This window comes from Candidatus Polarisedimenticolia bacterium (assembly GCA_036001465.1).
GTDB lineage: Bacteria > Acidobacteriota > Polarisedimenticolia > Gp22-AA2 > Gp22-AA2 > Gp22-AA3.
The window spans coordinates 1-57364 of the sequence record DASYUH010000066.1; the positions used below are offsets into that span (position 1 = coordinate 1).

The following is a 57364-nucleotide window of genomic DNA, read 5'->3' on the forward strand; positions in this document are numbered from 1 at the left end:
GTACAGCAATGATGCGATGCGCCTGGTAGGATCGGCGGGCCTGACCCGAGTTGTTTCATATACGGCCGACTCGGGCTAATACGCCCACTGGCTACCTTCTCGGCTCATACCGCATCGCTACGGCCCCCGAGCCGAACTCCAGCCGGCTCACGAGCTTCAAGTCGACATGCTTCGATAAGCCTGCGAACAACGTCGGCCCATGCCCCGCTAGCCTGGGGTGCACGACGAACTCGTACTCATCGATCAACCCCAGCTCCGCCAACGCCTGCGGGAGCTTCACGCCTCCCACGAACAGTTCTTTACCCGGCTCCTGCTTGAGCCGCTCAACGGCCTTTCCCAGATCCCGCGCACGAGCTCCGCGTTCCAATCGACCCGGTCCAGGGTGCTGGACACGACGTACTTCTTTGCCGCGTCGATCGTCCGGGCGAAGGGCTCCATCCAAGGTTCCATCCAATCAGGCCTCGCTCCCGTCGGCGCCGGCGCCCGCCACGCGGCCTCCATCATTTGGTAAATCACCCGGCCGAAGAGGAGGGCATCGGCCCGGTCGAGGTTCTCGGCCGCGTGACGATGCAAGTCTTCGTCTGAGGGTATTGCACGATGATCGCAGCCCCCGTCCAATGTGACGTTGATGGAATACCGGAGGGGTCGCATTACGTAAGAGTACCATTCGCCATAGGATTCTCAGTCGGTTGGCGTAGTGCGGCGTTGACGCCCGGCGCCGGCCTGCGCTAAGGTGGGAGGCGCTCCCCCAAGCAGCGACAGGCAGCGCCCTCGCCAGCGGGCCGGGTGGCCGCATGATCGAGAAACCGCAGACCGGACAGGGAACCCGGCGCGCGCCGCGGCGGGCGAAGCCGCTCAGCCGCCTCAAGATCGGCGACGAGTGGACGGCGATCCAGATCATCGCCCGCTCGCAGGCCAATCCCCAGAAGGCGGTCGCGGAGCTGGTGGAGAACTCCATCGACGCCGGGGCGACCCGCATCATCATCACGCGCGGGCGCCGCCGCGGCCGGGTCTTCCTGCGGGTCTCGGATGACGGACGGGGGGTGCCGCTCAATGAAGAGGGCATCCCGGACTTTGACTATGTCGCGACGCACATCTGCGACTCCCTCAAGCGGCGCCTGGGCGAGCGCCAGCGCGGCGGTGTCCAGGGGGAGTTTGGCATCGGGCTCCTGGGATTCTGGTCGATCGGCCGCGAGCTGGAGATGGTGTCGCAGACCGGAGAGGCGCCGCCGCACATGATGATCCTGCGCAGCGGGTCCAGGACCTACGAGCGCCGCCGCAATCTGGGAGGCCGCACGGGGCCGGGGGTGGACGTCACGATCCACGAGGTCCACCGCGAGGTCCAGAGCCGGCTGACGGCGGAGAGGCTGCAGCGTTATCTCGGCGAGGAGCTGCGCGAGCGGATCCGGCGACAGGGAGTGACAATCGTTCTCGAGGACCGCCTGCCCCCCTCCAAGACACTGGAGGTGCGCCCGGCGGTGTTCCGCGGCGAGCGGATCGTCGAGATCGGCGAAATTCCGGTGGCGGATCACCCGCCGGTGCGCGCCGAGATCTACCTCGCTGCGGAGGCGCCTCCGGGCGCGGAGCGGCCGGCCGTGGGGCTCTATCGGCTCGGAACGCGCGTCTGCCAGGACATCGCGGCGCTACCGGAGTTCGCACGCGAGCCCTGGTCCACGGGAAGGCTGGAGGGCGCGCTCGACTACGCCGATTTCCGGGTTGCGCCGGCGTCGCGCGAGGGGTTCGCCCCGGACGCCTCGTATCACCCCTTCGTGGACGCGGTTCGCGGGGTGGAGCCGATTCTCCTGAAGCGGCTGCGCCGCGAAGAAGAAGCGCGCGACGAACAGGCCGGGCGGTCGCTAGTGCGCGAGCTGCAGTCGGCGTTCGCGCGCCTTCTCAAGGACCTTCCGGCCGGGGACTACGATTGGTTCGGCGCCGACGGCCGGCGCCCATTCGCGGGCGGAGGAGAGGGGCGCCCCGGGGGCCCCGACGCCGTGCCCGGAGGCAGGGACGGCACACAGGACGAGTTGGAAAGGGCGGCGGATCGTCCCGGGGTCACACCCGAGGCCGGCGAGGCGACCGCCGGCATGGCGCTTGACGGAGCGACCGAAGAGGCGGAAGCGGAGCCGATCATGCAGCCGGCACTGCTCACCGGACCGCTCGAGCGAGTCGTCATCCGGCCTGCAATCGTGCGCGTCGCAATCGGACGGCGCCGCCGGCTGGCGGCCATCGCGTTCGACGCTTCGGGCCTCGTCATCCAGAGCGGGTCCGTGCCGGAGATCGACCGTGGCCTGGAGTACGCCTGGACTCTTTCTCCCGGTGCGGCATCGCTCATCGTCGAGCCCGGCGGCCGGGCAATCGTCGAGGCGGGGGGCTGTCCGGGGCGCGGCAGGCTTGCGGTGCGCGTGCGCCAGGGGGCCGGGGACGCACACACGCGCGAGGCGTCGGCCGAGGCGGACGTCCTCATGGAAGCGGAGGCGGCGCGCCGGGCGTTTCCGCCCCCGGTCTTCGTGCACGCGGCGGGCGAGACGTGGCGCTCCCGCTGGAATGGGGCCTCGGGGAAGCTCGAGGTGAACTCCGCCCACTCCGACTACCAAGTCGCGCGCCCGCATCCCGCTCGCCGCCGGCGCTACCTCGGGCGGCTGTATGCGAAGGAGCTCGTTCTCCACAACTTCGGGCACGAACCGCCCTCCGCCATCCTGGAGCGCCTGCTCGAGGTGCTCACGCGATTGGACGAACACCTGTAGCTCTGGAGGCAGCCTGCCGGAGGCTACGCGGAGCCTTGCCCGAGGAGCGGCTTCCGCCCTCGGGTTCATGCACAATGTAAGTCCTCGTCCAATCGCGCTGCAGTGGCAGCTAGGCGCCCGTCCGTCCCGGATTGAGCACGAACTTCAGCTTCGGGCCGGTGAAGACGAACCCCTGGGACTCGTGGAAGCGCCGGGTCCGGTCCCAGGCGGGGGACTCGGGGGCGGTCACGTCGATGCGGCCCCAGCCGCGTCGGGCGGCCAAGTCCTTCACGGCGGCGATCAGGCGCCCGCCGACGCCTTGCGATCGAAACGGCGGGGCCACGTACATCTCGTTGATCACGCCGTAGGTTCCGTTGGCGTAGATGGCGAAGGACTCGACCAGGCGCGGGTCACCCGCGCGTGGCGTGACGCGTCCGCTTCCCGAATCGTGATGTTCATCTTCGGCCTCCGGAACCATCGCGCAGGATACATCGTCCGGGTCCGGGTCGCGCTTGGGGAGCCGTGGTGGTCAGGGCTCGCCGCTGGAACCGCAGCGTAACGCCACCACCGATGTACACTCGTGCCGTGGAGTATCTCCAGTGAGAATCATCACACCAGGGAAGTGCTTGACTGCTCTCTCCGGGGGTATCACCTTCCTCAGTTCCATCCAGATTTTGACGATCAGCCTCAGTCTGGCGCAGATCCAGATCTCGCAAGGCGCCGCGCTCGGAATTCTCCTCCTCTCGATCGTAGCCGGGTTCCTTGCGGGCTGCTTCCTGGAAGAGACCGGTTCTTTCGCGAGTGTTCCGGAGCCGACCCCGGGCGCCGCGTTCGGCCTGACCGGGACCCTTACCCTTTTCGCGTTCCTCGTCTACTTCTTGTCCTGGTTTGTCGCGCTCGTGGCGCCGGAGCGTTCATGGGACGGCCTCAGCTATCATCTGCCCACAATCCACTTGTGGGCGCGCAAGGGGCACCTGGATTGGATCGATCCGCGCTTCCCCCTGAGTCCGCTCATGAACGGCTACCCTAAGGGGGTCGAGCTCGTGTCCTTCGTGATGGTGGAAGCCTTCCGGAGCGACCGGATGGCCACCACGAGCAATCTTCTGTATGTGCTGCTCGCGGTTCTGGGGATCGCGTATCTGTCGACGACCTTGGGCGCGACTCCGAAGATGGCCCTGTTCGCCGGAAGCGCGTTCCTGCTGGTACCGGTAGTGGAATTCCAGTCCATCACCACCTATACCGACGTTGCCTACTCCGCGAGTGCAATCGCATTCTTCGCCGCCCTGGCCTACGTCCTGTCCCGCCTGGGTGCCAGCTCCTGTCCACCCTGGCGAGCGATCCCGATGCTGGGGGGCGCCATCGGACTCATGTTGGGGGCCAAGGCTTCCTCCTGGGCCCTGGCGGGCACCGGCCTGGGAGTAGCGTGGATCGCCTGCCTGTTCATCCTGCCGCGCGTGGGATCCCGTGTCGCGAGCTCTCTTTTCCTCTCCCTGGCCCTGGCCTGCGGACTGTCGACAGGCGGTTACTGGTATCTGCGCAACTGGCTGAAGGCCGGGAGCCCGCTGTATCCCGTCGGCGTGGCGGTCGCCGGGCACGATGTGTTTCCCGGCCTCGCGATCCCGCAGGCCATCCGGCAAGAGATCAACACCCCCGACTTCATGAAACCCTGGTCGGCCGGCAGACGGGTCTTCAATAACTGGACCCAGGGCTGGAAGCGGTGGCCCGGAACGATCCTGGGGGTTGATTCCCGCGAGGGTGGTCTGGGGTATCTCTGGTTGCTGGGCTGCCTTCCTTCCATGGGCCTGATCGTTTTTCGCTGCGTGCGGCAGCGAGGTCTTCGGGCCCGCCTCCAGCCCACCCTGGTCGCAGGGATCGCAGCAGGCATCGGGTTCGTGGTGACGCCGATGAACTGGTGGGCGAGATATACGGTCTGGATTTATGGACTCGGGCTTCCCTGTTTCGCGTGGGCGCTGAGCGAAATCATTCGCTCCGCCAGGTCAGGGCGCTTGCCACGGATCTGGCTGGTCGCGTGCCTCTCCCTCCTGGTTTATGAAGGGGGACGATCGGAGTATGTCATCCTCGGCAGAGCTTACCCGGGGCCGAGACCGCTCCATCCGGTTGAGCTCTTGCGCCCCGCCAATTGGCGCTGGAAGTCGAACTACGTTTTTCCAGAGACACGGGGAACCATTTTCGACGAGATCGTAGCGAGCCACGATGCGGTCGCTCTGGGGCCAGCATGTCGGGAAGAGGGATGCCTGGCAAGCCGGTCTCTGGTTCTCGGCCAGCTTTCCTATCCCATTGGCGGACGGGATATCGTCCCGCTGACGGGTCCGGTTGATTCCGAGGCTGCCGCTGAACTCAGAGCCAGGCGGGTGCGGTTCGTCATCTGGGGAGCCGAGCAGCCTCCCGACCTGGGCGGCAACCTCTCCGTTCTGGAGACCCTCCATGTCTCCGGCTTCTGGGTCGTGGTCCTCCGTGAATCTGTCCACCTTCCTGAATCGTGATGTTCATGTCCGGCCTCCGGAACCATCCCGCAGGATACATCGCCCGCGTCTCGGTCGCGACAAGGTGACTTTCGTCACCGATCCGGGGCGGGCGGAAGATTCAAGCTGCCGGCGGAACCACTTCATCGCTCATCCGAGCGGAAAGGAGGAAGCACATGACGCGTGTGGGAATCGTATGGCTGCTTGCGGGTCTTCTGCTGGTCGGGACGGTCGGTGCGCCGGTGTCGGCGGACGACAATGGCCGGACGCTGAGGGCCACCTTGAAAGGGTTCGAAGAGCCCCCCTCCGTCTCCTCGACGGGGCGGGGGAGCTTCCGCGCCACGATCTCGGAGGATGGGACGGCCCTCACCTACACCATCTCGTACGAGGACCTCGAGGGGGACGTCCTGCAGTCGCACATCCACCTGGGCCAGCGGGGAGTGAACGGCGGCATCGCCGTCTTCCTCTGCTCGAATCTGGCGAACGGGCCGGAGGGCACGCCTCTCTGTCCCGGGCCGCGGGCGGGGAGCGTGAGCCGCACCGTGACCGGCGCCGATATCGTCGGGCCGTCGGGGCAGGGGCTGACGACCGGAGAGTTCGCCGAGCTGCTGCGCGCCATCGACAAGAACGTGACCTACGCCAACGTCCACTCCAGCAAGCACACGGGCGGAGAGATCCGCGGCCAGATCGAAAGCGAGGACTGAAAGAGATTCACCCGGACCGCGCCGGCAGGCGGGCCAGCTCGAGCATCTTCAGGACGGTGTTCCAGTTGCGGAAGGTGCTCGTGGTCTCGAGCGTCGAGTCGAAATACTGCGCCGTGAGCCTGCTGCGCGCGAGTCCGTTCCGGCACAGGAGGTAGATCTCGCCGCCGCGCAGGACGAATCGATCCGGCGGCGAGCTATCGGGATCCAGAAGTGCCGCCCGCGAACGGCCGGGACGCTCCGCCAGGAAGACGACGTGCAGGGTCCTCGGGTCCGCCGCGTCGCGCAGGAACGGATTGTTCCTCGCGATGGCGTCGAGCTCGGCGGCCGTCCGCGTCACGACCGGCGCCTCGGGTGCTCTTAGCGCCCATCAGCAGTTCACTCCGCCTTCCCGCGTGCTGACCCCGCATCGGCCCCCTACCACCGCCGTATGCACAATGCCAGTCGCCTAAGCATTGTGCTAGTCGTATCGTCTGGGGCCTACCGTTTAGGTTCCGACCAGCCGCTAAGCTCATCGGAAATGAAGTAGACGTTGGCGTCGGCCCAGCGCCAGTAGGTCAGAGGCCCGCCCTCCACTCTCTCGGGCTCGCCGAGCAACGCTCGGACCTCATCCATGGTCATCCCGTGGCGCAGTTGACGCCAGTTCGCCAGGTCCCGCCATCTGGTCGACGCCGGGACAGGCCGGCCTTTCGATGGCTCACTCTTGATGAGGGACTCCAGCTCACGTACGCGTCGTTCGAGGTCGGTGTTCGCGCGCTCGAGGAGCTCTATTCGGCGAAGGAGGCTGTCGGTCGACGTGTCCTACCCTGCCGCGACCGCCGGGATGGAAGCGGCTGCCAACGCGGCGAGAAGCGCGGTGCGGAGTATCGCGATCATCATGGGCCTCCTTGGGCGCTAACCCAGTAGAGATTGATTGACGGCGTGAGTTCGGGGCCTTCCGCTCGGCCTCAGCGGCAGGCGCGACGGTGCGCTCATGCCCCGTCACCCTCGACCAGGTCGGATTCATGACGCACCACATGAGCGTCGATGCGAAGCACCCACCTGGACCCAGAACACTGCAACCACTGCGGCGTCGGCTCAACCACACCGCTTGCTATTAGATTGTCAGGTCGACCCTGCTCGTCCGTGTCTTCGTCAAACGCGATGGCGTCCATGCCGGCCGATAGCGGGACGTGGGCGTTCGTTTCGTCACGCGCGGAGTCACCGTGCGAGAGGCACAGCAGGTCCCCAAACACGCCGTTGAAGTCGGCTCGGAGGCGCGGACTTGTCACTTTCCCTTTCACCTCAAGTCCACCCAACCAGTAATTAGACAGTTCCGCAAAACACCAAGATCCTGGGGCATAACCCGAAAATACCCAGCGAGCTGCCGTCTAGGCTCACAATCACGGCAATCCCGACTCGCAGCACTGTGCCCGAAACGCAGCCAACCCGTCAGCTTACGGCCGGTCCTCCCAGCCCGCCCCTCACACCCCCAGCGCCTTGGCCGCCTTCTCGTAGCTCTCCGGCTTGACCCAGAGGATCATCCCGAACCCTCCAGGCGAGCAGGCGGCGTTGGCGGCGTGCACGTTCACGCCGGCGTCGCCGAGCTTCTTGAACCACTCGGCGGCGGCACCGGGCCGGTCGGAGCCCTGGACGAAGAACGCCTGGTGCCGGGGGCTCAGCGACAGGCCGAGCCCCTTGACGGCCTTGGCCAGACCGGCGGTGTCGTCGGTCACGAAGTCGATCTGGGTCTGCCCCTTGCCGTCGGGAAAGGCGGTCATGGATAGCAGGTTGACCCCGGCCGCCTGGACGGCCGCCAGGATGCGATGCCCCTCGCCGGGGCGGTCGGGGGCGTGGACGTAGTGATAGTCAACGCGACGGAGCTTGTCGGCCATGGGAGACCTCCTTATATTCCCCAGGTTGGCGGGCGATACTAAAGAGGATGGTAACATAGGGCACTTTCGGAGGATACGGAGACACCATGGCGAAGCAGATTCCCAACAACCCGGGGCGCGGGCCGTCGTTCGAGCGGCCGACGGCGGTGTCGGCCGGGACGATGCGGGCGGCGACCCTGGCGGGCGTGGCGATCCTGATCGGCATCACGGGCACCGACTGGTACGAGTCGCGGCAGCAGCGCACGGCGCTCAACGAGCGGCTGACCCAGCTCGAGACGCGGATGACCGCCCTCGGGACCAAGATCGAGAGCGGCGCGCGGGCGCAGGCGCGGCCCAGCGGGCCGGATCCGGACAAGGTCTACACGCTCAAGACCGAGGGATCGCCGTTCGTGGGGCCGAAGGCCGCGCCGGTGACCATCGTCGAGTTCTCCGACTTCCAGTGACCCTTCTGCGCGAGGGTCGGTCCGACCCTCGATCAAATCCGGAAGGTGTACGGCGACAAGGTGCGCATCGTCTGGAAGAACAATCCGCTGCCGTTCCACCCGAACGCCATGCCGGCGGCGCTGGCATCGATGGCGGCGTACGAGCAGGGGAAGTTCTGGGAGTACCACGACAAGGTGTTCGCCAACCAGCAGAAGATGTCGCGCGCCGACCTCGTGCAGCACGCCAAGGACCTGGGGCTCGACGTGAAACGATTCGAGGAGGCGATGAGCTCCGCCAAGGCGAAGCCGGCCATCGACGCCGACGCGGCGGAGGCCAAGTCGCTGGGGGCCAGCGGGACGCCGGCCTTCTTCGTCAACGGCCGCTTCCTGTCGGGGGCCAAGCCGTTCGACGAGTTCGCCCAGGTGATCAACGGCGAGCTGACGCGCCTGAAGATCCCGATCCCGCCGGGCGCCACGGTGGGGGCCGCCGCCCCGAAGCCGGGCGGATAACTCTCGTTATGGAGGGTTGTAGTGGCGCTGGAGTTCGAGTGGGACCCCGCGAAAGCCCGGGTCAACGTCCGGAAGCACGGCGTCAGCTTTGAGGAGGCGGCAACGGTGTTCGGGGACCCGCTCTCGGTCACCATCAGCGATCCTCTGCACTCGACAGACGAGCAACGGTTCATAATAGTGGGGCGCTCCCGGCAGGGTCGAATCATCGTGGTCGTCCACGTCGATAGGGGGCACCGTATCCGAATCATCAGCGCGCGGCCGGCCGCGAGGCGCGAGAAAAGGAAGTATGAAGAAACATAGAGTCAAGCGTCCTCAGGCAGGCATGTTGCGTGAATACGACTTCTCGGGTGGGGTACGCGGCAAGTATGCACGCCGATACGCGGCGGGTAGCAATGTCGTGGTGCTCGAGCCAGACGTGGCGCGGGTGTTTCGAGACTCGCGATCGGTCAACCAGGCACTTCGGGCCTTGACGGCCATCGCGCGGAAACAACGGCGCAAGGCCTCGTAGCTCGAAGTCAGGGGACAATCCAACTACCCGCTGCAGCCGACGGCGGGCGGCACGTGCGGGGCCCGCGGCTGAGCGGGAGCGTTGGACCGACTGAGGGCATGAGCAGAAGCATTCATACGACTGTCCGCTCCTGGATGGCGAAGCGCGGGAAGAAGGAACTCGGCGCGTCGATCAAGGTTGGAGACGCAGATCTGGAAGAGCTGTTGAAAAAGCGGCGATACAAGCGCACGACGCGGGTGAGTCGTCAGCGGCGCGGTGTTCGGCGTCGAGCTGCTAAGTAGGACGTGAGCGTCGGCGCAGGCAGGTCGCGGACGAGGGAATCGGCTGTGAGCGAGCCACGGAAGGTCGAGATCGCACCGGACGGCGGGCTGTCGATTCTCTGGAGCGATGGCCACCAGGCGGTCTACACGCCGGCCCATCTGCGCCTCGCCTGCAAGTGCGCCCTGTGCGAGGACGAGTGGTCGGGTGAGAAGCGCCTCGTGGCCGCCTCGATCCCGGCCGACATCCGGGTGCAGGGCGTGAAGCCGGTCGGGCGCTACGGCCTGCAGATCACCTGGAGCGACGGACACTCCACCGGCATCTACACCTTCGACAGGCTGCGCCCGATGTGCGAGTGCGGGACCTGCCTCGCGGCCGCGCGCGGGTGAGCGACCCGGCGGCTGGCAGCCTCGCGGCCGGCGTCGCCCCCTCGTCCGGCGTCGCGCCGCTGCGGCACCTGGGGCGCTTCCGGCTCGTGGCGGTCGGCATCAACTCGGTCATCGGCGGCGGCATCTTCATCATGCCGGCCGAGGTGGCCGGGCTCGTCGGGCCGGCCAGCATCGCCGCCTACATCGTGGCCGGCATTGTGATCAGCGGCGTCGGCCTGGCGCTGGCGTCGCTGGCGTCGCGCTACGAGACCTCGGGGGGGCCGTACCTCTATGTGCGCAGCGCCTTCGGGGAGTTCGCCGGCTTCCAGGTCGGCTGGCTCTTCTGCCTGGCGCGGCTCACGGCGATGGCCAACCTGGTCAACGGCTTCGCGCGCTACCTGGGGGCGCTCCTGCCCTGGGCGGCGAACCCGATCGGCCGCGCCGCGGTGATCGCCGCCTGCGCCGCCCTGATCATGACGATCAACTCGATCGGCATCCGGCAGACGTCGGGGGCGACCAACCTGTTCGCCCTCGCCAAGGTCGTCCCCCTGGTGATCCTCGGGATCGGCGGCCTGTTCTTCCTGCACGCCGAGAACTTCACGCTGACGCCGGTCGACCCGGTGAGCTTCCTGCGCTCGGTGCTGCTGCTCATCTTCGTCTTCTCCGGGTTCGAGATCCTGACCGTGCCGGCGGAAGAGTCGCTGCACCCGCGGCGCGACATGCCGTTCGCGGTGATCGCCACCGTCCTGGCCGTCTGCGCCATCTACCTGCTTGTGCACACCGTCGCCACCGGCATGCTGCCGGGGCTGGCGTCCGAGCAGGCCCCCCTGGCGACCGCCGCCGGCCTGATGGCGGGGGAGGCCGGGCGGTACGCCATGACCGTCATCGCCGCGACCTCGATGGCCGGCTGCGCGCTCGTCAGCCTCGTGGGAGGGACGCGCCTGCTGTACGCCATGTCGCAGGCCCGGCAGGTCCCGGTGTGGATGGGGGCGCTGCACGAAGGCTTCAGGACCCCGGTGAAGGGGACCCTGCTGATGGGGGCGATCGGCACCGTTCTGGCCATCGCCAGCGCCTACAGCACCTTGGCGGCCATCAGCGCCGGGACGCGCCTTTTGGTCTACCTGGCCTGCTGCCTTGCCTGCCTGCGCGGCGCGCGGGGGGTTGAACCCGCAGGGGCCCGCGGCCGTATCATCCCTGTGCTCACGTCGATCGCGATCGTGGCCCTGCTCTGCGCCCTCAAGGGGAACGAGGTGGTCTGGGGGCTCACTGGCATCGCGCTCGGAACCGTGCTTTACTTTGGCATGACGCTCATCACGGGCGCGGGACGCGGGCGCACCGTCGAGGCGGTCGGAGGATTGAAATGACGAAGGGCGGCAGGAAGGCACTGGTGATCGTCGGCATCCTGGTCGGCGCCCTCGTGGTGGTCGCCTTCATGTTGAGGATGTCCCAGCAGCCGGCAAGTGGGAGCGTCCTGGAGCTGGTCCTGCGCGACGAGATCCCGGACTACGTTCCGGTCAACGGCCTGGCGCAGATCCTGGGCGAGCCGAAGTTGACGATGCGTGATTACGTCGAGGCGCTGCGCCTGGCGCGCGACGACAAGCGGATCAAGGGGCTCCTGGTCACCATCGACGGGCCGGACGTCGGGTCGGCCAGGCTGCAGGAGCTGCGAGACGCCATCACCGACTTCCAGAGCGGCAGCAAATGGGCCGTGGCCTACCTCGAGACGGCGGGTGAGTTCTCGCCGGGCAACCGGGACTACTACCTGGCCACGGCATGCGGCCGCATCTGGCTGGGCCCTTCCGGAGACATCAACCTCACCGGCATCCGGGCCGAAGTGCCGTTCGTCCGCGGGACGCTCGAGAAGCTCGACATCGTTCCCGACTTCGACCACATCGGCAAGTACAAGAACGCCATGAACACCATCACCGACAAGGTGATGAACGAGCCGCACCGCGAGGCGATGGACGCCCTGGTGAATGCGGTGTTCGGGCAGATCAAGCGCGGCATTGCCGCCGGCCGCAAGATGAGCGAGGCGGAGGTCGAGGCCCTGATCGACAACGGCCCCTACGTCGGCCCGCGGGCGCTCGAAGCGAAGCTCGTCGACGCGCTCGGCTACCGCGACGAGATGGAGGCACGCCTCAAGGAGGAGAACGGCGGGTCGCTGCCCCTGATCAAAGTCGGAAAGTACCTCAAGGCGGGGCGCTTCTATACCAGCGGGCCGAAAGTCGCGTTGATCTACGGCCTGGGGGGCGTGTCGCGCGGCGAGAACGACTCCAATCCCATGACCGGCGAGATGAGCATGGGATCCACGACGACCGCCGCCGCGATCAAGCAGGCGCGCGAGGATGCGTCGATCAAGGCGATCGTCTTCCGCGTCGACAGCCCGGGCGGCTCCTACATCGCCTCGGACGTGATCCACCACGAGGTGGAGCTGACCAAGGGCGTGAAGCCGTTCGTCGTGTCGATGGGGGACGTCGCGGGCTCGGGAGGCTACTTCGTCGCCATGGCGGCCGACAAGATCGTGGCCGAGCCGTCGACGATCACCGCATCGATCGGCGTCCTGGCAGGCAAGCTCATCACCACCGGGTTCTGGAACAAGGTCGGCATCACGTTCGACGCCGTCCAGCGCGGCCGCCACGCGACCTTCTTCTCGACCGGCTCGAAGTATTCCCCCGAGGAACGGGCGCTGTTCGAGGGCTGGCTCGATCGGATCTACAAGGACTTCGTCACCAAGGCGGCGAAGGGCCGCCACAAGACGTACGACGAGGTCCACGCCATCGCGCAGGGCCGGATCTGGTCCGGCGAGGACGCGCTCCGGCTCGGCCTGGTGGACCAGCTGGGAGGCCTGACGACCGCCATCGGCCTGGCGCTGGAGGAGGCGAAGCTCCCGCCGGACGGCCGGGTGCAGCTCGTCGTCCTGCCGGAGAAGAAGAACTTCCTGCTCGAGATCCTGGGAGGTGAGGAGGTGCGCACCCCCTTCATGAGCCTCCGCGGCCAGGTCGAGGACTTCATCGAGAAAGGCCCGACGCCCCTGGCAGACGGGGTCCTGACGATGCCATTCGTACCGGTCTTGCGCTGAGGAGAACCCATGACGACGCTTGCCGGGCTCGTCCTGCTGTTTGCGGTGCTGGTGGGGATCATGGCGCTCATCGCAGCGCCGATCATGCTCGCCCTGTTCCTCGTCGCGATGGTCGTGAAGCTGGTCTTCTTCATCCTGTTCCTGCCTTTCAGGATGCTGGGCTGGCTTCTCAGTCCGTTCCCAGGATCCTGAAATCGATGTCGGTCCGGGCCCCGTCCACGACCTGCACCGTCTGGAAGTGCGGCTCGGATCGGAGCGGCCGGGCCCCCTCGCCGACCGGAACGACCCGATAGGAGCCGGGTGGCGGCAACGGCGCCCTCCACGTGCCGTCGCTCTCCGGTACGACCCTCCCCCTCTCCCGGATGATGCTGTCCGGTCCGTAGATCACCACCGCCTTCACGAGCTCGGTCCGGCCGGTGATCCGGCCGGCGAGACCCGACCCGGGACCGGGCGGCGGGATCGGTGGGGTCGGCGTCGGCATGGGCGGCGGCGGAGTGGGCGTCGGCATGGGAAAGGGGGGGGACGGCTCCGGTGCGGGCGGTGGCGGCACGGGGGGGGTCGGCCCGGGCAGCGGCGGAGTCGGAGTGGGGGAAGGGGAAGGGAACGGCCTTGGTGTCGGTGACGGCGAGGGGGTGGGAGACGGCGACGGCGCGGGCTCCGGAATCGGAGGGATCTCGTCCCGTGGAAATCCCACCTCGACGACCCTTCCCTGCGGGAACGTCGCGACCAGCAGGTTGCCTCCGTCCTCCCCGAAGGCGATCGGCCTGATGGCGCGCGCCTCCCCGTCGAATGTCGCACCAACCGCTGAAAGGACGCGCCTGGCATCGAGATCGACGAACACCAGGCTGTTGCCGCCGCCGTGGACCGCGGCGACACGGCCGCCTCGGGAGAATGTGAGCGAATCGGCGTCGAATGGGACCGGAATGACACCGGTCGCCTCGTCCGCGTTTTTGCGCCGCTCCTCCGGCAGGCGGGCGGCGATGATCCCCGGATCGAAGAGCGTGATCTCCCTCGTGCGGACGGCATAGAGAATCGCGCTCCCGGGCCGGAAGCAGACGGCGCGGTTCGCCCCCGGCGAGCGGTAGTGCCAGGACAGCGCCAGCGGCCGCGTCGTATACGAGACGATCCGCCCCGGATAGGCCAGATAGATGCGGGTCCCCGCGGGGTCGAGCGTCAGGGCGGAGGGAAGATCGTCGACGTGGTCCGAGGCCACGACCTTGCCCGACTCGAGGTCGAGCTGGTGGATCCAGGTCCGCGCCTGTCCGGGGGCGGCGTCGGCGGTGGCGCGGCTCGACACGACGAAGGCCTGCGTGCCATCCCGGGACAGGACCGCCTGCCGGCCTTCGCCTTCGAAGCGAATCTCGCTCAGAATCCGGGCGGGAACGGGCCCGTCTCCGATTGCGATCAGGACTGCGACTCCCTCGGCGTGCGGGCGCCGCGCTCCTTTCGACGCCCGCCCATCGGGGGGGCCGGGCGCGGCCAGGGCAGGAAGGACGAGGCAGCTCCTGCCGTCTTCGGAGACCGCCATGTCGTTGACGGTCATCCGGTCAATCCGCGCCAGCGCGGCGGGCAGGGGACCGAGCCCGGGGGCCCCGGCGCTCCAGGAATACAGCCGGCCGTCGGGGCCGAGCACCAGGGACACGGAACCCCCGGGGATGGCTCCGGAACGGCCAGGGGGCTCCCCGGCGGGGGCGCCCGCGGCGGGCATGGCGTGCAGGGCCAGCGCCACGCCCAGGACGAGCGCCGCGGCGGCTGTTCTGCATGAACGCCGCACGGGGGGCCGCATTACCGGTTGCACCGTCCTGCCTCTCACGCTACAATCTGCGGACTTTCGCACAGGAGAGGGCCTCGCTCATGCAGAGTCTGTTCGACGACCCAGTTGAGGATATCAAGCTTCCCGACGAGAAGCCAAAGCGCAATTATAAAAAGCTCGTCCTGCTCCTGGGCGGCGTCCTGGTCGCGGCCGGACTGGGGGTCGGCGGGTACTTTGGTTACTTCGCGATGTTCCCGAAGAAGCTGACCGAGCGCCCGATCCCGATGAACATGGAGAAGCTGCTGGTCGAGCTGAAGACGGCGCGCGACTCGATCGACAGCGAGACCCGCGACATCTACGGTCGCATCCAGCAGTTCAATTCGAAGATGGAGACCATCGGCCGCAAGCCGGTCTCCTTCTCGCAGGTCTTCCTCCAGGGGCTCAGCGCCGAGGAGGAGCAGGCCCTCGACGAGCTGGTGCGCAACGAGAAGGACCCCTCGTACCGCGGGATCCTGGGGCAGGTCGTCGAAGACATGAAAAAGATTCGCGACCTGCAGAACAAGGTGTCCCAGCTCGAGACGCTCCTCCCCGGTGACGGGGTCGTGGTGAAGCCGGGAGACACCCATATGAAGCTGGCGATCCAGTACTTGGCGAAGGAGAAGGGGGTCCCGGAGAGCCGGGCCAAGGAGCTGGTCTCCCGCCTGAACATCCTCGAAACCGGCATGGACAAGGGGATGAAGGTGCACTTCTACTACGATCCGGCGAAGGACTTCTTCGGGACCTGGGTGGAGCAGGGGGACGCCAAGCGCAGCCCCCTCGCCCTGGTCCGCGCCAAGGAGATGAAGCTGATCCAGGAGCGCGAGGTGGCCGTCGCCAAGGCGACCAACCTGGAGGGGGAGAAGGCCATCCTGGAGGAGATGCGCGACAATCTCCAGAAGGAGATCGAGGCGCTCGAGACCAAGAAGGCGCAGCTCGAATCGACCGTCTCCCAGCTCGAGATGGAGAAGGGCAAGGCCGAGGAGAACTACCGGGTCACCAGCGCCAAGCTGTCCGAGCACCAGAACTCGGTCTGGTACGACGCCGATCTCGAGGAGCGCCTGCGCGCCCGGGGTGTCTTGAAGACCGTCAACAAGGTGGAGAACATCGGCGAGGTGAAATTCGCCAACAACATCGACCTGACCAAGACGAAATCGATCACCCTCAAGCCCAGCCAGTTCGGCATCGACCACATCCGGGACGTGCGGGTCGTCCCGACCTTCCTCAAGGAAGGGCGCGACATCGGCGTCCGCTTCGCCGAGGACGGCACCGTGGAGGTCACCGTGCTGAACGAGTCGGCCCTCAGGGGCCAGAAGATCCTCTTCGTCGTCGCCCAGTAGCCCGGGAACCGGGTCCTTGCCCGGTCCTGGACCGGATTTCTCACCGTAGAGGTGGGGGCCGCTCCCTAGGCTCGCACACCTGCCCGGGGTGATCGCGCTCGGTGTGCTTGCGATCGACGCGGTCGCGATCGACGCGAATCGCCATGGCGCGTGCGGCGCGCATCAGGCTTTGCGCGTGACAAAAAATCTCTAACTTTTCGCTTGCAATCCAATTGAATTACGCTATATTTACACTATGCGTTCCGCCGCCGCTTTGCGTGCATCGCATCATTCTTTGTACCCGCCCGCCGATCGCCCACGCGACGATCACCCGCCCATCGACCTCGCGCGCGCCGACCTTCCACGCGCGGATCTCGCGCGCATCCAGCCGGCGAAAATCGCGGCCCCGCGCCGCTTCGTCTGCAGGGAGGATGCGCCGGCCTATCACGTCCAGTCCGGCAACGACCCGGCTGCTGACACCCCGGCCGCTGACACCCCGGCTGCTGACACCCCGGCCGCATCAGCCTCGAGCGCCTACCCGGTCGAGCGGTCTCTTCGCCAGGCCGACGCCCTGGCGCTGTCGCTGCGGGCCGGGCTCGATCGCATCGCGATTCCCCTGGCGCGTGCGGCGGCCGCGTTCGTGCAGCGGCAGGCCTGGTCCGATTTCGGCTTCGCCCGGGTGGAGGATCATGCCCGCGAGCGATTCGGACGCTCGGGCCGGTGGGTAAAGGACTGCGCCTAGCTCGGGCGCGCTCTCAAGGCTCTCCCGCATTTGGCCGATGCCCTGACGGGAGACGACGGCGGCCGTTCCCTCGGGCGCGTGGCGGCGCTTCTCGTCGCCCGGATCGCGTCCGCCGATTCTCTGGCTGTCTGGGTCGCTCTGGCGCGGCGCGTCCCTATCCGCGCGCTGCGGGATTCGGTCCGGGCGGCGCGCGCCGCCGGGTCGGACTGGCCGGCGGATGGAGGGGCCCGAACTTTGGATAGCGAAGCCTCGCCCGAGGACGACACACAGCGAGCCGCGGATACCGAGGGCCCGCCCGATGACGGGCTGGACGATCTCTCCGACCGCGCCCTTGTGACTATCCCCCTGCCGTCCCCGCTCCTGGCGGCGTTCGACGAGGTGGTCGACTTGTACCGCTGCGTCGAGGGGCGCGAGGCGAGCGTGACCTCCTTCGTCGAGGCGCTGGTGGGGGAAGCCTGCTCCGCCGGCTTCCCGCCCGACGCCGATTGCCAGCCCATGAAGGTGTCCCCCGATCCCGCGGTCGTGGAGACCGCCCTGGCGCGCTCGACCGACAACTGGAGCCACCTGCCTTCGACTTCCCCCGCCTCCTGGTCCCTGGCGCTGGCGGGAGTCAGCCTGGCGCGTCTTCGGGATGTCGAGAGCGTCGCGGGGACCGGTGGCGCGGCCGAGCTCGACGGCCAGATCCTCGCCTTGCTGGTTCTCGAAGAAGAACTTGTCGCCCGCCTGGCGATGGTGCTGACCGACCTGGCCGAGCGCGGCGCCTGGTCGCTCCTCCGCTTCGCGGGCGTCGGGCACTACGCCGAAGAGCGCCTTGGCGTCTCGCGCACCTCGGCGGAGGACCGGGTCCGGGCGGTCCGCTCGCTGCGGCAGTTCCCGGTCCTGCGCGCGGCCTGCGAAGCGGGTCGCATCGGCTTCGAGGCGACGCTTCTCATTCTGAAGATTCTCGGCCGCGGCCCGGTTGCGGCCGACCTCGAGCGGGCCTGGGTCGCGCGGGCCGAAGAGGCCACCGTGAAGCGTCTCCGGGATGAAGCCCGGGCGCTCGGGCGCACCCGCTCGCTTCGCGCCGCCGGGCTCGCGGGGGCGGTCCGGCCGGAGCCGCTGGACGACGCCGCGTGGCACGAGTCGCTGCGCCGCGAGTCGGGGACCGCGCGCGAGCGGGTGCAGCGCTTCGGGACCGCGGCCGCCGAGCGACCCAGCCCGGACGTTTTCCTCCGCCTCCGCCTGCCGCACGAGCTCGCCGGTGATTTCCTCGGCGTCATCGAAGCATTCCGGGAACGGCTGTCGAAGACGACCGACTCGGTCCCCTGGGACGAGCCGTGGCCGGATGCTCACGCCGCCCCGTCCATGGTGGCAGCCCGGACGTTTTCCGTCCGCTCCCGCCGCCTGCCGGCCTGGGTCGGCCTCCTGGCTCTCCTCGAGGACTTCGTCCACACCTGGGACCCGCCACACCGCATTGCCGGCGCCTCGGCCAGCGCCCGCGCAGGCGCCCCGAAGCGCCCCGGCGATCCGGTCTATTCCCGCGCCGGATGGCGCTGCAGCGCCCCCGGCTGCACCTCGCGGAAGAACCTGGACGACCATCACGTCGTCTATCGCTCGCGGCGTGGCGGCAACGGGCTCGACAATCGCATCTGCGCGTGCCGCTTCCACCACTACCTGGGAGAGCACGGCGAGCTGGCGTCCTGCTGCGGCAAGGCGCCGCTCGGCATCCTGTGGAGGCTCGGGAAGAAGGACGTCGGGGTCTGGTACCGTAACGAGCGGAGGGTTGACGCGCCGACTCCTGAATTCAGGCCGGGTCGCACTCGCGCGACATGCGATCCGAATGAAGTGCTGAGAAATCCCGGCTAGGGTCCGAGAGGCTCCCACGCATGGCCGGTGAGCGCCACGTAGCGCTCGGCCAGGAGGCGTCCTCTCTCCGGGTCGCTCCCCGCCGACTCGAGCTCACCGAGGAACCCGATCGCCCAGGGGCGGTCGGGGTGCGTCTCGAGGTAGTCCTCCAGGATGGCCGCCGCCGCGCCGCGGTCCCCCGCGAGGGCGCGGGCCCGCGCGAGGAGGGGCGGGACCTCGTCGTTGGCGGGATCGAGCGCCCGGGCATCCTCGAGGAGCGCAATCAGGCGGTCGGGCGGCGTGAAGCTCCACCCGCTCCGCGCCTGCGCCAGCCTGTCCGCCGCTTTGCGCGCGGCGTCCGGCTCGAGACGGCGGCGCTCGGCGGCCTCCTCCGGCCGGCGTCCCGCGCGCCCGAGCGCGTCCGCCAGGAGCGTGCGGGCCGCGCGGTCGGCGGGATGGGCTCTCAGGTGCTCCCGCAGCGGCGCCACGGCCGCGTCCGAATCGCCGCTCAGGTGGAGCGCCGCTCCGAGCAGGTACGCGAAGTCGTCGAACTCCGTGTCCCCCGCCACGGCTCCGGCCACCCCGTTGTTCCAGCGCGCCGGCGCGAGGGGAGTCAGGACGAGCAGGGCGGCGCCGGGATCGCCCAGGCGCAGGAGACTCTCCCCGAGGCGGAGGCGCGCCGTCCGATCGTCCGGGTCCCGATCGAGCAGAACCTGCGCGTGCCGGCGCACCGCGGGCCAGTCTGCCGCAGTTCTCCCGAGCTCGAGAAGGGCGCGCCTGAGGCCCGCGTCCTGCGGGAAATCGCGGGCCGCGGCGGCGAGCCATGCGCGGGCCTCGTCCTGCCGATCGGCCAGCCCCAGCGCCTCGCCCGCGGCCCGCGCGGCCAGGGGATTCCGCTTCAGGGCCAGGGAGCGCCCGGCATAGACCCCGGCGACGTCGGGGTAGCCCTGCGCCACCGCCGCGGCGGCCAGCCGGGCCCAGAACAGGCTCTGGAGCCCCTGATCCATCGGCAGCCGGACCTGCCGCGCGATGCCGGTCGTGCCGTCCGCGAACATCGAGGCCAGCTCGCGCGCCTGCGCCTCCTGTTCCGCCTTGCGGCGGGACAGCATGCGCAACGGGGCGGCGAACTCGATCCGCATGTTGTCGTCGGTGTTCGCCGGCCCCCGCCCGAGGCGGGCGCGCAGCTCCTGGCCGCCGACCCAGTAATGCGCCAGGAGATCGTCGGGAGTGCGGATGCCTATCCGCTCGAGATCGGCGAGGACGCGCGGATTGGCGTGCCTGAGGATGGCGTCGAGGGGGAACGGGGCGCGGCCGTTCGTGCCGATGACGATGGCGTCGGAGGCGATCCGGAAGACGTGCACTCCGGGGAAGACCGAGGCGAACCCCCTCAGGATCGATCGGAAGTCCTCGGCCGTCAGCTCGTACAGCTGCACCCACTGGCAGAACACGCCATCGGGGCCCAGGCGCGAGCGGGCCAGGCTGAAGAAATCGCGGGTGAAGAGGCTGGCGGCTCCCGCCACCCAGGGGTTGGACGGCTCGGAGATGATCACGTCGTAGGGCTCCCGGCTCAGCAGCAGGTGGTTGCGCGCGTCGTTCACCACCAGCCGGACGCGCGGATCCCGAAGGGGCGCGCCGCTCTGGGCGTCGAAGAACCGGCTCCCCTCGACGACCGCGCTCTCGAGCTCGACGCAGTCGATGGCGCCCGCCGGATGGCTGAGTGTCGAGCCGAGCGTCACGCCGCTTCCCAGCCCCACGACCAGCACGCGCTCGGCCCGCGGAGCGAGGAGCATCGGGACCTGGGCCACCAGCACCTGGGTCGGGAGATCGCCCGCCCGAGCGGCCTTCATCCATGGGAACGGCTCGGCGAGGCCGGGAGGCACCGAGGCGTCCGGCTTGCCGTTGACCAGGAGGCTCAGCGCCTTGGTCGTGCGGAAGACGGTCACCGTGCAGGTCAGCCCCTCCTTGAAGAGCAGGATCTCGCCGTGGTTGGCCTTCACTTCCTCCTGGAACCGGCGCCGGTCCACGCCCCGGTATCGATCGGCGTAGCGGAACACGCCGCTGGACAGGATCTCGGGAGGCAGGGCCGGCGACGCCAGGATGGCGTTGGCCACGAAGGCGGCGACAGCACAGACGAACAGGATGCGGAGCCTGGCGGCCGGGGCCGGTCGCGCCGCGAGGAGGCCCCAGAGCGCCAGGAGCGCGCTCGTCACGATCCCCGCCAGGATCGTCCCGCGGCTGCCGAGGCGGGGGACGAGCCAGAAGCCGGCAAGGAGCGATCCCGCGATGGCGCCGAGCGTGTTCCAGGCATAGGCACGGCCGACCACACGGGGGGCCCCTTCGCGCGAGAGGCTCAGGCCGCCGAGCGTGATCGGGAACATCGCCCCCAGCGCAAGAGTCGGGAGGATCATGACCCCGGCGGCCAGCGCCAGCTGCACGCCCACGAGCCCCCTGGCCGAGGGCTGCAGCCGATCGTGCGCCAGGACGTAGAGGTACGGCAGCTCGCGGACGAGATAGAGCCCCAGGTACGTCGTCAGGGCGACGAGCACCTGCGCCAGCGAGGCCGCGAGCAGCACGGGTGCGCCCCTCTTCATGAGCCGCGCTCCGATCCACGCCCCCGATGCGAGACCGAGCAGAAAGGTCGTGAGCATGATGGTATACGAGTACGTCGAGGAACCGAGGACCAGGACCAGCAGGCGGCTCCAGGCGACCTCGTAGGCCATGGCGGTCGCTCCCGAGATCGCATAGAGGGCGATGAGGGTGCGGTCGGCCCGCGCGCCGTCCGACCCGACCCCCGCCGCCTGCCGCACGCCGTCCGCCGCCGGTCCGGGTTCTGCGCCGCGGCGTTCCGCGTCCCCCGGATCCGGGCCGCGCCGGAATCGCGCCACCAGGATCGCCCCTCCGGCGGCCAGGAGGTTGAGCCCGACCGCGAGCCATTCCGTCCGTCTCAGTCCGATGGAAGGAAGCAGGACGAGCCCGGCGGCGGCGCTGCCGAGGACCGCCCCGAAGGTGTTCGCGGCGTAGAGAAAGCCGATCCGCCTGCCCGTCTCGGCCCGGCCCCCGGCGGCGGCCACGCGGCTGGCCAGGGGGAGCGTCGCCCCCATCAGGGCCGTCGGCAGCAGCAGGACCGACCCGCACAGTGCCAGTCGCCCCAGGCTGAACAGCGCGAACGATTCGTGGAAGTGCGTCCAGCTCAGGCGGTACAGGGGAACGAGACCCTGGAGGAGGACCGGGACCAGGAGCCCGGAAACGCCGATGAGGCACTCGATGACGGCATAGACGTGGAGAGGCTGGAAGCGCTCCAGCCGGTGCGCCCCCCGGCCCATCCAGGCGGAGCCGCAGGCGAGCCCTCCCATGAACGCGGCCAGGACGGTCGCCACCGCGAACGAGGTCGCCCCGAAGACCAGCTCGAGCGATCGCATCCAGGCGACCTCGTAGATGAGCCCGCTGGTCCCCGACACGACGAGACAGAGCATGAACCCGACGAAGGGAAAGGGAAGCGATCCAATCCGGGGGGTCTTCACCCCGCCGGGTGGTGGCTCCGCGGCCTCGGACTGGGGCCGGGACAGGGGAATGGCGGCGCGCCCTGACATGGCACACGTCAATTTAATGATTCTTGTGCCGTAGTCCAGCCCGTCAGGCGGAGTTCGTGCCCGCCCCCGGCCCCTCGAGCCGGCGCAGGGAGCGCCCGAGCCAGGTCAGAAACACGCTCGACGACACCGAGGAGGCGATGACGAGCCCGCCCAGGAGACCGTAGAGCGGCTCCACCGAGAGGGCGGCCGCCGCCCTCATCCCCAGGAAGGCGCAGGGGATCGTCAGGAGGAGGTAGCGGAAGACCGCCATGGTCAATCCGGGCCGGCCGCGCTGCAGGCCTTCGAACGCCGGCCGGCACAGGACGAATGGAACCATGACGAGGCAGGCCAGCGGACAGAAACGCAAGGCGACGGTGGCCAGCTCGGCGGTGCGCGCCGACTCGGCCAGGGCGCGGGCGAGGCGCGGGCCGCCCAGGAGGAGCGCCGGAGTCACCACGGCGACGCAGTAGAGGGCCGCCGCCAGCGTGATCTGACGCATCCCCTTCCTGATCGCCTCGATGGCCCCTTCTCCGAAGCGCCGCGCCACGAACGGCAGGACCGCGACGGCCGAGGCGATGATCGGCATGGCGGCGAACTGCAGGACGCGCGAGAAGATCCCGTAGGCCGCGATCGACTCGGTGGCCCCCGGCTGGCGGGCCAGGAGCCAGTTGACCAGGGCCGTCTCCACCGCCATCAACCCGTAGGTCAGGACCGCCGGCACGGCGAGCGACATCAGCGAGCGCAGGGGAGCCGGGTCCCGGGCCGGGTCGCTGTCGAGGCCGCTCGCCTGCCGCGCCGCCTCGTGCGCCGCGGCCTTGCGCAGCGCGTACACCAGCCCGCCGAGCCTGCCCAGGACGGTCGACAGGGCGATCCCGAACACGCCCCAGTGGAAGACGAACAGGAAGATGGCGTTCAGGCCGACGTTGATCAGATTCGACCAGATGCCGGCCCACATCGTGGAGCGGGTGTCGTGGTGCGCCTTGATGATGGAATCGGGGATGATCGACCAGAACGAGGTGAAGGCCGAGCCGCCGATGAGCACGGAGCCGTAGATCGAGAACTGCCGCGCCAGGGCGGGGTCGAGCCCCATCCGGTAGGCGCCGAAATAGATGTACAGGGCGATCGCCGAGAACACCGGCACCAGCGTCCAGACGGTGCGGCGCGACACCGCGAGGATCTGCTCGATGCGCGCTCCCTGCCGGCGCCCCATCGCCTGCGACAGGTTCGCCGTCAAGCCGGTGGACAGCCCCACCCAGCAGGCGATCATCAGAATCTCGTAGGGGAACGACAGGCCGCCGACCGCGGCGATGGCCGCGTCCCCGAGAGTGGCGGCGAACGCCAGGTCCACGAAGGTGAACAGCGATCGCATCTGGAAGGACAGGATGAGCGGCGCGGCCATCTTCAAGATGGACGAGGGGGCGTGCCCGGCGGCTCGGCCGGAGCGGCTGTCGGGGGATGTCATCGGGACGGTCCGAGGCTCCGCGAAGGCCCGTCATTCTAACAGAGACGACGGGCATCGTCCGAGCCAAGGAATTACAATGACCCGGGAGGATGCATGGAGGAGCGGCGACTGACCCGTCTGCGGATGTTCGCCGACTGGCGCCCCTTCGTCTCGCTGCTCCACCGCCCGCCCGGGGAGAAGCGGTTCCTCCTCCTGGTGCCCCTGACCGGGGTCGTGACCGGACTCGCCTCCGTGGCGCTCATCCGCCTGCTCGGGCTCTTCCAGGGGCTCTTCTGGGGCTCGCGTCACGAAATCCTCGAGCACGCCCTGGCCCTGCCGCTGTGGCACCGCTTCCTCGTCCCGACCCTGGGCGGGGCGATGATCGGGCTCATCGTCTTCATGACCCGCGAGCCGGTCGGCGGGCACGGCACGACCGCCCTCATCGAGGCGGTGGCGCAGCGGGGCGGAGTCCTGCATCTCGGCCGGAGCCTCCTGAAGGCGGCCGCGACCATCATCACGGTCGGGACCGGCGGCTCGCTCGGGCGCGAGGGACCGCTGATCCGCGTCGGCGCGGCCCTCGGCTCGGTCCTCGGCCGGCGCTTCCACCTCGCCGGCAACCGGCTGAACATCCTGCTCGGCTGCGGGGCCGCGGCCGGCATCGCGGCCGCCTACAACGCGCCGATCGGCGGGGCGCTGTTCGCGCTCGAGGTGATTCTCGGCAACTTCGCCCTGGAAAGCTTCGGCCCGATCGTCGTCGCCGCGGCCATCGGCACGGTCATCTCGCGCCATCTGATCAGCGCCTATCCGGCGTACCACCCGCCCGACTACAGCACCCTGACCAGCGGCTGGGAGCTCTGGCACTACCTCTTGATGGGGATCCTCATCGGCGTCGCCTCCTCGCTGTTCATCCTGGCGCTCCGTGGCGCGGAGAAGGGCTTCAAGCGGCTGCCGCTTCCGGAATGGGCGAAGCCGGTGGCGGGGTTCGCGCTGCTCGGCCTGATCGGCGCCTTCGTTCCGCACGTGTTCGGCAACGGCTACGACACCACGAACCACGTCCTGCTCGACGACGGTGTGGTGCCGCTCAGTCTCGTGATCGTGCTGCCGCTCCTGAAGCTCGCGGCGACCGCCCTCACCGCGGGGTCGGGCGGCTCGGGGGGCCTGTTCACGCCGACCCTGTTCATCGGGTCGACGCTCGGGTACGTCTACGGCGCCTGGTGCCACGAGTCGTTCCCGCTCGCGACCTCGGTCCCGGGCGCCTACGCCCTGGTCGGGATGGGGGCGATGATCGCGGGGACCACGCAGGTGCCCCTCACCTCGATCATGATCATCTTCGAGCTGACCGGCGATTACGAGGTCATCCTGCCGCTCATGGTCGCCTGCACCGGTGCGGTGGTCGTGTCACGGCTCCTGCACCGCGAGTCGATCTACACCGAGTCCCTGATCGAGCGCGGCGTCCGGCTGGGCGGCAGGATGGAGGAGCTGGTCATGGACACCATCCAGGTGCGCGATCTCATGCGCTCGGCCTGCGCTCCGGTGAACGAGCTGGAGAGCGTGGGGGTGGTCATGAAGCGGCTGCTCGAGGAGGGCCGGAAGGAGCTGTTCGTCGTCGGCGAGGACGGCCGCCTGCTGGGAGCGATCACGCTGGGGGACCTCTCCGAGCCCCTGCGCAATCCCGAGGCGGCGCAGACGCTGCGCGCCCGGGACGTCATGTACACGGACGTGCCGGTGCTGCGCGAGGGCGATCTCCTGTCCGTGGCGATCGGCCGCTGGAAGCAGGTCAGCCGCGATCGGCTCCCGGTCGTCGACTCGCCGGAATCGCGCCGCTTGGTGGGGGAGCTGTCGGCGGGGGACATCATCGCGGTCTACAGCCAGGAAGTCCTGCACAAGGAGGCCCGCCTGGCGCGCTTCGATCGCCGCGGGCCGGGCGAGCGCCCCCAGACGACCTTCGTCGAGCTGCCGGGCGAATACGTCGTCGCCATGGTCATGCTGCCCGAGTCCTTCCCCGGGATGACGTTGCGCGAGCTGGGCGCCCGCCAGCGCTTCGGAGTGAACATCATCGAGCTGAAGCGGGCCCTCCCCGGCGGCCGGGAGCGCCGCATCATGCCCGACCCGAACACCGAGCTGAAGCCGGGGGATGGCCTCATCGTGGTGGGCCGCCCCGCGGAGATCGCCCGCCTGGGCGATCCGATCTCCCTGGCGGAGATCGCCGCGGCGCACCAGGTTCCGGCCCCTCCAGATACCTCTCGTCCCCCGGGTGGTTGAGGGTCCAGTAGGCCAGCCGCTGCGTCCACTTCAGGCGGTAGCCGCTCCCGTCCGGGCGATCCCACGCCACGAGGACGTACGGGTAGTCGCGCGAGGTCCAGAAGAGCTCGGGCGGCCCCTCGGTAGCCTGCAGCTCCCAGCGCAGGGCGCGGAACGCTCCGGCCGGAACCTGCACCCGCTCCTCGGCGGCCGCCTTCAGGGTCGCGGGCCGGACCTCGGGTGGCGCGCCCCGGCTGTCGATCTGGGACGGCACGATCCGGAGGGGGAGGGCCGTTCCCGGCGCCTGGGGCAGCGATCGGATCCACAGGGGGAGCGCGTCGTAGAAGACGACGTCCTCTCCGGCCGGAATTCCGTAGGTCGCCTCCGCCTGGCCGTCCCAATACGTATGCACGTGCAGCGCGCGACCGCCGGCCCGCCGCGTGTATTCCTTGTAGGTGTTGCCGCACCACTCGTTGGAGGTGAGCGACAGCTTCACCAGCTCCATGGTGCCCCGGTCGAAGAACGCCGAGGCCATCTGATGATAGCTGTAGATCCCGGTCTGGTAGTTGATGACATGGTTCAGCTTCAGGACAGGGAAGAGGTCGGCAGGGTCGTGTCCGGGGTCCGCCTTCACCATCTGCCGTTTCGAAAAGTCCTCCTTCACGACGATCAGATAGGCGGTCAGCCGGCGCGGCGCGCCATAGCGGCGCACCGAGGCCTCATAGGCGTCGATCTCGGCGCGCCCGTCGTCCCAGAGAGCGCTCGCGGCGAACGCCTCCGGGCCGGCCGCCGCCATGGCGGGGACCGGCGCGGCGGGGGGAGATCCGCCTGCCGCGTGGCCGGCGGGGACGCTTCCCGGGCAGGCGGCGCTCGCGGCCGCCAGGGCGAGCAGGAGGACCGCGGGCGCCAGGCCGGCTTCCAGGGACCGCCCTCCGTCTCTCATGGCCCAGAGTGTACCCGATGGGAAAATGCCCGAGAACCGTGGAGGTGGCTGGCGGCTGAGTCAGGGGGCAACCGGGAGCCTGCCCCAGTTCTCTCTCCAGGCGAGGACCTCTTCTTCGCGGTAGCGCCTGGACGCCAGGCCCAGCGCCTGTGCCGGGGTGGTGCCGGTCCGGTTGGTGATCGGCCGGCAGTAGTTCACCCATAACGAGGCAATCTCCAGGTGTTGCTGCAGGCGCAGCCGGCGTTTGCTGACGCACCAGCTGCGACGCCGCAGGCGGGCCAGGAAGTGCCGCAGCCGGGCATTGGTGTGATTGATGGGGAAGAGCGGGTTCGTCCGGTCCCGCCGCGTCGATGCGGAATGCGGCGCCCAGATGAATCGTCGTCCGAACAGCCGCCGGCCCAGGCGCTCGTAGAGGGGCTTCCGGTCGGAATGCAGGACCACCGCGCCGCCGGTGGCCACGCAGCGCCGCAGGCGCAGGAGGACCGCCCGCACGGCGGCGGCCGATTGCGAGGGACGCCGGCCGTAACGTGCCTCGTGCTCGGCCCTCCTGCGCCGCTGCGTCGGGGTCATGCGTCCCTTGCGCCGGAGCGGCCCCGCCTCCGAGGCGATGAGGAAGAAGCTGCGCGGCTCGATGAGCACGGGGACGGTCACCGGCTGGAAGCGGTTTCCCTCGAAGGTCTCCAGCTCGTCGAGCATGAACGGTCCCTGCAGGGACTCCAGGCGGTTGGCGTGGAACCGGGCGGCATGGCGGGCCAGCCAGAGGAAGCGGTGCTCGACGGTGCGGCGGGCGACGCCCAGGACGCGGGCGGCCTGGCGCAGTGCCACGCAGGCGAGCATCAGGCGCAGGAAGGGCGCATTGAGGTGAGGCTTCTTCTGATTGCGGTCGGCCCGGAAGGACTGCCGGGAGAATCGGCGGCGGCAGAGCCGGCAGCGGAAGCGCTGCACCGGATGGGCACGGCAGCGCGGGTAGTAGAGTCCGTCGCGATGGAAGAACGGCGCGGCGGGGTCGAGCCGGGCGGTGCAGGGGGCAAACGGGCAGCGCGGTGGAATGAACAAGCGAGCCTCCGTCGACGCGGACGGACGCGCGTATAGAAAGGATCGTGCCAGAGCGAAAACGCCCGATCGGGCGAGCAGACTGCCTGACAGGTCAGCAACTTAGCCGAGGCGTCCGGCGGGAGGAGGCCCTCAGGCTGTCCGCGGAAGGACAGAGCTCCGATTCAGCGCCTCCTAGCCGGACGCTGGCCTCCACGGTCGTAGGGCATTTTCATACCCGATGGCTTAGAATGGCCTCCACCGCGATGCCCGCGGCTGTCACGCCTGAGGGGGGAGCATGAGCTTGAAGGTCAGGGAAGCTGGCAAGGTCCGGATACTCGACATCAAGGGGAAGCTGACGCTGGGCGAGGCGGTCGAATCGCTCGACAAGTCGGTCAAGGGGCTCCTGGAGGAAGGGAACACCCGCCTCATCGTCAATCTCAAGTCGGTCGATTACGTGGACAGCGCGGGCATCGGCGAGCTGGTCGCGGCCAAGAAACGCTACGTCGAGAAGAAGGGGGACGTGAAGCTCCTGATGCCGACGCAGACCGTCTACAACGTTCTGTCGATGCTCTCCCTGCACCTGATCTTCGAGATCTTCCAGGACGAGGCGAAGGCGCTCGGATCGTTCGCCGGTTGAGGAGCCTGGTCCTCGAGGTCGCCCCGGAGGACGCCGGCCGGACCCTGCAGGCCATTCTGCACGATCGGGGAGGCTTCAGCCACAGCGAGGCGCGGGGGCTCATCGACGCCGGATCGGTCAGGCTGCCGGCCGGCGGCCGAGACCGCGCCTCGAGACCGATCGGCCCCGGCGAGTACGCGCGCCGCGTCGCCGCCGGCGAGCGCTACGAGATCCAGGTCGATTCCTCCCGCCGCTACCGCCCGCAACCCCCGCCCCGGCCCGGCGAGGGGTACCGGATCATCCACCAGGAGCGCGAGCTCCTCGTCGTCGAGAAGCAGCCCCGGCTCCTGAGCGTCCCGACGCCCCTGCGCGAGGACGAGGACAGCCTGGTCGAGAGGCTCCTCGAGTCCGAGCGCGACAGGGGAGTCCGCCGACCGGCCCTTTACGCCCTGCATCGCCTCGACTGGGACACCAGCGGTCTGCTGCTGTTCGCCCGCTCGCGGCGCGCCTTCGAGGCGCTCGAGGCCCAATTCAAGACCCGGACCATCGAGAGGATCTACACCGCGGTGGCGAAGGGCCGGGTCGAGCCGGACGAAGGACGGTTCGAAAGCCATCTCGTCGAGGACCCGAGGAGCCTCAAGGTGCACTCCACCCGCCGCCCTGGAGAAGGCAAAGAGGCGATCACCGAATACACCGTGACCGAGCGTCTGCCCGGGGCCACGGTCCTGTCGGTACGCCTGCGCACCGGCCGCAGGAATCAGATCCGGGTCCACCTGGCCGAGGCCGGCCATTCTCTCATCGGCGACCGCAGCTACGGCCGGCGCACGTCCCTCATCGGGCGGACCGCGCTGCACGCCAGGACGCTGCGCTTCGTCCATCCGGTCACCGGCCAGCGCGTCGAGTTCGAATCGTCGCTGCCGCGCGACATGCGGCACCTGATCAAGGCGCTCCGCCGGGGTGTGGCCGCGGAGCAGGCCGCGGACCCGGACGCCGCGGGCGCGGCCGCAGGGGCCGGCAGGCCCGGCGAGGCCGGCCGGCCCGGGCCGGCCGGAGCCGCCAGGCGTCCGGGCCGCCGCCGGCGTGGCGGGCCAGGAGGAAAACATCCGGGTTGACGCCGCCGGGCCCACCCTGTCCTGAGTTATCCTTAGGTGTGCAGCGACCGCCGAGCGCACCCGATTGCGGAGGACATCCCCCTTGCCCCGTTCAGGCAGCAGCCCCGGCGCCCAGGAAGCTCCGGTGAGCAAGGTCTCGACCGGCAGCCAGCCGGCCCGACGTGAGTCTCTGACCATCACCGACAACCGCACGGGCAAGTCGTACGAAGTGCCGATCGAGACCGGCACCATCAAGGCCATGGCCCTGCGCGATATCAGGACCTCCGAAGACGACTTCGGCCTCATGTCCTACGACCCGGCCTTCACGAACACGGCACTCTGCAGAAGCCGGATCACGATGATCGATGGGGACAGGGGGATCCTCAACTACCGCGGGTACCCAATCGAGGAGCTGGCCGAGCACAGCACCTACCTCGAGGTCGCCTATCTCATCCTGAACGGCGAGCTGCCGAACCGGAAGCAGCACGAGGCGTGGGTCCACTCCATCACGCACCACACCTTCCTGCACGAGACCATGAAGCGCTTCATCGAGGCGTTCCGCTACGACGCCCATCCGATGGGAATCATGGTCAGCGCGGTCGCGGCGCTGTCGACCTTCTACCGGGAGGCGAGCAGCATCTTCGACCCGGTGGCGAGGCGCAATCAGATGGTGAGGCTGATCGCCAAGATGCCGACCCTTGCGGCGTTCGCCTACCGCGCCAGCGTCGGGCTGCCGTTCGTCTACCCCGACAACGACCTGTCGTACACCGGCAACTTCCTGAACATGCTGTTCCGGATGGCCGAGTCGAAGTACCGCCCGAACCCGGTCCTGGAGCGCGCCCTGGACGTGCTGTTCGTCCTGCACGCGGACCACGAGCAGAACTGCTCGACGCTCGCCATGCGCGCCGTGGGCTCGTCGCACCCCGACCCGTATTCGGCCGTGGCGGCCGGGGTCGCGGCGCTGTACGGGCCGCTGCATGGCGGGGCGAACGAGATGGTCCTGCGCATGCTGAAGGAGATCGGGTCGAAGGATCGGGTGCCGGACTACATCCACCGGGTCAAGCAGGGACAGACGCGCCTGATGGGCTTCGGCCACCGCGTCTACAAGAATTACGACCCGCGGGCCCGCATCATCAAGCAGATCGCCGACCAGGTGTTCGAAGTCACCGGGCGCAACCCCCTGCTCGACATCGCCCTCGAGCTCGAGCGCATCGCGCTGCAGGACGACTACTTCGTCAGCCGCAAGCTCTACCCGAACGTCGACTTCTACTCCGGGCTCATCTACCAGAGCATGGGCTTCCCCGTGGAGACCTTCCCCGTCCTGTTCGCCATCCCGCGCACCTGCGGCTGGCTGGCCCAGTGGGAGGAGATGCTCCTCGACTCCGAGCAGAAGATCGCCCGTCCGCGCCAGGTGTACACGGGCGCGCCCCGCCGCGACTACATTCCGATGGACGATCGGGCCTGACGGGAGCGACCGTGCCCGGTCGATCGCAACGCACGGCGCGGCGGACGCGATCGGTCGCCGCCCCTCCCACGCGCGTGCTCCTGCTCCTGCCCGCGACCACCTATCGCGCGCGCGACTTCATCCAGGCCGCGGAGCGGCTCGGCGTCGAGACCGTCGTCGGCTCCGACCGGAGGCAGGCGCTCCAGGACCTGCAGCCGGCACGCGGTGTGACGCTCGACCGGCGCGATCCGGCGACCGCCGCCTCCCAGATCGTCGCCTTCGCCGCCTCACATCCCCTGGCGGCCATCGTCCCGACCGACGACGAGAGCGCGGTCGTGGCGGCCGCCGCGTCCGCCCGGCTCGGCCTGCCCCACAACCCGCCCGAGGCCGCGCGCGCGGCGCGGCGCAAGGACAGCCTGCGCCGCATCCTGCACGCCGGCGGCGTCCGGACGCCGCCCTACGACCTCATGACCCTGGAGGACGATCCTGCGGCGGCCGCCCGGCGGCAGACGTTTCCCTGCGTCCTCAAGCCGACGTTCCTGGCCGCCAGCCGCGGCGTCATCCGCGCCGACGGCCCGGACCAGTTCGTCGCCGCCTTCCGGCGCATTGCCGCTCTGCTCGGCGATCCCGACGTCGCCGAGAAGGGGCAGGACGCCGCCCGACTGATCCTGGTGGAGGAGTTCATCCCCGGCGTCGAGGTCGCCCTGGAAGGGCTGCTCATCCGAGGGCGCCTCAAGGTCCTGGCGCTGTTCGATAAGCCGGATCCGCTCGACGGTCCCTTCTTCGAGGAGACGCTCTACGTGACCCCGTCCCGGCTGCCGGCCGGGAGCCGAAAGGCGATCGAGGCCCTGACGGCCCGGGCCGCCCGCACCCTCGGCCTGAGGACGGGACCCGTGCACGCCGAGCTTCGCCTGAACGAGCGCGGCCCCTGGCTCATCGAGCTGGCGGCGCGTTCCATCGGCGGGCTCTGCTCGCGCACCCTGCGCTTCTCGACCGGCCTGTCGCTCGAGGAGGTCGTCCTGATGCACGCCCTGGGCCGGGACGTGACCCGGCTCCGGCGGGAGTCGCGGCCCGCCGGGGTCATGATGATCCCGATTCCGCGCGCCGGAATCCTGCGCGGCGTCTCGGGCCTTCAGGAAGCCCGGAACGTCGGGGGGATCGAGGACATCACGATCAGCGCGACCCTCGGCAAGCCGCTGGTGCCGCTTCCGGAGGGGTCGTCCTATCTGGGGTTCATCTTCGCGCGCGCAGCCAGTCCGGCGCGGGTCGAGGCGGCCCTGCGGGAGGCGCACCGGCGAATCGCCTTCGCCATCCAGCCGGCGGGCTAGGAGCCTCTCCCGTGCTCAGGCTTTGGCGGAGACCAGGATGAGGTAGCGCGACCCGGCCTGGAACGGCGCGCCGTCCAGAGAGCTGACAGGATCCTCGGCGATCAGCCCCGCCTCCGAGAGGAGCGCGCGGATCTCCCGGAGCGTGTACACCCAGTGCAGGCCGGTCCTCGTGTGGGTCTCGCCCCGGCGCACGAACGTGTAGGTCGTCTCGAGACACCCGTCCACGGCGTGATAGCGGTTCTCCTCGAGAAACAGGATGTCGTCGACTTTCGACCATTCCCGCTCGACGAGATTGGGGAGGATCGATTCCGCGGTCATTCCGCTGTCGAGAACGAAGCGGGCGCCCGGCTTCAGCGCCCGTGAGATCGCCCCGACGAACTCCCGGAGCCCCGCAGGTTCGATGTACCCGAAGCTGTTTCCGAAACAGCAGGCGGCATCGAACTCGGAGCGCCAGGGAAGGTCCCGCATGTCGGCCTGCCGCCAGTCGACGTTCAGGCCGGAGGAGGCGGCGCCCGCGCGCGCCAGGTCGATCTGTTCTTTCGAGAGATCGACGCCGGTCACGGCGAAGCCCCGCGAGGCCAGCTCGAGGGCGTGCCGGCCGGCGCCGCATGGCACGTCGAGCACCCGATCCCCGGGCTGCAGCCTCAGGGCGCGCGCCAGGAAATCGGCTTCGAGACGCGTCTGCTCCGGCGGCATCGCCTTGCGCCACATCTCGACGACGACGCCCTGGAAGAAGCTCTCGTACCAGCGGAAATCCATGCGCGGATTATGTCACGACCGTGACGTCCGGAAACCATCGGTCCCCGCGGCGCCGAGGCCGGCGGCCCGTCCCGTCGCCCACGCCCAGAGGAAGTTGTAGCCGCCGATCGGGCCGAACGCGTCGAGCATCTCGCCGCAGAGGAAGAGGCCCGGATGCCGTCGGCTCTCCAGGGTGCGCGGATCGATCTCGGCGAGGCTCACGCCGCCGCCGGTCACCTCGGCCTTGCGATACCCTTCGTCGGCCGTCCACGGCAGGTCCCCCCGGACGAGCGTGTCGATGAGGCGAAGCCGCTCGGCGCGGCGCAGGTCCGCGAGCGGCCGCGCGGGCTCGACCCCGGCCGCCACGAGCAGGGCGGTGGCCAGGCGCTCGGGAAGCTCGGCGCGGAGCGCCCCCGCCACGGTCCGGGCGCCCCGGGGGCGGAGGGCCTGCTCCCACTCCCGCGCATCGAGCCGGCACCAGCGGACCTCGAGGCGAGCCCGGGGCCCGTTTCCTTCGCGGGATCGCACCGCGACGTGGGAAATATCGAGCACCGCCGGTCCGCTGTACCCCTTGTGCGTGAACAGGAACCCGCCGGCCGCGGCCGCCTCCCGGCCGGAGCCGCGGGCGCAGAGCGTGACCTCCACCGAGACCCCCGCCAGGGACGCGAAGGGGGCCGGGTCCGCGGTGAGAGGCGTGAGAGCCGCGTAGGTCGGGTGCACGGCATGCCCGAGCCGTCCGGCGACCCTCAGGCCGAGCCCGTCGCTGCCGGTGGAAGGGACGGAGAGACCGCCCGTGGCCACCACGACGGCGTCCGCCACGAGCGGCGGCGCCCCCTCCCGTTCGATCCGCCAGCCGTCCGCAATCGGCGTGAAATCGGTGACCGTCGTGCCGGTCAGCACGGTCGCGCCACGGCGGCCCGCGAGCTCCAGGAGCCCGTCCCGCACGTCCCGGGCGCGGTTCGAAGCAGGGAAGAGCTTGGCCGACTCCTGCTCCTCGACGAGCGGGATCCCCATCTCCCTCTCGAAGAAGACGATCTGTTCCCGGAGAGGCCAGGAGCGGACCATCTTGCGCAGGAGGTGAGGAGGGGAATCGGTCACGAAGCGGGATTCCTCGACCCGCGCCGGCAGGATGTTGCACCGGCCGCCGCCGCTGATCAGGATCTTGCGGCCGCCGTCCCGTGTGCGCTCGAGCAGGAGGGTCTCCGCGCCCGACGTGGCGGCGAAGATCGCCGCCATCGTGCCGGCCGCGCCCGCGCCGACCACGACCACCCGCCGCTGTCCGGGCTTCACGTTCGAAGGCCCGGCGATCAATCCGTGTCGGGAAGGGCGCGATCCGCGGCCAGCAGGCGCGCATGCCGGATCAGCTCGGCTCCCGTCAGGACGCCCCAGCCGCGGGACAGGGCCAGGGATCGAGCCGCATCGATGGTGTAGGCACCCGACATGGTGCGGTTATTCTACTCCCGCCGGGCGTCATCGAGAGACGGCGCAGCGGAAAGGGCTCGAAGCAATTCCGCTTTCGCGTCCGCCACCGCGAGCCATTCGAGGGCCGGGTCGATGTCCCGGAAGACCTTGACCTGCACGTCCGTTACGTCGACGAAATCGCAGAGCTGGTGGAAATGCGGCCTGAAGCGCGGGTCGGCGGCCAATGCGCGGGCGTGCGCCACGAGCTCGCGATCCGTCAGGACGCCCCAACCCCTGGAGAGGACCAGAGACCGGGACAGGCTCCTAGTTTCCCCACCGCCAGGTGAACCCGGCGTTGGCGGCCAGCCCGTCGAACTGGGTGTCCCGATCGAACGCCGCGAGCGTGATGGTGGTGTCCATCTTTCTCCACAGCGCCTCGACGAAGAAGCGGGAGCCTTCGCCGCCGAACTCCAGTCCGGCCTGCCCGTAGATCCCGCTCTGGTTGTCGATCTCCCCCTGGTCGGTGTCGAGGAAGAAGTAGGAGACGCCCGCCCCGACATACGGATTGATCGGCCCGCCCGGGAGCAGGTTGACGCGCAGGCCGCCTTCCACCGGCTTGGCCTTGACGTCGACCATCTGTCCCTGGACGTCGGTCGAGAAACTCGGATAGTAGGTGCCGTGAAAGTCGAGCTCGAGATACTTGACGAAGTTGAATCCTGCGCGGACCCCGCCCCCCTTGCTGCTGTCCGCCTGGTCGGAGTCCCAGTACGATCCGTAGAGACCGAAGCTGCCTGCGTGGGCCGGCACGGAGAACACGGCAAGAGCGGCGAGCGCGATGGCGAAGTTTTTCCAGTTCAAGTTGACCTCCCCGGCGGGACAAGCGACCCGCCCAGTTGAATTGAGCCCCCACCTACCGTAGCGCAGATTTCGGGCACGGGCAAATGGCGGACAGGGGAGGGTGGGCTATCTTGATGGACGCTTCCGGGGGGCCGGCTGTCCCCCGGCGCGCCGCGCCGGCGCCCGCGTCTTCTTCTTCGGGCTCATCGAGCCCGGACGAGCGTGCCGCGGCTGGTAGACGCCGATCTTCCCGCCGCCCGGGAGCGGAATCTGCGTGAGCAGCCCCCATCCCAGGCTCTGCACCGGAGCGCAGGCGATCCCCTGCTTCTTCATGTCCGCGGTCAGCGCCTTGACGTCGTCGCACATCAGGAAGAACTCGTGAACGTCGTTCTCGTCGGAAGGATGGACCGCCACCTCCGCCGGCGGCAGCCCGAAGATCAGCCAGCCGTCGCCCACGTCGACGTGCGGCAGCCCGAGCACGTCGCGCAGCATGGCGCGGTCGGCGTCGGGGTCCTTGCTGTAAATGATCGAATGCGCGCCGATGATCATGATCTCCTCCTTTCCAGATCGAGCAGATACTGCTTCCGCCACAGGCCGCCGCCGTAGCCGCACAGGTGTCCGTCCTTGTTCACGATGCGGTGGCACGGGATCACGATGGCAATGCGATTGAGGCCGTTCGCCCGCCCCACCGCGCGGACCGCCCGGGGCTGTCCCACCGCGGCCGCCATCTCTTCGTAGGAGCGCGTCTCCCCGTACGGGACGGCGAGCAGCTGCGTCCAGACCCGCCCCTGAAAGGGGGTCCCGGGATAGGTCAGCGGAACCGAGAACCGGCGCAGCGAACCGGCGAAATACGAGGCCATCTCCTCCTGGAGCCGATCCAGGTGCGCGTTCGAACCGGGGATGACCGGCGCCCCGAACACCCGGCGCACGGAGCCGATCTGCGCCTCGAGCATCCTCCGGTCGGTGTACTCGACCAGGCAGACGCCCGCGGCCGTCGCTCCGGCCACCAGGGGGCCGAGGGGGCTCTTCATCCAGGCGAGGAGCACGCACTCCTTCTCGCGGGAAGCGCCGGGCGGGCTGCCGAACGCCCGGGCGAACGCCTCGCGAAACCCGCTGTGCGAATCGTAGCCGCTCTCGTACACGGCGTCGTCGATCTCCCCCCCCTCCCGGATGAAGCTCAGGGCGCCGGTCAGCCGCCGGGAGCGCGCGTAGGCGTGGAAGGTCATGCCATAGCGGCTGAGGAAATAGCGCCTCACCGTCCCCGGGTCGACACCCCGGAAGCGCAGGTCGGCCTCGGACAGCCGCTTCGACGGATGGTCCTCGACCGCCGCGATCAGCTCGGCGGCCCAGGCCGGCTGGTCGTCCAGCGCCAGGGGGAGGCACCGCCTGCAGGGGCGGTAGCCGGCGGCGAGCGCGCGCCCGGCGCTCGCGAAGTACTCGACGTTCTTCGGGAGCGGTTTTCGCGCCGGGCAGGTCGGCCGGCAGAAGATCCCGGTCGTGCGCACGCCCAGGAAGAAAACGCCGTTGTAGGAAGCGTCCCGCCGGAGGTAGGCCCGCTCCATCTCGGCCGGCGGCGGCATCAGCGTGTTCATTGGCGGAGTCTACCCGAGGGGGCCGCATCGATCCACCGAAGATCGGGCGTGGATGTCGCGGCGCGGCCGTCTAGCGGGCGGCCATGCAGGATCGAACCGTCGCCAGGGAGCGGTGATCCGCGCGCGCCAGGCAGTCCAGGAAATCCCGCCGGAGCGGCTCGAACTCGGGTCCGCAGAAATCCCGGAGGAGAGGCATCCGCTCGAAACGGGAGCTCCAGGCTTCGAGGACGTCCGCCCGGGCCGGTCCCGCGAACGAAAGCTCCAGGTCCTCGACAGTGAACTCCCGGGTCACCGTGAATCCGGACGTCTTCAGATGGCTCGGCAGCCTTCCGCCCATGTGAAAGTCATAGCGGCCCGCGGCAAACGCGTCGGCGGCGTAGGCCTCGAGGAGCGATCGGGTGCGGTCGCCGAGCGGCTCGTGCCCGAACAGGTTGTCGATCTCGGTGAGCGCGATCCAGCCGCCGGGCCTTAGACGTCTCCGCCAGGACGCGAGGACCGGGGGCAGATCGGGGAAATAGGCGGCGGCGAAGCTGGACCAGATGCCGTCCGCCGTGACGTCGAGGCCGGAGAGGGTTTGCAGATTGCTTCGATGAAACTCCGCGCCCGCGAGGCGCCTCGCCCGCGCCCGGCTCAGGAGCTCCTCGTTCCCGTCGACGCCGATCACACGCGCGCCCCGGGCCTCGAGCTCCGCCGCCTGATCCCCCACCCCGCAGCCGAGGTCCAGGACGGTCTGCCCGCCGAGAGGGGGCAGGGCCTCGAAGATGCGCGGCCAGGCGCGCCAGACCGCCTGCCGCCGGTATCCGCTGGCGAGACTCATGCGGCGGGTCTTACCCGCGGCGCTGCGGCGGCTCGTACGCCTTGCCGGGAGTGCCCCCAAGGGCGAGGATCGTCACGCCGCGCGGGCCGGGGGTGATCTTTCTCTTCTGCCCTGCGCCCACGCGCGCCAGGGTGCCCGGCACGAGATCCCAGGTCTCCCCGCCGGCGACGAGCTTCCCGTTGCCCTCGAGCACGACGTAGACCTCTTCCTGGCCGTCCTTCGCGTGATCGTGGTCCGGGTAGTCCGGCCAGCCGGAGGGCAGCTTGAGGAGGTTCATCCCCCAGGCCGTCACGCCGAGACCCCGGCCGGCGTAGAGGAACTGGCCGTGATAGCTCTCGAGCTCGTCGAAGCGCTTCACCGTCACGTCGACCATCGTGTCACCTCTTCCACTCGATGGGGAAAAATGTGCCCGCCTTCACGGGATCGATCGTGACGCCGCAGAGCGACGCCGCGCGTGACATCACGGGGTCGCGCCCGGCCGCCAGGTCCGCCCCGGTGGGAAGGAGGACCTCGTCCGGCGTGACGCCGGTTTTTTCGAGGCTCTTCCCGTCGGCCATGATGATGTCCGCGATCGTGATGCTCGCCCCGAAGAAGATTCCCGAGTTGTCGCCGATCATGTGGCTGTAGGTTCGCGACATCATCACGGCACCGGCGGTCCGGTCGCCGAGGACCTTGGCCCGTCCCGTCAGCTGCATCACACGCGCGAACAGCTCAGAAGCCGAGGCGGATCCGCCATCGACGAGCACGACCAGCGTTCCCTTGTAGACGTCCCCCGCCTTTCTCGCCGCCACGGGCTTCATCCTCTCCCGGCTCTTGACGTCTCCGATCGGCACGTCGTCTCCCGCGAACGCGCCCACCAGTCTCTCGAGCGTCTCGACGGCGCCTCCGCCGTTGCCGCGGAGGTCAAGGATGGTCGCCTTGCGGGCCCTGACCTTCTTCATGCTGACCTCGATCTCGGCGGCGTCCAGATCGAAGGCGGGCATCTTCCAGATCACGAGGTCGTCGCCAAATTCCATGAAGCGATGTCGCGCCAGGTACGCCTCGTCCTGCAGCTCTCGGATGTAGTCACCGAGGTCTCCCGATTTCGTCAGGCGCATGACCCGGTTCTTCTCCTCGATCTTGGCCTCGAAATCAATCTTGCGCTCCGGGCCGTCCGGGCTCTGGACGACAAGCGGTATCGAGACGCGGGGCGAGAGGACCCGGTAGACGTAGCTCAGGCCCCAGGCGCTCTTTCGCGTCGCCGGATGCCCGTCGAGGGAGACAAGAAGATCCCCCCGCTTCAGCCCCTTCACGGCGCCGTCGGTCCCTTCCTGGACGGCCGTGACATAGCAGCGATCGCCGATCGCCTGCATGCGCCATCCGAACTGCACCTGCGCGGCCCTCCCGGGGGGGATGAACGAGGTATGCGAGTCGTCGAGCTGCAGCAGGGGACGGGCCACCGCCGCGAACAGCTGCGAGATCGAAGTCGCCTGGGCGATCTTGTCGCCGGCGGTCTGGAAGGCCTCGTCGAGACGGAGTCCATGGTACTCGGTGCTGTAGTAAAACTTCTCGAGGTCGTCCCGGACGATCCGGAGCATCATCCTGGCCCGCTCGCGCTCGAACTTGCTGAGCTCCTCGGACCAGGCGGGCCGAAAGGCGGTGATCGACAGAAGAGCGACGCCGGCGAGGCCGATCGCCCGGGCGCGACGCAGGTCGACTGCCGGACGGCCGGGGAGGCCGGTCCTGGCGCCCTGGGAGACTCCTCCTGGAACGTGCGTGGCCATGCGGTTCGGGTTCGAGCCCGCATGATAACGCAATCGTCCGAGGGTCACAAGGATCGGGACGCCCCGTGTAGGGACACCCCGGGGTGCCTCAGCCTCTCGCGGCCGAGAAGCGCCAGGGCGACGCCGCCCAGGATCAGGATCGAAGCCAGGGCGAGACGGAGCGATACGGTCTCGGAGAGGAAGACGACGCCGGCGACGGCGGTCAGAACCGGGACCGGAAGCTGGACGAAGGCGGCGCGGGTGGCGGTGAGCCCGGTCAGGGCGGCATACCAGAGGACGTAGCCGCCGCCGGACGCCAGGACGCCGGAGGCGATCGCGAGAAGCGCCCCGGCCGGCGTGACGTGGACCTGGCGGAGGAGGACGAGGCTGACCAGGAGCGCCGGCGGCACGGCGCGCGTGAAGTTGCCGGCGGTCTCGAGCAGCGGGTTGGCCGTGCCCCGGCCCCGCAGGGAATAGATCCCCCAGGACATCCCGGCGATCGCCATGAGCGCCGACCCCGCGGCGGACGGCGCCCGCAGGCCCGGGAACACGAGGTACACCAGGCCGCCCAGCGCGAGCGCCAGGCCGAGCCATTGCAGCGGATGGGGCCGCTCGCCCGATCGAATCGCGGCCACCATCATGGTGGCCTGCACCGATCCGAACAGGACGAGGGCCCCGGTGCCGGCGCCCAGGCTCAGGTAGGCGAAGGAGAAGGGGACGGAGTACAGGAAGAGCAGGATGGCCGACGTCCATGTTCCTCCGAGAGGGAAGGTGCGGCTCCGGCGGACGCGGGCGAACACCATCAGCGCGACGGCCCCGCAGGCCAGCCGGATGGTCGAGAAGGTCGCGGGGTCGATCGACTCCCGGCCGAGCGCCCGCCTGCAGAGAATCGAATTGGCGGCGAACGCGATCAGCGCGAGCGACGCGCAGGCGATCGTGCCGGCCCGCGTCCGGGGGATCGCCGCGGTCGTCACGCCCGCGCGGTCACCGGAGAAGCCGGGCGAGGGCCGCCTCGGCGTCGGCGTGCAGGGTCGGCGGGGCGCCGTAGTACGCCGCCACGGTCCGTCCATCGCCGCCGAACAGGAACAGCGTCGGGACCGCGCTCACGTCGCCGAAGGCGCGGCCCAGATCCGGCGTGCCGATCGTCCAGACGATCGGCAGCTTCAGGTCGGCGGCGATCCTGCGGATCTCCGGCTCTTCGGAATGAACCGCGACGGCCAGCACCTCCAGGCGGTCGCCGTGGCGCCGCTTCAGCTCGCCCAGCCAGCCGAGCGTGCTCCGGCAGGGCGGGCACCAGGTCGCCCAGAACTCCACCAGAACGGGGCGTCCGGCGAGATCGGCGCGCGTCAGGGCGCGCCCGTCGAGATCCGTGATGGCCAGATCCGGCAACTCCGCCAGCGCCGCGGGTTGCGCGGGAGCGGCCTGCGCGCGGGCGCTCTCCTTCCGGCCCTCGAGGATGAGGGTGATCATCCGGGCCAGGTCGGCACGGAAGCGATCGTGGCTGGCGGCGCTCTTGAAGGGTGTGTACCGGCCGCCCCCCTCCGTCTCCCCCTTGCCGTAGAAGCCGAAATCGCTCGGGGTCGCGACCAGCACGTCGTCCACGAAGATCGCGGGGTAGCGGGTCACCCCGAGGCTCTTCGCCAGCTTCGAGTCGCCGTAATTCTCCTCCACGAAACGCACCTTGCCGTCGAATTCCGAAACCACGCCCTGCGCCAGCAGACCTGCCGGGTCGGAGAGGTTTCAGGTGTACGGCCAGCGCACCAGCGTCACCGTGACGCGCGGGGCGGGCTCCCGCTTCGCCGGCCGCGCGGGCGCGAGGGCGGCGAAGTAACGCGGCAGCACGTCGTCGGCGATCGCCGCCGCGACGGCGGGACCGGCCCCGGCGGCGGGGTGCGCGATGTCGGCCTGGGCTGCCTCGAAGAAAAGCCGCCCGAGGCTGTGGTCGATGCCGCCCGCCTCGAGGCGGGCGGCCAGCCCGCCGAGCCGCGCCTCCAGGGCGCCGGCGTCCGCGGGCGGCGCCGTGGCCGGGCGCAGGGGGGCGAATCGCCGCGCCGCCTCGAGGTAGCGCAACAGCGCGCCGTAACGCAGCCCGGCCTCGTCCAGCTCCCGCGCCTCCTTCAGCACGCCGCTCGCCACGATGAACTCCGTGTGCCGGTCGATCGAGACCGGCGGCTTGTACACCGACAGGAGATCGCGCTGCAGCGCGGCGATCTCGGCGGACAGTCCGCGCACCGGCGGCGCTTTCCGGGTGGTCGGCGCCGCAATCTGGCGGCAGAATGCGGCGAACTCCCGCTGCGCCTGCGCCGCTCCCAGGTAGAACAGACCGCTGTCCGGCGTCGTGCTCCGCCCGTACTCGAGACTGGCGTCGTAATAGACCCGCACCTGGTGGAGGACCGCCTCGCCGAGGGCGCGCACCAGCGCGGGCTGCACGCCGTCGAACGAGGCCGGCGAGGGACCGCGGAGATCGTCGCGCAGCACCCGCCCCATGCGGGCCCACTCCGCCTCGAACCCGGAGGCGTCGGTACGCAGGCCGGGCGGGCGGGTCCTGAGGTACTCCCACGCCGACAGGTTCTCCCGCGTGGCCGCGAGCCGCTGCAACGCCAGGAGCCGCCGCCCGTCGCGCAGGGCTTCTTCCGTGCGCTCCATGGCCGGGCCGGTCGCCTCCTTGACCTGGTTCCACATCTCGTCCGTGGAGGTCATGCCGCTCTGATAGGCGGACCAGCGGGCGATCTCGGCGTCGACCGGGTCCGGCGAGGCGGCCTCCGGAGCCGGGAGCGTGCATGCGAACACCGCCGCGAACGCGGCGACAACCAGCCTGCATGTGTCGATCATGGGGGACTCGTGACCTGGAATCGAAGGGCCCTTCCCCAGGCAGGTGGGGAGAGGGATCACGCGAAGTGACCGCGCTATGCTATACCAGAAGCGGCCCGGTACATGACCAGGAACAGGCGCGTGAAGGCGGAACGTCCCAGGCGGGGCGCCCCCTCGGTGGCGGGGGCCGCGCTGGCCCGCGTCCGGACGATCTGCCTCGCCCTGCCCGAAACGCACGAGAAGGAGGCCTGGGGCGCGCCGACGTTTCGCGTCCGCGGCAGGCTGTTCGCGATGTTCGTGGACGATCATCATGGCGACGGGCGGCTGGCCGTCTGGTGCGCTGCGCCGCCGGTCGCCCAGGAGGCGCTGGTCGCCGCGGAGCCGGATCACTTCTTCGTCCCGCCGTACGTCGGGACCCAGGGCTGGGTCGGCGTTCGCCTCGACACCGGGCTTGCATGGGACGTCATCGCACAACGCCTCGAGACGGCCCACGGCGTCTCGATGTCGAAGGGGAAGGTCAGCGGACGGGTCCGCAGGGCGGGTGCGGCCGTTCCAGGGCCTCCGCCAGCCGCAGCTCGGGCCGGTCGTGGGGAACGAAACCTTCCCAGAACCACGGCAGGCAGGTCTCGCCTAGGAGCGCGTCGGCGAGATACTTGAAGATCCCTTCCGGCCTGCATCAGGCGGGTCACGACGGCATCGACCTGCGACGGATCGATCCCCGCGCCGTCGAGGCGCCGGATCGCGGGGGGCGCGGAGGCGCAGCCGACCAGCAGGAGCGCCAGGGGGACGCCGAGAGCCCCGCATTTGGCCCCAGGAGTGTGTCCGAGTATTCGGCCGGGCCCGGCCCAATACTCGGACACACTCCTAAGCGTCATCGGGCAGGCGAGCCGCCCGCCCGGGCCAGCTCGGGCAGATCGGGGTCGGCGTCGCGCCAGAAGCGCCGCGCGGCTTGAAGCTCCCGGTCGGAGGCGGCCGCATCCCCGTTGTGACGCAGCACGAGCGCCATCGCGAAATGGCTTCCGCCGTACGCCGCGTCGTGATCGAGCATCTGTCCCGCCGTGTACTCCGCCAGCTCCCAGTCGCCGGCCGCGACGGCGCTGCGCGCAATCGATTCGAGGCGGAAGAGCGCCTGCGACCACGCATCGGGGCCCGGGATCGAGCGAAACGCCCGCTGCACGTCCTGGAGAATCGCGCGTCCTTCGGCTCCCTTGCCGGTCCTGAGCAGGAGCTCCCCGCGGAGCGACTCGACCCAGGGCTCGACGGCGGATCGGCGCGGCACGATCCCCGGGGTGATGCGCGGCACCGCCTCGAGCTCGAGGCGCGCGGCCTCGAGGGCGGCGGCCGCCTCGTCGAGACGCCCGAGCCCGATGAGCGCCTGCCCCGCCAGCGCCTGGCCGACCGTCCGGGACTGAGGGTACGGGGTGCGCGCCAGGGCGCGCGCCGCCTCGAGCGCTTCGGCGTAACGGGCGCGGTGGATCAGGAAGCTCGGGAACTCGCGCATGTTGAAGGCGCGATAGGCGTCCACCGGCGCGAGGGCCGTCGCCTCGCGCATCGTCTTCTCCGCCTGCCGCATCTGCCCCTTGTGCTCGTAGCACGTGGCGAGCAGGTCGAGGTTGTGCCCGTGGTGCCAGTCGAAGGACGGATCGATCCGCTCCGCCTCGTAGTAGGCGCGCTCGAGGGCGTCGGTCTTCTTGAACTGGACGATGGCGTCGTCGATGCGGCCGACCCGCCTCAGGTCGTGCCCCCACATGTGGGCCGCGTGAGGAATGGCGGGGGCCAGGCGCGCGTAGGCTTCGCCGTGCGCCAGCGCCAGGTCGATCCGGCCGATGGTCTCGTAGGCATGCACGAGAAAATGGTGGGCCGAGGCGTAGTCCGGGGCGAGCTTCAGGGCCCGCTCGTAGAAGGCGACCGACCCCGAGGTCCCGCGCTGTCCCCGGCCCGTGGCGTTCGGCTCCTCGGCATTGCCGCGCAGGAGCCAGAGCTGCGGGTTGTCGAGATCGAAGGGCAGGGCGTCGTCGATCGCCTTCCTGTAGGCGAGAAGCTTTCCCGCGTCCTCGATGTCGTCCATCGCGTCGAGCTGCTTCCCGCGGATGTCGATGAGCCGGCGCTCGCGCTCGGAGACTCCGGGGCCGGGCGCCCTCGCCTTGTCGAAGGCGCGCCGGGCCGCATCGGGATTGTCGAGCCCGGAGTAGACGCGGCTCAGTCCGACGTGGGCCATCGCCAGGGCCGGATCGAGACGGAGCGCCTGATGGAACGATCGCCCCGCCTCGATCCAGACGTACGACTCGAGATAATTGAGCCCCTGGTCGTAGTAGGCCCCGGCCTCCTTCGATTTCGTGGTGACCGTCTCGCGCGAATTGCCGATCCCGCTCCGGAGCGGCACGGGCCGCTCGAGGAGGCCGGCCGGGACGTACGAGGGGGGCACCGCGCAGGCGGCGTGCGGGTCGTCCTGGGCCATGGCCGGGCCCGCGGCCAGGGCGACGCACAGGATCGAGCCGGCGATGGACCGCATCGGACAGGCTCCTAGCGTCTCACGAAGGTGTACGTTCCGGACGCGTCGATCTGCCTGAGCTCGGTGACGCGCCCGCCCGAGACCACGAACTCGTACTGGACGTCGGAGAATTCCTTGACCCTGAAACGATGCGGCCGCCAGGGGAGAAGCGCCTGGAACGGCTGGCCGGGGAAGACCAGACCGAGCGTGCCGTCCTCCTTCAGGACGACCTCGAACCGGGCGCCGGTCGGCGTCTCGTAGGTGCCGGCGTACTGCCGCAGCGTCGTCACGGCCGAAAGCTCGGCGGGGACCCGGCGGGTGAAGGTGACCTCGGCCTCGTCGAGCGACACCAGGGCCTTGTCGATCTCCCCCTGGGGGCTGGTGGAGAAATTCACCGACCATTTCCCCTCCTGCTCGTCGTCGGGAGAGTCGAAGCGGTCGTAGTGGAAGTGATCGAGCGGCAGGCGGATCCTGTGGAAGTCGAACCCCAGGCCGGCGTCCTTCTGGACAATCGTCAGGACGCCGTACGCCGGGTGCCCGAACTCGCCGGCATAGTCCGCGAGAGGATGGGACGGCTTCGTCCCCGGAATCCGCTCGCCGCCCGCCTTGGCGCGGGCCTCCTTCCCGGCCTCTTTCCCTTTCAGGCGGATCGCCAGATTCCGCTCGCTCCACGGTGTCGGGTCGAGACCCAGGAGCCGTTCATAGATGTTGTACGAGACCACGTTGTAGAGGGGGGCGGCATGATCGCCGATGACCAGGACGATGACCCCGAGCCCGTCGTTCGGCATGCTCGAGACCTGGGAATGGAAGCCGTTGATGTCGCCGCCGTGGTAGGTGAGCAGGTGGCCGCGGTAGGACGCGGTGAACCGCCCCGTCCCGTAAGCGGGATTGAGCAGCTCGCCGAAGCCGCGCGACTCGAGCAGGCTGTTCGGGAGCGCGATCGCGGGCTGCAGCGTCGCCTTGAGGACGGCCGGGGGGATCACCGCTCGGCCGGCGCCCTTCCCGTCGTTCACCAGCGCGATGAGCCACTTCGACATGTCCTCGAGGTTCGAGTTGATGGCCCCCGCCGGCCCGATCCCGACCGCCTCGCGATAGTAGGGGATCTCGTACAGCTCGAACGAGTCCCGGCGCTCCGTGAACGGGACGCCGTGGTCCGCCTGCTTCACCATGTCGTCGATCGTGAACACGGTCGAGGTCATCCCCAAAGGCGCCAGGAGGCGCTCCGTCACGAACTCCTCCCAGGTTGTCCCCGAGAGCAGCTCGACGACGCGCCCGGACCCGGCGTACATCATGTTGTTGTACAGAAACGTCTGCCGCAGCGGCTGCGACGGCTCGAGATACCTGAGCCGCTCGTAGAGCTCCTGGCGGGTGAAGTCCGACTTGTACCAGATGGTGTCGTGGCGGGTGATCCCGGTCCGGTGCGACAGCATGTCCCGGATCGTCACCGTGGCGGTCAGGTCGTCGTTGTAGAACTGGATCCCCGGAACGAACTGGCGCACCGGCTTATCCCAGTCGAGCTTCCCCTCCTCGACCAGAAGCCCCGCCGCCACCGCGGTGAACAGCTTCGTGTTGGAGGCGATCGGGACCGTCGTCTTCGGCGTGAACGGGAGCCTGCGGCCGTAGTCCCGGAAGCCGTACCCCTTGGCGAAGACCAGCCGGTCCTTGACCACCACGCCGACCCCGATGCCGGGGACGTTCCAGTCCTTGACGACCTTCTCCATGTAGGCGTCGAGCCCCTTCAGCCGCCGGTCCGCGGTCTGGTCGGCGGCGGCCGAGAGGCCCGCGGCGGCCGCGGCGCAGACCAGGATCGTGGCGATCGCGAATCGATCCTTCGTCATGCCTCGCGCTCCTCCGTGTTCCGGCCTGCGCCTTTTACCAGGCGATGCCGTAGTCCTCGCCGTGGTTGCTCGAGGCGCCCCACATCGTGCCGTGCCTGCGGTCGAACAGGATGCCGTTGATCGGCCCCGAGGTGCGCTCGGCCGTGGTGATGGTGTATCCCATCTTCTTGAGCGCGCCGCGGACGCTCCCGGGCGTCGAGGTCGCGACCAGGATCCGGCCGGGATACGCCTCGTGGCCTCCGAAGGACGAGCGCATCTGCTCGCTGTTGATGTTCGGCGCCTCGGAGGCCTCCTGCGGCGTCATGCCGAACTCGACGATGTCCAGGAAGAACTGCAGCAGGTTCTGGTCCTGCGAGTCGCCCCCCTGGACGGCCATCGCGAGGTAGGGGAGCCCCTCCTTCAGAGCCAGGGTTGGCGTGAGGGTGACGCGCGGGCGCTTCCCCGGCTCGATGACGTTGAACGGTCCGTCCTCGGGGCGGGTCGCGAACATCTGCGCCCTCTGGCTGAGCCCCACGCCGGTCCGCCCGGCCACGACCGCCGGGATCCAGCCGCCGCTGGGGGTCACCGACACGACCCATCCGGCCTCGTCGGCGGCTTCGATCGACGTCGTGCCGCGGTAGAACTGCTCGCCGAACGCCGCCGCCGATCGTCCCGCGGGCGGCTGCGCTCGCGGGGCCGGGGTCGCATCCGGCTTCGGCTCGACGGTCCAGCGCGACAGGAGATCCCGGAACGGGTTCGTGCCCCCCTGGTGGGGATACGGGTCGCCCGGCTTCACCTTCGGGTCGTTCGCCGACCAGTCGATCTGCGCGTAGCGCGCCCTGGCGTACTCCTTGGAGAGGAGCCCATTCACCGGCTCCTCGGGCGGGAAGTACGGATCGCCGTAATAGAAGTCACGGTCGGCGAAGGCGAGGTTCATCGTCTGGTAGAGGGCGTGGATGTATTTCGGGGAGTTGTAGCCCATTCCTTTGAGATCGGCGTTCTCGAGGATGTTGAGCGCCTGCAGCATGACCGGGCCCTGCTGCCAGATCGGCAGCTTGTAGACGGTGATCCCCTTGTAGTCGGTGCTCAGGGGCTCCTCGATCCTCACCTTCCAGTCCGCCAGGTCCCGCATCGTGATGAGGCCGCCCTCCTCCTGGACGCCGCGCACCAGCTCCTGCGCGATGTCCCCCTTGTAGAACCGGTCGTAGGCGGCGTAGATCGCCTCCTTGCGGCTCTTGCCGTTCTTGAGCGCCGCGCTCTCCGCCTCGACGAGCCGGCGCAGCGTCGCGGCGAGGTCCTTCTGCGCGAAGATCTCGCCCGCCTCCGGCGCCTCGCGCGGCCCGCCCGCGTGCGGCAGGAAGACGGCGCTGGAGTATTTCCACTTCTTGATCTCCGCCTTCGACCGCTCGATGCTGTTCGCCGTCTCCGCCTCGATCGGATAGCCGTCGGCCATCTGGATGGCCGGCGCCAGGACTTCGCCCAGGGACAGCGTGCCGTACTCGGCCAGCATGGTCAGGAGCCCGCCCGGCGTGCCCGGCGTGATCGCCGAGAGGGGACCGTACTCGGGAGGGAAGCGCATCCCCTTCGATCGGTAGAACTCGACGGTGGCGCCGGTCGGGGCGACGCCGAGCGCGTCGATCCCGATCACCTTCTTGAGGCCGGGATGGTAGATGAGCGCCTGCGTCTCCCCTCCCCAGGCCAGGACGTCCCACATCGTCGTCACGACGCCGAGCATGGCGCAGGCGGCGTCCACCGCGTTCCCCCCCTTCTGGAACATCATCGCCCCGGCCGTCGCCCCGAGGGGCTTCCCGGTGATGGCGATCCAGTGCGAGGCGTGCAGCGGCGGCTTCTGCGTCCGCGCCGCGGGCAGCGGCGTGATCGCCAGGGCGAGCAGGGCGAGGCACAGGGGGGCGGCACGGCGGGACGTTTTCATGGTGGGCTCTCCACGCGGACGTGTGATGGTCGGTGACGTTATACCGCAGGCCCCCGATCGGCTTCAACCGCCGCGCCGAGAGGCCCGGCCCAATACCCGGACAGGCTCCTAGTTCCAGCGGAACAACTTGAGCGCCACGACGGAGGCGACCACGCCCCACACCAGCATGACGAGAACGCGGCCGGCCTGCGAGGACAGGTCGGCCCCTTCCAGGATCGCGGCGCGCAGTGCGTCGTTGAGGGCGGTGAGGGGGAGCGCCTTGACGAACGGCTGCATGGCGGCGGGGAAGCGATCGGAGGAGAAGAAGATCCCCGAGAAGACGAACATCGGAAGCATGACGATGTTCATCAGTCCCGATGCGGTCTCGATCCGGGCGGTGCGGGAGGCGACGAGGAGGCCGAGACCGGCGAACACGAACGCCCCGAGGACGGCGAGCAGGATGACGGTCCCCAGAGAGCCCTGCACGACCAGGTGGAAGATGAGGCGGCCGAAGATCAGGAGGAGCGCCATCTCGGTGAGCACCAGGAGGATGCGGCTGGTCATGATGGCGCCGAGAAAGTCCGTGCGCTTCATCGGCGTCGCGATGAGGCGCTTCAGGAGCCTGCGGGTGCGCATGTCGACGAGCAGGAAGCCCACGCCCCACATGCCGCCGCTCATGATGTTCATCCCGAGCAGGCCGGGGATGAGGAAGTCGATGTAGCGGGCGCCGGGCTCCGTGATGAGCGTTTCCTTGACCGGCACCGGATCGGCGCGGCCGGCGGCGCGCTGCAGGGCGTCGTGCACCCTCTGGCGCGCCAGCACGCTGTCGGGCCGCGTCGGGTCGTAGCGGTACTCGTACGTGGCCCCCGGCACCACGACGAGGGCGACCTTGCCGAGACGCAGGCGCTTGGCCGCCTCGGCGTCGGAGACGGTCTCGGCCACGAACCCATGGTCGGGGGAGAGGGCCGCGAGGACCGGCCCGGATCCCTCGGCCTCGACGACCCCGACGACGATCTGGTCGGGCGGCTTGTTGCGGAACGCCATCCCGAGGCCGATCGCCAGCAGGATCGGGAAGATGAACACCCAGAAGACGACCTCCGGCTCGCGCATGAGCTCGCGCATGCGGGCGAGGACGAGCAGAAGGAACGGATGGCGGCCGCTACTCATCGCGCAGATGCCGTCCGGTGAGCGCCACGAAGACGTCCTCCAGGCTGGCGTGGCGGGTGGTGAGGCGCGACAGGGTGTGCCCGTCCCGCCCCAGCCTCGCCAGGAGGGCCGGAATGGCGATGTGCGGCTGATCCACCGTCAGGAGGATGCTGCCCGACTCGGCGCGCGCCGACTGGACCGAAGGAACGTCCAGGAGGCTTCGAGGGTCGGGCGGGGACGGGAGGGGCGCGGCCGCCGAGGCGCCCCCGTTCACCGCGAACTCGACCACGTGCTCGCCGTGGAGCGAGGCGATCAGCTCGGCGGGCGTTCCCAGCGCGATCACCCTGCCGTGGTCGACGACCGCCACCCGATCGCACAGCTTCTCCGCCTCGTCCATGTAATGGGTCGTCAGGAGAATCGTCCGGCCGCGCCGGCGCAGGTCGCGGATGATGTCCCAGAGCGAACGCCGTGACTGCGGGTCGAGGCCGGTCGTCGGCTCGTCGAGAAAGAGCAGGTCGGGATCCCCCACGAGGGCGCAGGCCACGGCGAGCCTTTGCCTTTGCCCGCCCGAGAGCTTCATGACCCACGCCCGGCGCTTCTCGGTGAGGCCGAGCTCCTCCATCACCTCGCCGGCCGGGCGCCCCTGGCGGTAGAAGGAGGCGAACAGCTCCAGGGTCTCCTCGACGGTCAGCTTGTCGGCGAGCCGGGTTTCCTGGAGCGACACGCCGATCCGTTCGCGCAGCCCGGCGTGGTCGCCGTCCCAGCGCAGCCCGAGCACCTCGACGTCGCCGCCGGTCGGATCGAGGATCCCCTCGAGGATCTCGACCGTCGTCGTCTTGCCGGCTCCGTTCGGTCCCAGGAGCCCGAAGCACTCCCCGGAGCGCACCTCGAGATCGAGGCCGCGCACCGCCTCCACCGGGGGCTTGGTGTCGTAGATCTTGCGCAGATCGCGGCAGCGGATGGCGATGTCCATGAGGGGCGCATGATAGCGCATGGTGATACCATCCGGGGCCGTGGCCTGGACGGAAAGGAACGGCTCCCGCAAGCGCGTCCGCGGCGCTCTCGCCGCCTTCGCCCTCCTGATCGCCGTCCCGGCGTGCGGGTCCGGACCGGGCGCGGGGCTCGACAAGGTCGAGGCCGCCTACCGGGACGCGCGCCACCACAAGGATCAGATCGACGTGACGCGATCGCGGGGGGCCGTGACCACCCCGCGCGGCGTCCCGCTCGCCGATCTCGTGGCACGGTATCGCGAGGCGCGGGGCAATCTTCAGGGTCTGCTGGCGGCCGTCCCGATCGCCGGGTTGTCCGCCGAAGACGCCCGAGCGCTCGAGGTGATCAGGCGGACGTTCGAGAAGGACCTGGACGAGGAGAAGGATCCCCCGGGCGGAGCGGAGGCGGCGGCCCCCGGGGGCGCGGCCCCCGCGGCCACGCCGGCTCCGGAGACCGCCGGTTGCTCCTATGACGCCTCGGCGCTGGCGCAGGGGCCGGAAGGGATGGCGGCTCTCTCCGACCGGATGTACGCCTGCTTCGGGAAGGCGGCCCGGAATCTCCCCTTTGAAGGCCAGACGCTGGACCGGCTGACGATCTTCAGCATGCTGCCGGTCACCGAGGACCCCGCGCGCCGGAAGAGGCTGTTCCTGGCGATGGCGCCCGTCTGGACGTCGATCAACGGCGACGGCGGCCCCGGCAGCCCCTACCGCCGGCTGATCCGGCTGAGCGCGGCGAAGAGGGCGGCGGACAAGAACCCTGTCGAGTCGGGGGCGGGCAATCTCGGGATCGACCCCGGCGCCGTCGAAGGGTGGCTGACCTCGGTTCTCGAGGCGTGGCGCGCCGTCACTCCGGACCGGCCGATCGAGCCGTGGGACTTCGCCTATGAGGCGGGGAAGGCCAACCGCGCCCTGCGGACCGCGGTCACGAAGGAGATCCTGAAGCCGGCGAACGACCGCTTCTACGCCGACCTGGGGGCGGACGTCGAGGCGCTGGGCATCCGGTACGACCTCGAGCCGCGCGAGGGGAAGGACCCGGTGGCCTTCACCACGTTCGGCGCGCGCCCGCACCTCGAGGACGGCGCGTGGGCCCCGGGCGAGCCGTGGGTGTTCGCCTCCTACCGGGTCGGCAGCCTCGACAACCTCAACGAGCTCCTGCACGAGACGGGACACGCCGTGCACATTGCGGCGATCCGGACGCGGCCGGCGTTCATGGACTGGCCGGACAGCGACCTGTTCACCGAGGGAATCGCCGACGTCGCGGCGCTCGAGATCTTCGAGCCGGCGTGGCAGCGGAAGTACCTGGGGACGTCGGTGCCGCTGGCCGACTCGCTGCGCGCGAAGTACGCCGGCATCGTCATGGACGTGGCCTGGTCGCTCTTCGAGATTCGTCTGCACCGGAGCCCGGAATCCGACCCGAACGCCGTCTGGACGGAGATCACGGAGCGGTACTTCCGGATCCGGCCGCACCCCGAGCTGTCCTGGTGGGCGGTGCGCGGGCAGCTCATCAACCTTCCCGGCTACATGCTCAACTACGCCGTCGGCGCGATCATGGTCGCCGACCTGCGCGCCCGCGCGAAGGAGCTGCACGGCCCCTTCACGGAAGGCGACGCGTCGTGGTACGCGTGGATGTCGGAGCGCCTCTACCGCTTCGGCCTCGAGCGCCCCTCCCGCCAGGTCATCGAGGACTTCCTCGGCCGGCCCGTCTCGCCCCGGGCGCTCCTCGCGGACCTGTCACGGGCCGGGACCCCCCAGACCGGCTCCTGACCGCGATATACTCCCGGTACACCATTCGAGGGGGCGGCATGGCCATCGATCAAGATCGTCTCGATCAATTCATTGGAAAGGCGCTCGGCGACATCGGAGGGACCTTCCACGCCGCCCTGGTTCTCCTCGGCGAGAAGCTGGGGCTCTACAAGGCGCTGGCCGAGGGCGGGCCGCAGACGCCCGCGGACCTGGCGAAGCGCACGAAGACGACCGAGCGCTACGTGCGCGAGTGGCTGAACGCGCAGGCGGCGGCCGGGTACGTCCTGTACGACCCGAAGACCGGCGCGTACAGCATGACGGAGGAGCAGGCGTTTGCGCTGGCGGACGAGGCGAGCCCGGCCTACCTGCCGGGGGCGTTCCAGGTCGCGACGGCGGCGATCAAGTCGCGCGACAAGATTGAATCGGCCTTCCGGACAGGCGACGGCGTCGGCTGGCACGAGCACGACCCCGACCTGTTCGAGGGGACGGAACGCTTCTTCCGGCCGAACTATTCGGCCCATCTCGTCACCTCCTGGATTCCCGCCCTCGACGGGATCGACGAGAGACTGAAGAAGGGGGCCGTCGTTGCCGACGTCGGGTGCGGCCACGGGGCCTCGACCGTGATCATGGCGCGCGCCTATCCGAAGTCCACGTTCGTCGGCTTCGACTACCACAAGCCTTCCGTCGAGAAGGCGCGGCACGTGGCGAAGAGCGCGGGAGTGTCGGACCGCGTGACCTTCGAGGTCGCCCGGGCGCAGGACTTTCCGGGGACGAATTACGACCTGGTCGCGTTCTTCGACTGCCTGCACGACATGGGGGACCCGGTCGGCGCCGCGCGCCACGTCCTGAAGACGCTGGCCAAGGACGGGACCTGGATGATCGTCGAGCCGTTCGCCCACGATCGGACGGAGGACAACCTGAACCCGGTCGGCCGCGTCTATTACAGCGCCTCGACGCTCATCTGCACGCCCGCGTCGCTGGCCCAGGACGTCGGCCTGGGGCTCGGCGCCCAGGCAGGGGAGAAGCGCCTGCGCGAGGTGGTGACCGCCGGCGGCTTCAAGCGCTTCCGGCGCGCCTCCGAGACGCCGTTCAACCTGGTGTTCGAGGCGCGGGCCTGAATTCTCGGACGGGCCCCCGGGCCGCCTACGGCTTGACGATCTCGAGCAGCTCGACCTCGAAGTTGAGGGTCGCCCCGGGCTTGATGTGCGGCGGCGCACCCCGGTCGCCATAGGCCAGCTCGGGCGGGCAGACCAGCCGGCTCTTGCCCCCCACCTTCATCATCTGCACTCCCTGCGACCAGCACGGGATGACGTTGGCGAGCGGGAACTGGGCCGGCTCGCCGCGATCGATGGAGGAATCGAACACCGTCCCGTCGGTCAGGGTCCCCTTGTAGTGCACCTTCACGGTGTCGGACTTCGTCGGCGACGGGCCGGTGCCGGCCTTGATCTCCTGGATCACGAAGCCGGCCGGCGTCTTCACCGCCCCCTTCTCGAGGGCGGCCTTGGACAGGAATTCCCCGCCGGAAGCCTTCTCTGTTGCGGCGCCGGCGGTCGAGCGGGCCTGCGCCAGCTCGCGGAGCTTCGGCCCGTACACCGCCAGGTCGACCTGCCGGGTGCGCTTGAGAGCCCCGTCGGTGAAGCCGGCCTTCACGGTTTCGACCTCCGCTTCGCTCAGGCCGAAGGCGCTCAGGTTCTCGCTCATCACGAGTCCGAGGGCGTACAGGGTCTTCTGGTCTTCCGTCTTGAGATCCACGGCGGTGGCCTTCGATGTCTTCGAGCAGGCGGCCGCCGCCAGGGTCACGGCGAGCGCCAACACCAGGGCATTCTTCATGAGAGCCACTCCCACACTAAGGGTTCACTGCGACGAGGCGCTCGCCTTTTCCTGCGGGTCGGCGGGTCCGAAGTGTCCGAGGCCGACGTATATTAACCCGAAACGGTCAGGTGGAGAGCATGACATGAAAAGGCCCGGCAAGCCGGAACCCCGGCCCGTTCCCGCCGACGGGGTCCTCGCCCGCCTGAGGGATGCCCTGCGGGCCCTGGCCCTGCCCGCCGACGCGCAGGCCGGGCTGCTGCCCTCGTTCACGGGCGGGCCGGATGAATTCGCCCTCCATTTCGATCAGTGCTTCCGGGCGGCCTCGGCCGAGGGGGCGGTCCGGATGTCGCGGGCCCAGAGCCGAGCCCTCCTGGACGTGGACGGCCTGCTGGACCGGATGTCGGGCCAGGACAACGCACGCCTGTGGACCACCGGCGCCCTCGTCAACAGCCGTGAATGGACCCGCCTCAGGAAGGCGGCACGGGACGCGCTCCTGGCCTTTGGCTGGGGGCTCGAAGTCCCGCCTGCGAAGCCGTTCGAGCACATCGAGTGGTAGGGACGCCGCCGGCCGGGGCCGCGGGCACCGCGTCCGGAGCCCCGGCGGGCCGGACGGCGGGGCGGCGCACCTGCGCGGGCCTGTTCCTGGTCACCCTCGCCACCCTGCTGGACGAGATCCTGCTCACCCGCATCTTCAGCGTGGCGACCTGGTATCACTTCGCCTTTCTGGTCATCTCGGTCGCGATGCTCGGGATGACGGCGGGGGCCATCGCCGTCGGCGTGTTCGGCCGCACGTTCACCGAGGAGCGGACGCGACGCCACCTGGCGGTCTCGTCGCTCCTGTTCGCGGTGACGCTCGGGCTGGGGTTTCTGGTGCAGATCCGGATCCCGTTCTCGACCGACCTCACGGCGGGCGCGCTGGCAGGGAACGCAGCCATCCTTCTCCTGGCGACCGTGCCATTCGCCTGCAGCGGCGTCTGCGTCTGCCTGGCGCTGACGCGGTTCCCGCGGCAGGTGGGACGCCTGTACGCCGCCGATCTCGCCGGCGCCGCGGCCGGCTGCGTGGCGGTGATCGGCTTCCTGAGGGTGACCGACGGTCCGACCGCGGTGATCGGCGCCGCCGCGCTGGCGGCGGCCGGGGCGATCGGCTTCGCGCTCGACGCCTCGGACGCGCGGCTCGTCCGGGCGAGCGTCGTGGCCGCCGCGGTCTTGTCCTGCGTCTGTGCGATCCACACCGTGCTCGTCTGGAACCAGGCCCCGATCGTGCGCCTCCTGTCGGTCAAGGGGACGGTCGAGGAGCGGCCGCTGTACGAGAAATGGAACTCCTTCTCGCGCATCCGCGTGCGCCCCGCGCAGACGGCCAGCCCGCTCGGGTGGGGGCTGAGCCAGGCGTTCCGGCCGAGACACGAGGTGCGCCAGCTGATCCTCGACATCGACGGCGGGGCGTCGACGGTCCTGACCGGATTCGACGGCGATCTGGAGGCGGTCGAGCACCTGCGCTACGACGTCACGAGCGTGCCGCACCTCCTCCGGCCGCGCTCGCGGGTGCTGGTGATCGGCGCCGGGGGCGGCCGGGACATCCTGGCGGCCCTGGTCTTCGGGCAGCGCTCGGTGGTCGGCGTCGAGATCAACGAAGAGATTCTGCGCGCCGTCACCGGAAGGTTCGGCGCGTTCACCGGGCACCTCGAGCGGGACCCCAGGGTCCTGCTGGTCAACGACGAGGCGCGCAGCTACGTCGCGCGGCAGCGCGGGCGGTACGACATCATCCAGGCGTCCCTCATCGACACCTCCGCCGCGACCGCGGCCGGAGCGTTCGTCCTGACGGAGAACTCGATCTACACGCTGCAGGCCTGGAAGGTCTTCCTGGATCACCTGGCGCCGCGCGGCGTGCTGGCGTTCTCCTGGTTCTACTTCTCGGGGCGGCCGGCGGAGATGTACCGGCTCACCGCCCTGGCGGGGGAGGCCCTCCGCAGGCGTGGGATCGCCGAGGTCCGTCGGCACATCCTGCTGGTGCGGCACCGGACGGCGGCGAAGAGCGTGGGCACGCTCCTGGTCAGCCCCGATCCGTTCTCGCCGGAGGACCTGGCCGCCCTCGATTCGATCGCCGGCACCCTGAGGTTCGACGTCGTGCTGGCGCCGGATCTCACGGCCGACCCGGTCTTCGCGGTGGTGGCGGCGGCCACCAACCCCGGCGTGATCGGCGACGGGCTCCCTCTGCGCGTGGACCCGCCCACGGACGACACGCCGTTCTTCTTCAACATGCTCCGGCTGCGGGACGCCTTCCGGCACCTTCTGGGGATGCAGGCGGAAAGCCCGGCGCCGGAGGGGGCCGCCGGAGCCGCCGGTCAGGTCGCAGGCGGGACCTCCCCCGACCCGGGGAGCCTGGAGGGGAATCTGAAGGCGGTCGTGCTTCTCTGCGCCCTGCTCGCGGCGGTCATGGCGCTCACCCTGATCGCGCTTGCGGTGCCTATCGTCCTGGCGGCGCGGCAGGAGGCGCGGCGCGGCGCGATCCCGTACCTGCTGTACTTCGCCTGCATCGGGTTCGGGTTCATGCTGGTCGAGATTTCCCAGGTGCAGAGGCTGATCGTCTTTCTGGGGCATCCGGCGTACGGCCTGACCGTCGTCCTGTTCTCGCTGCTCCTGGCTGGCGGCGCGGGGAGCCTGGCGACCCGATCCCCGGGCCCGACCGTCGCGGAGCCTCCGGGCGGAGTCTGGCGCCTGGCAGTCCTGGTCGGGGCGCTCCTGCTCTTCGGGGGAGCGACGCCATCGGTCATCGGGGCCTTCGCCGCCTCCGGGACGCCGGCGCGCATTCTGGTGTCGGTGGTGCTCCTGCTGCCCATCGGCTTCGTCATGGGGATGGCATTCCCGGCCGGGATGGGCGCCGCGGAGGGGCGCTTCCCGGGGATGGCGCCCTGGTTCTGGGGAGTGAACGGCGCGGCCTCCGTGTGCGCGTCGGTCCTGGCGACGGCGATCGCCCTGTCGTCCGGGATCGCGGCGGCGTTCCGGGCCGGATGCGGATGCTACCTCCTGGCGCTCGCGGCCTTCGCCGTCGCGTCGCGGCAAACAAAATGAAAATGCCCGACGAGCGTGGAGGCGGGGTGCGGCCGGGTCAGGCGGCCATGGGGAGCCTGCCCCAGTCCTCTCTCCAGGCGAGGACCTCTTCCTCGCGCCAGCGCCTGGGGGCCAGGCCCAGGGCCTGGGCCGGCGTGAT

48 protein-coding genes and 2 pseudogenes are annotated in these 57364 nt (G+C 69.6%); 23 read left to right on the plus strand and 27 right to left on the minus strand.

The features are described 5' to 3' along the window. Positions 1-91: 91 nt before the first annotated feature. Positions 92-651: pseudogene (locus VGV60_12920) on the minus strand (dihydrofolate reductase family protein). Positions 652-794: 143 nt separating this feature from the next. Here VGV60_12920 and VGV60_12925 point away from each other — a divergent pair. Then, on the plus strand, positions 795-2744 hold the full coding sequence (locus tag VGV60_12925) for an ATP-binding protein (GenBank protein HEV8702169.1): 1950 nt from the start codon (positions 795-797) through the stop codon (positions 2742-2744). 109 nt (positions 2745-2853) lie between these two features. Here the strand turns inward: VGV60_12925 and VGV60_12930 are convergent, their stop codons facing one another. Continuing rightward, positions 2854-3201, minus strand: coding sequence for a GNAT family N-acetyltransferase (locus tag VGV60_12930; protein ID HEV8702170.1), 348 nt, complete (start codon positions 3199-3201; stop codon positions 2854-2856). A gap of 121 nt (positions 3202-3322) precedes the next feature. Here VGV60_12930 and VGV60_12935 point away from each other — a divergent pair, with 121 nt between their 5' ends. Together VGV60_12935 and VGV60_12940 are read left to right on the plus strand one after the other, a co-directional pair. Next, on the plus strand, positions 3323-5227 hold the full coding sequence (locus VGV60_12935; protein ID HEV8702171.1) for a hypothetical protein: 1905 nt from the start codon (positions 3323-3325) through the stop codon (positions 5225-5227). 155 nt (positions 5228-5382) lie between these two features. Beyond that, positions 5383-5910, plus strand: coding sequence for a CHRD domain-containing protein (locus tag VGV60_12940; protein ID HEV8702172.1), 528 nt, complete (start codon positions 5383-5385; stop codon positions 5908-5910). 7 nt (positions 5911-5917) lie between these two features. Here VGV60_12940 and VGV60_12945 read toward each other — a convergent pair whose 3' ends face one another. Next, on the minus strand, positions 5918-6247 hold the full coding sequence (locus VGV60_12945) for a DUF1697 domain-containing protein (GenBank protein HEV8702173.1): 330 nt from the start codon (positions 6245-6247) through the stop codon (positions 5918-5920). 1123 nt (positions 6248-7370) lie between these two features. Continuing rightward, positions 7371-7781, minus strand: a complete 411-nt coding sequence (locus tag VGV60_12950; GenBank protein ID HEV8702174.1) for a hypothetical protein — start codon at positions 7779-7781, stop codon at positions 7371-7373. Positions 7782-7867: 86 nt separating this feature from the next. Between VGV60_12950 and VGV60_12955 the strand changes: the two genes are divergently transcribed. The 7 genes and pseudogenes from VGV60_12955 to VGV60_12985 all read left to right on the plus strand — a co-directional run bounded on the left by VGV60_12955 (position 7868) and on the right by VGV60_12985 (position 13118). Further along, positions 7868-8224 carry a hypothetical protein gene (locus VGV60_12955; protein ID HEV8702175.1) on the plus strand — a complete coding sequence of 119 codons (357 nt, stop codon included), beginning with the start codon at positions 7868-7870 and terminating at the stop codon, positions 8222-8224. Between the two features lie 12 nt (positions 8225-8236). Next, positions 8237-8713: pseudogene (locus tag VGV60_12960) on the plus strand (DsbA family protein). A 27-nt stretch (positions 8714-8740) separates the two neighbouring features. Next, on the plus strand, positions 8741-9013 hold the full coding sequence (locus VGV60_12965) for a BrnT family toxin (GenBank protein HEV8702176.1): 273 nt from the start codon (positions 8741-8743) through the stop codon (positions 9011-9013). 534 nt (positions 9014-9547) lie between these two features. Further along, positions 9548-9868 (plus strand): DUF971 domain-containing protein, encoded by a 321-nt coding sequence (locus VGV60_12970; protein HEV8702177.1) that lies wholly within the window; start codon positions 9548-9550, stop codon positions 9866-9868. Continuing rightward, the gene (locus VGV60_12975) at positions 9835-11211 is read left to right on the plus strand and encodes an APC family permease (protein ID HEV8702178.1); all 1377 of its coding nucleotides are present in this window, start codon (positions 9835-9837) and stop codon (positions 11209-11211) included. Before VGV60_12970 ends, VGV60_12975 begins: the two co-directional genes overlap by 34 nt. Beyond that, positions 11208-12926, plus strand: coding sequence for a signal peptide peptidase SppA (gene sppA / locus VGV60_12980; protein ID HEV8702179.1), 1719 nt, complete (start codon positions 11208-11210; stop codon positions 12924-12926). Before VGV60_12975 ends, sppA begins: the two co-directional genes overlap by 4 nt. A 9-nt stretch (positions 12927-12935) precedes the next feature. Then, positions 12936-13118 carry a hypothetical protein gene (locus VGV60_12985; GenBank protein ID HEV8702180.1) on the plus strand — a complete coding sequence of 61 codons (183 nt, stop codon included), beginning with the start codon at positions 12936-12938 and terminating at the stop codon, positions 13116-13118. Here VGV60_12985 and VGV60_12990 read toward each other — a convergent pair. Further along, positions 13096-14700, minus strand: a complete 1605-nt coding sequence (locus VGV60_12990; GenBank protein ID HEV8702181.1) for a hypothetical protein — start codon at positions 14698-14700, stop codon at positions 13096-13098. The genes VGV60_12985 and VGV60_12990 overlap by 23 nt on opposite strands. Positions 14701-14780: 80 nt before the next feature. Between VGV60_12990 and VGV60_12995 the strand changes: the two genes are divergently transcribed. The 3 genes from VGV60_12995 to VGV60_13005 all read left to right on the plus strand — a co-directional run bounded on the left by VGV60_12995 (position 14781) and on the right by VGV60_13005 (position 18621). After that, the gene (locus VGV60_12995; protein HEV8702182.1) at positions 14781-16055 is read left to right on the plus strand and encodes a hypothetical protein; all 1275 of its coding nucleotides are present in this window, start codon (positions 14781-14783) and stop codon (positions 16053-16055) included. Positions 16056-16290: 235 nt separating this feature from the next. Beyond that, positions 16291-16776 (plus strand): hypothetical protein, encoded by a 486-nt coding sequence (locus tag VGV60_13000; protein HEV8702183.1) that lies wholly within the window; start codon positions 16291-16293, stop codon positions 16774-16776. A gap of 30 nt (positions 16777-16806) precedes the next feature. After that, complete coding sequence (locus VGV60_13005; protein ID HEV8702184.1) at positions 16807-18621, plus strand: HNH endonuclease signature motif containing protein; 1815 nt, start codon at positions 16807-16809, stop codon at positions 18619-18621. Here VGV60_13005 and VGV60_13010 read toward each other — a convergent pair. Both VGV60_13010 and VGV60_13015 read right to left on the minus strand, forming a co-directional pair. Continuing rightward, positions 18618-22121, minus strand: a complete 3504-nt coding sequence (locus VGV60_13010; protein HEV8702185.1) for a fused MFS/spermidine synthase — start codon at positions 22119-22121, stop codon at positions 18618-18620. The two genes, VGV60_13005 and VGV60_13010, sit on opposite strands and share 4 nt — an antisense overlap. Before the next feature lie 112 nt (positions 22122-22233). Next, positions 22234-23631, minus strand: a complete 1398-nt coding sequence (locus tag VGV60_13015; GenBank protein HEV8702186.1) for an MATE family efflux transporter — start codon at positions 23629-23631, stop codon at positions 22234-22236. A gap of 93 nt (positions 23632-23724) precedes the next feature. Here VGV60_13015 and VGV60_13020 point away from each other — a divergent pair, with 93 nt between their 5' ends. After that, entirely contained in the window at positions 23725-25872 is a 2148-nt protein-coding gene (locus tag VGV60_13020; protein ID HEV8702187.1) for a chloride channel protein, read from the plus strand. 982 nt (positions 25873-26854) lie between these two features. Here the strand turns inward: VGV60_13020 and VGV60_13025 are convergent. Continuing rightward, positions 26855-27850 (minus strand): hypothetical protein, encoded by a 996-nt coding sequence (locus VGV60_13025; protein HEV8702188.1) that lies wholly within the window; start codon positions 27848-27850, stop codon positions 26855-26857. Positions 27851-28124: 274 nt separating this feature from the next. Here VGV60_13025 and VGV60_13030 point away from each other — a divergent pair, with 274 nt between their 5' ends. The 4 genes from VGV60_13030 (at position 28125) to VGV60_13045 (ending at position 32308) form a co-directional block, all read left to right on the plus strand. Beyond that, positions 28125-28466, plus strand: a complete 342-nt coding sequence (locus VGV60_13030) for an STAS domain-containing protein (protein ID HEV8702189.1) — start codon at positions 28125-28127, stop codon at positions 28464-28466. Then, positions 28463-29557 carry an RluA family pseudouridine synthase gene (locus VGV60_13035; GenBank protein HEV8702190.1) on the plus strand — a complete coding sequence of 365 codons (1095 nt, stop codon included), beginning with the start codon at positions 28463-28465 and terminating at the stop codon, positions 29555-29557. The genes VGV60_13030 and VGV60_13035 overlap by 4 nt, the downstream gene beginning before the upstream one ends. Positions 29558-29681: 124 nt before the next feature. Then, the gene (locus tag VGV60_13040) at positions 29682-31001 is read left to right on the plus strand and encodes a citrate synthase (protein HEV8702191.1); all 1320 of its coding nucleotides are present in this window, start codon (positions 29682-29684) and stop codon (positions 30999-31001) included. 11 nt (positions 31002-31012) lie between these two features. Beyond that, positions 31013-32308: an ATP-grasp domain-containing protein gene (locus tag VGV60_13045; GenBank protein HEV8702192.1), complete on the plus strand. Its 1296-nt coding sequence runs from the start codon at positions 31013-31015 to the stop codon at positions 32306-32308. 15 nt (positions 32309-32323) lie between these two features. Here VGV60_13045 and VGV60_13050 read toward each other — a convergent pair whose 3' ends face one another. From VGV60_13050 to VGV60_13110, 13 genes are all read right to left on the minus strand, one after another. After that, a complete protein-coding gene (locus VGV60_13050) occupies positions 32324-33067 on the minus strand; it encodes a class I SAM-dependent methyltransferase (GenBank protein ID HEV8702193.1) in 744 nt (247 codons plus the stop codon). A gap of 12 nt (positions 33068-33079) precedes the next feature. Further along, positions 33080-34336, minus strand: a complete 1257-nt coding sequence (locus VGV60_13055; protein HEV8702194.1) for an aminoacetone oxidase family FAD-binding enzyme — start codon at positions 34334-34336, stop codon at positions 33080-33082. Between the two features lie 17 nt (positions 34337-34353). After that, positions 34354-34488 carry a hypothetical protein gene (locus VGV60_13060; GenBank protein HEV8702195.1) on the minus strand — a complete coding sequence of 45 codons (135 nt, stop codon included), beginning with the start codon at positions 34486-34488 and terminating at the stop codon, positions 34354-34356. Between the two features lie 12 nt (positions 34489-34500). Then, the gene (locus VGV60_13065; GenBank protein ID HEV8702196.1) at positions 34501-34710 is read right to left on the minus strand and encodes a hypothetical protein; all 210 of its coding nucleotides are present in this window, start codon (positions 34708-34710) and stop codon (positions 34501-34503) included. A gap of 61 nt (positions 34711-34771) precedes the next feature. Continuing rightward, complete coding sequence (locus tag VGV60_13070) at positions 34772-35305, minus strand: outer membrane beta-barrel protein (GenBank protein ID HEV8702197.1); 534 nt, start codon at positions 35303-35305, stop codon at positions 34772-34774. A gap of 105 nt (positions 35306-35410) precedes the next feature. Next, a complete protein-coding gene (locus VGV60_13075) occupies positions 35411-35833 on the minus strand; it encodes an extradiol dioxygenase (protein HEV8702198.1) in 423 nt (140 codons plus the stop codon). Continuing rightward, entirely contained in the window at positions 35830-36876 is a 1047-nt protein-coding gene (locus VGV60_13080; protein HEV8702199.1) for a methylated-DNA--[protein]-cysteine S-methyltransferase, read from the minus strand. The genes VGV60_13075 and VGV60_13080 overlap by 4 nt, the downstream gene beginning before the upstream one ends. A gap of 70 nt (positions 36877-36946) precedes the next feature. Next, on the minus strand, positions 36947-37693 hold the full coding sequence (locus VGV60_13085) for a class I SAM-dependent methyltransferase (protein HEV8702200.1): 747 nt from the start codon (positions 37691-37693) through the stop codon (positions 36947-36949). A 10-nt stretch (positions 37694-37703) separates the two neighbouring features. Continuing rightward, positions 37704-38066, minus strand: a complete 363-nt coding sequence (locus VGV60_13090; GenBank protein HEV8702201.1) for a hypothetical protein — start codon at positions 38064-38066, stop codon at positions 37704-37706. A gap of 4 nt (positions 38067-38070) precedes the next feature. Continuing rightward, positions 38071-39456, minus strand: a complete 1386-nt coding sequence (locus VGV60_13095) for a S41 family peptidase (protein HEV8702202.1) — start codon at positions 39454-39456, stop codon at positions 38071-38073. Positions 39457-39500: 44 nt separating this feature from the next. Next, entirely contained in the window at positions 39501-40409 is a 909-nt protein-coding gene (locus VGV60_13100; protein ID HEV8702203.1) for a DMT family transporter, read from the minus strand. A 10-nt stretch (positions 40410-40419) separates the two neighbouring features. Continuing rightward, entirely contained in the window at positions 40420-41139 is a 720-nt protein-coding gene (locus VGV60_13105; GenBank protein HEV8702204.1) for a TlpA disulfide reductase family protein, read from the minus strand. Positions 41140-41175: 36 nt separating this feature from the next. Next, entirely contained in the window at positions 41176-42267 is a 1092-nt protein-coding gene (locus VGV60_13110) for a hypothetical protein (protein HEV8702205.1), read from the minus strand. Between the two features lie 102 nt (positions 42268-42369). Here VGV60_13110 and VGV60_13115 point away from each other — a divergent pair, with 102 nt between their 5' ends. Next, positions 42370-42903 carry an MmcQ/YjbR family DNA-binding protein gene (locus VGV60_13115; protein HEV8702206.1) on the plus strand — a complete coding sequence of 178 codons (534 nt, stop codon included), beginning with the start codon at positions 42370-42372 and terminating at the stop codon, positions 42901-42903. A gap of 214 nt (positions 42904-43117) precedes the next feature. Here the strand turns inward: VGV60_13115 and VGV60_13120 are convergent, their stop codons facing one another. The 5 genes from VGV60_13120 to VGV60_13140 form a co-directional block, all read right to left on the minus strand. Then, positions 43118-44758, minus strand: coding sequence for a hypothetical protein (locus tag VGV60_13120; protein HEV8702207.1), 1641 nt, complete (start codon positions 44756-44758; stop codon positions 43118-43120). 11 nt (positions 44759-44769) lie between these two features. Continuing rightward, the gene (locus tag VGV60_13125; protein ID HEV8702208.1) at positions 44770-46575 is read right to left on the minus strand and encodes a serine hydrolase; all 1806 of its coding nucleotides are present in this window, start codon (positions 46573-46575) and stop codon (positions 44770-44772) included. A gap of 34 nt (positions 46576-46609) precedes the next feature. Beyond that, a complete protein-coding gene (locus tag VGV60_13130; protein ID HEV8702209.1) occupies positions 46610-48487 on the minus strand; it encodes a gamma-glutamyltransferase in 1878 nt (625 codons plus the stop codon). A 108-nt stretch (positions 48488-48595) separates the two neighbouring features. Beyond that, positions 48596-49633 (minus strand): ABC transporter permease, encoded by a 1038-nt coding sequence (locus VGV60_13135; protein ID HEV8702210.1) that lies wholly within the window; start codon positions 49631-49633, stop codon positions 48596-48598. Further along, positions 49626-50606 (minus strand): ABC transporter ATP-binding protein, encoded by a 981-nt coding sequence (locus VGV60_13140; protein HEV8702211.1) that lies wholly within the window; start codon positions 50604-50606, stop codon positions 49626-49628. The genes VGV60_13135 and VGV60_13140 overlap by 8 nt, the downstream gene beginning before the upstream one ends. On the opposite strand from VGV60_13140, the gene VGV60_13145 reads away from it, so the two are divergent. Then, entirely contained in the window at positions 50605-52365 is a 1761-nt protein-coding gene (locus tag VGV60_13145; protein ID HEV8702212.1) for a hypothetical protein, read from the plus strand. The two genes, VGV60_13140 and VGV60_13145, sit on opposite strands and share 2 nt — an antisense overlap. 38 nt (positions 52366-52403) lie before the next feature. After that, the gene (locus VGV60_13150) at positions 52404-53462 is read left to right on the plus strand and encodes a methyltransferase domain-containing protein (GenBank protein HEV8702213.1); all 1059 of its coding nucleotides are present in this window, start codon (positions 52404-52406) and stop codon (positions 53460-53462) included. Positions 53463-53487: 25 nt separating this feature from the next. Here the strand turns inward: VGV60_13150 and VGV60_13155 are convergent, their stop codons facing one another. Next, entirely contained in the window at positions 53488-54174 is a 687-nt protein-coding gene (locus VGV60_13155; GenBank protein HEV8702214.1) for an FKBP-type peptidyl-prolyl cis-trans isomerase, read from the minus strand. 124 nt (positions 54175-54298) lie between these two features. Between VGV60_13155 and VGV60_13160 the strand changes: the two genes are divergently transcribed. Then, positions 54299-54712: a hypothetical protein gene (locus VGV60_13160; protein ID HEV8702215.1), complete on the plus strand. Its 414-nt coding sequence runs from the start codon at positions 54299-54301 to the stop codon at positions 54710-54712. Beyond that, entirely contained in the window at positions 54706-57225 is a 2520-nt protein-coding gene (locus VGV60_13165; protein HEV8702216.1) for a hypothetical protein, read from the plus strand. The genes VGV60_13160 and VGV60_13165 overlap by 7 nt, the downstream gene beginning before the upstream one ends. Positions 57226-57364: the final 139 nt, after the last annotated feature.

Coding starts and splice junctions, on each gene's coding strand:
- VGV60_12925 (HEV8702169.1), top strand. CDS start 795: ATGATCGAGAAACCGCAGACCGGACAGGGAACCCGGCGCGCGCCGCGG.
- VGV60_12930 (HEV8702170.1), bottom strand. CDS start 3,201: ATGGTTCCGGAGGCCGAAGATGAACATCACGATTCGGGAAGCGGACGC.
- VGV60_12940 (HEV8702172.1), top strand. CDS start 5,383: ATGACGCGTGTGGGAATCGTATGGCTGCTTGCGGGTCTTCTGCTGGTC.
- VGV60_12950 (HEV8702174.1), bottom strand. CDS start 7,781: ATGGCCGACAAGCTCCGTCGCGTTGACTATCACTACGTCCACGCCCCC.
- VGV60_12955 (HEV8702175.1), top strand. CDS start 7,868: ATGGCGAAGCAGATTCCCAACAACCCGGGGCGCGGGCCGTCGTTCGAG.
- sppA (HEV8702179.1), top strand. CDS start 11,208: ATGACGAAGGGCGGCAGGAAGGCACTGGTGATCGTCGGCATCCTGGTC.
- VGV60_12985 (HEV8702180.1), top strand. CDS start 12,936: ATGACGACGCTTGCCGGGCTCGTCCTGCTGTTTGCGGTGCTGGTGGGG.
- VGV60_12995 (HEV8702182.1), top strand. CDS start 14,781: ATGCAGAGTCTGTTCGACGACCCAGTTGAGGATATCAAGCTTCCCGAC.
- VGV60_13000 (HEV8702183.1), top strand. CDS start 16,291: ATGCGTTCCGCCGCCGCTTTGCGTGCATCGCATCATTCTTTGTACCCG.
- VGV60_13015 (HEV8702186.1), bottom strand. CDS start 23,631: ATGACATCCCCCGACAGCCGCTCCGGCCGAGCCGCCGGGCACGCCCCC.
- VGV60_13020 (HEV8702187.1), top strand. CDS start 23,725: ATGGAGGAGCGGCGACTGACCCGTCTGCGGATGTTCGCCGACTGGCGC.
- VGV60_13030 (HEV8702189.1), top strand. CDS start 28,125: ATGAGCTTGAAGGTCAGGGAAGCTGGCAAGGTCCGGATACTCGACATC.
- VGV60_13050 (HEV8702193.1), bottom strand. CDS start 33,067: ATGGATTTCCGCTGGTACGAGAGCTTCTTCCAGGGCGTCGTCGTCGAG.
- VGV60_13060 (HEV8702195.1), bottom strand. CDS start 34,488: ATGTCGGGTGCCTACACCATCGATGCGGCTCGATCCCTGGCCCTGTCC.
- VGV60_13075 (HEV8702198.1), bottom strand. CDS start 35,833: ATGATCATCGGCGCGCATTCGATCATTTACAGCAAGGACCCCGACGCC.
- VGV60_13080 (HEV8702199.1), bottom strand. CDS start 36,876: ATGAACACGCTGATGCCGCCGCCGGCCGAGATGGAGCGGGCCTACCTC.
- VGV60_13085 (HEV8702200.1), bottom strand. CDS start 37,693: ATGAGTCTCGCCAGCGGATACCGGCGGCAGGCGGTCTGGCGCGCCTGG.
- VGV60_13090 (HEV8702201.1), bottom strand. CDS start 38,066: ATGGTCGACGTGACGGTGAAGCGCTTCGACGAGCTCGAGAGCTATCAC.
- VGV60_13095 (HEV8702202.1), bottom strand. CDS start 39,456: ATGGCCACGCACGTTCCAGGAGGAGTCTCCCAGGGCGCCAGGACCGGC.
- VGV60_13110 (HEV8702205.1), bottom strand. CDS start 42,267: ATGATCGACACATGCAGGCTGGTTGTCGCCGCGTTCGCGGCGGTGTTC.
- VGV60_13115 (HEV8702206.1), top strand. CDS start 42,370: ATGACCAGGAACAGGCGCGTGAAGGCGGAACGTCCCAGGCGGGGCGCC.
- VGV60_13120 (HEV8702207.1), bottom strand. CDS start 44,758: ATGCGGTCCATCGCCGGCTCGATCCTGTGCGTCGCCCTGGCCGCGGGC.
- VGV60_13125 (HEV8702208.1), bottom strand. CDS start 46,575: ATGACGAAGGATCGATTCGCGATCGCCACGATCCTGGTCTGCGCCGCG.
- VGV60_13130 (HEV8702209.1), bottom strand. CDS start 48,487: ATGAAAACGTCCCGCCGTGCCGCCCCCCTGTGCCTCGCCCTGCTCGCC.
- VGV60_13135 (HEV8702210.1), bottom strand. CDS start 49,633: ATGAGTAGCGGCCGCCATCCGTTCCTTCTGCTCGTCCTCGCCCGCATG.
- VGV60_13145 (HEV8702212.1), top strand. CDS start 50,605: ATGGTGATACCATCCGGGGCCGTGGCCTGGACGGAAAGGAACGGCTCC.
- VGV60_13140 (HEV8702211.1), bottom strand. CDS start 50,606: ATGCGCTATCATGCGCCCCTCATGGACATCGCCATCCGCTGCCGCGAT.
- VGV60_13150 (HEV8702213.1), top strand. CDS start 52,404: ATGGCCATCGATCAAGATCGTCTCGATCAATTCATTGGAAAGGCGCTC.
- VGV60_13155 (HEV8702214.1), bottom strand. CDS start 54,174: ATGAAGAATGCCCTGGTGTTGGCGCTCGCCGTGACCCTGGCGGCGGCC.
- VGV60_13160 (HEV8702215.1), top strand. CDS start 54,299: ATGAAAAGGCCCGGCAAGCCGGAACCCCGGCCCGTTCCCGCCGACGGG.